We start from the raw sequence: 57,671 nt of genomic DNA, 5'->3' as shown, positions 1-57,671 counted from the left end.
AGGCCAACGCGTTCACGACCAAACACCAGCGCCACGGGCGAACTCGTCGCTTCAGAGACGCTTTTTAAGCCGCATTCGCGCGGATCCAGCATCGGCCACGGCAGCGTACGGGAGCGCGCGCTGGTGCCTACCACCAGGCTGCAACCTGCCAGCGCTTCATCGAGAGTATCGACGATCTGCGCGCTGCCGATCACATCGCTGGCACCTGCCGCCAGAGCGATGGCCTGGGAATCCGGTTTAACCAGTGGATTTACCAACCACAGATTGGTTAAACCCATGGTTTTCATTGCGCGGGCTACAGAGCCCATGTTGCCAGTGTGAGAGGTTTCCACCAGCACAATTCGAATATTTTGCAGCATTGTATTTCTTCGGCTAAAGATTATTCGACCATATTATCATAAAACGAAGACATATTCCGAATTCGCTGCTATACTCTGCGCCGTTTTCCCGTTCTTTAACATCCAGTGAGAGAGACCGATGCATCCGATGCTGACCATCGCCGTGCGCGCAGCGCGCAAGGCGGGTAATGTAATTGCCAAACACTACGAAACCCCCGACTCTGTAGAAACCAGCCAGAAAGGCAGCAATGATTTCGTGACTAACGTCGATAAAGCCGCCGAAGCGATCATTATCGAAACTATTCGCAAATCTTACCCACAGCACACCATCATCACCGAAGAAAGCGGTGAGCACGCTGGTGAAGATCAGGATGTTCAATGGGTTATCGATCCACTGGATGGCACTACTAACTTCGTAAAACGTCTGCCGCACTTCGCGGTATCCATCGCAGTACGCATTAAAGGCCGTACTGAAGTCGCCGTTGTTTACGATCCAATGCGTAACGAACTGTTCACCGCAACTCGCGGCCAGGGCGCACAGCTGAACGGCTATCGTCTGCGTGGCAGCACCGCCCGCGATCTGGACGGCACCATCATCGCCACCGGTTTCCCGTTCAAAGCGAAGCAGCACGCTGCTTCTTATATGAAAATTCTTGGCAAAATGTTTACCGAGTGCGCTGACTTCCGCCGCACGGGTTCTGCTGCGCTGGATCTGGCTTATGTGGCCGCTGCGCGCGTTGACGGTTACTTCGAAATTGGTTTGAAACCCTGGGATTTCGCCGCAGGTGAGCTGATTGCGCGTGAAGCCGGCGCACTGGTTTGCGACTTCACCGGTGGTCATAACTACCTGGCGACCGGCAACATCGTTGCAGGTAACCCGCGCGTTGTTAAAGCCATGCTGGCTAACATGCGTGACGAACTGAGCGATGCGCTGAAGCGTTAATCTGCTGTGGTGCCGGATGCGACGCATTCGCGTCTTATCCGGCCTACAAGTCATACCATTCCGCTCACTAACCTAAAACGGTCTTATCCCTCGCCCTACCGGCACCGCGCTCATCCACATCACTACCGCTGCAACAATAAGCACTGCACCACCGGCTAATGCCAGCGTTGTCCAGCCAATCTGTCGCCACAGCACCGGCGCTTTATGTCCGCTAAGTCTCACCGCCAGTGAGCGAAAACTGTGTACCAGCAGAGCCAGTGACGTAATCGTCAAAGAGGTTCCTGCCGCCATCGCCAACGCCGACGCCATGCCCCAGCTAAAGACGCCAACCACTTTACTGAACAGCAGCACCATAATTGCACCAGAGCAGGGACGCATGCCCATGGAGAGAATAATCATCAGCCGCGCGCGCCAGTCATCTCCGCTTTGCAGTTGTTCCGGCTTGGGCAAATGCTGATGCCCACAACCGCAGCCCTCGTGATGCACATGGTGCGGCGTAAAAGCGGTGAATTTCGGCCGACGCAGCAGCTGGCGCAATTTCTTCAGCGCACGGACGCACAATAAAACGCCCAACATGCCAACCAGCGCATAACTTCCCTTCTCCAGCCAGAAACTGCTCATATGCAGCTGCCGGGCAGGCAGTTGAAGCACCGTGAGGACTACAACCACCAGTCCTATTGCCACCAGCCCCTGCAATAGTGAAGACGCCAGCGTCAGCCCAATGCTCGACTTGAGCTTCGACGGATGCGTCGCAAGCCAGGTCGTGATGACAATTTTGCCGTGCCCCGGCCCCAATGCGTGCAATACCCCATAAAGAAAGCTAAACAGCAGCAGAGATCCGCCCGCACGAGTGGGATTCGCGGCAACCGCTTTCAGCAACCCGCTCATCTGCTGGTTAACGTCGCGCTGCCAGACGACACTTTGCATCATTACCTGAGGCCAGGCTTGCCATAGCCACAGCCCCCCGCCTGTCGCCAGCAACAAAAAGACCGCCAGCGGCCATAGCGTGAGCCAACGGCGTCTGGCTGCGCGTTGTTGATAAACTACTGACATTGCAGCGTCACCGTCTGTGCAAACTGTTTACCCAATTCCATATCCTCCGGCGGAGCGTCTTCTTTATCCAGCGACTGCGCAAAGCTCAGCATGTGTTCATTCGGCGTCGGCGTATGCATTGAAATATGGCATTGCTGGCTTATAGTCTGCGAAAGCCGGGCGTCGCTGTCTTTGTCATAGCTCATATCGACGTAGTAGGTCGGATCGAAAGTTGAAATAGTATATTTTTGACCGCTCAGTGGTTGAGCTTCGGCCAGCGGCAGAACGAACGTCAGCACCGCCTGGTGTTCTTCACGATCCATGCCATATTCCGTCGGTCTGTTTTTAAACTTTACCTTTTTCCCATCGTGCCACACTTCGGTGAAATAGTGCTGCCCGAGAACGTTGGCCATCACTTCCGCCGCCAGTTTCTTCCAAATTTCATCGCCAGGTTTAGCATTCCCCGCGTCGTAGAGCAGATCCGCCGACGTGATTTCATCCATCGTCCAGCGCATTTTTAGCGCGACGAACCGATCATTCTCGCTCACGACTTCGGTTTTCAGATGAATAAAGCTGTGGGGATGCGCACCTGCGCCAAAGGACAGGACAGCGAGAAACAACGTCATAATGATACGTTTAACGCCTTGCATGAGTTCTCCACGTTAAAAATCAACACCGCCACAAATAATGATGCCGTATTTGGCGCAAGTGTGCCGAGGATACCATCGAACGAAAAAAAGTTGAGCACCCTTTTCCGGTATCGATTCAGTTCTCAATTTCGATAATTTATTCTTCATCAATGTCAGCCTAAATCCCTTTTTTACGCCACAACTTAAGTTAAATGAAAATAAAATGTTAATTAATGGTTTAATTTTAATGTTTTTTTAACTTTAAATTCATTCGCATCAATAAAAATCCGCTCAATTTTAACCAAAATATAACTGTTTATTTTCCATAAATTAACAATAACGGATATAGATCACATTCATCAAACTTGTGGTTCATTCCCTCTTCCATTCGTTGTTAACTTCACGCCGTGACATGTCCTGCCCCCTACAAAAGGTACAACTATGAAATTCAAACTCGCATTACTCAGTGCAACCCTAGTTTCTGCATGCATGTTGTCCGGCACGTCCTTTGCGGCGGAAAAATATGAAATTGCTGTGGTTGCCAAAGTCACCGGTATTCCTTGGTTTAACCGCATGGAAACCGGTGTTAACGAAGCAGCAAAAAAACTGGATGTGAACGCTTACCAGACCGGTCCGTCTACGCCGGATCCGGCACAGCAGGTCAAAGTGATTGAGGATCTGATCGCCAAAAACGTCAACGCGATCATCGTGGTACCGAACGATGCCAAAGTTCTTGAGCCAGTACTGAAAAAAGCGCGCGATAAAGGCATTGTGGTCCTGACGCACGAATCCCCGGACGAGCAAATCGGTCAGTGGGATATCGAAACCATCGATAGTGAAAAATACGCACAAGCCAACGTCGATGAGCTAGCAAAAAACATGGGCGGCAAAGGGGGTTATGCCATCTATGTTGGTTCGCTGACGGTCCCGCTGCATAACGCGTGGGCGGATTATGCAATCAAGTACCAGAAAGAAAAATATCCGGAAATGTTCGAAGTCACTTCACGTCTGCCGGTTGCGGAAAGCATCGATAAATCCTACGCCACGACGCTGGATCTGATGAAAACCTATCCGCAGATGAAGGGGATTATTGGTTTCGGCTCGCTGGGTCCAATCGGTGCGGGTCAGGCTGTACAGAAAAAACGCGCCAAAGATAAAATTGCCGTCGTCGGGATCGCCATGCCAGCACAAGCTGCGCCTTACCTGATGCGCGGTGATATCAAAAAAGCGCTGCTGTGGGATCCAAAAGATGCGGGCTATGCGCTGGTAACGGTCGCCGATCAGCTGTTGCAAGGCAAAGAAGTCAATGCCGATCTAAGTATCGACGGTTTAGGGAAAGCCGATATCGACACGGAGAAGAAAGTGATCCGCTTTAATAAGATCCTCGAAGTCACCAAAGACAACGCACAATCACTTGGTTTCTAAGGCTTTAGCCAACACCAGGGAACCTTAACGCCGACCGTCTGGTCGGCGCTATCAACCAAACTAACACTCAGCGTCCGTCAGGGCGCTCGCAGGGGTATTGTCCATGACAGACACCACCGCATTTATCACTCTTGAGAATATCAGCAAACAATTCCCGGGCGTGCTGGCGCTGGATAACGTGAATCTGACGCTGAGAAAAGGCGAAGTTCACTGTCTGGCGGGTCAAAACGGCTGTGGTAAAAGCACCATTATTAAAGTGATTTCCGGGGTTTATCACCCGGAAAAAGGCGCGCAGATTTTACTCGACGGAAAATTGTTCCATCACCTGACGCCGCAGCTCTCTTCCCATTATGGCATTCAGGTTATTTATCAGGACCTGTCGCTGTTCCCCAACTTTAGCGTCGCGGAAAATATCGCGGTCAACCGCTATCTGCCGGGCGGCGATATCTGGGTGCGTCGTGGTGCTATGAAACAGCAGGCGCTGGCCGCCATGAAGCGTATCGGTGTGAACATCGATCCCGACAAAAAAGTTGAAAAACTCTCGATTGCCGACCGACAGCTGGTCGCCATTTGCCGGGCGATTGCCGCCGATGCACGTCTGGTCATTATGGATGAACCCACCGCCTCGCTGACCCGTCAGGAGGTCAATGGCCTGCTGAAGGTGGTTAACGAACTGAAAGCGGCTGGCATTTGCGTGGTGTTTGTCAGCCATCGCCTGGATGAAGTAATGGAAGTCGCTGACCGCATCAGCGTGATGCGCGACGGCAAACTGGTGGGCACGTACCCTGCCAGCGAACTGTACAGCCACGAGCTGGCTTTCCTGATGACCGGACAACGCTTCCACTACAGCCCGCTGCCGGAGAAATCATTCGACGATCGAGAACCCCTGCTTGAGCTGCGCAACCTCAGCCGCAGAGGCAAATACCAGAACATTAATCTGTCGCTGCATGGCGGCGAGATTGTTTCCATTGTCGGCCTGCTGGGCGCCGGGCGTACCGAGCTTTGTTTGAGCCTGTTCGGCATGACGCACCCGGAAAGCGGCGAGATGCGTATTAACGGTCAGCCGGTCACGCTTCGTAATAACCACGACGCTATTAAGCACGGGATCGGCTACGTCTCAGAAGATCGCCTGACGCAGGGGCTGATCATGGAGCAGTCGATTTACGACAACACCATTGTCACGGTGTTTGATCAACTGCACACCGGTAGCGGCTTGCTCGATCATCGTAAAGCGCAAAAGCTGGTCGCCGATTTAATCCGCGAACTGAATATCAAAGTGTCCGATCCGCACCTGCCGGTCAAAACGCTTTCCGGCGGCAATGCCCAGCGTATCGCCATTGCCAAATGGGTGGCAACCAATCCGCGCATTCTGATCCTCGACTCCCCGACTGTTGGCGTGGATATCGCCAACAAAGAGGGTATTTACCAGATCGCCCGCGATCTGGCGGAACAAGGTATGGCGGTGCTGATGATTTGCGATGAAATTCCGGAAGCGTATTACAACAGCCACCGCGTGCTGGTGATGCGTCGCGGCAGGCTGGTGGCGGAATTTAATCCTCATCACTGCCGTGAAGAGGAGATTGCTGAAGTGGTCGAGGTAATCAATGAATAAGATGCATCTCTCCCGTTTAATCGGGCAACATGAATTCTGGCTGGGCCTGCTGGTCGTGGCGCTGGCGGTTGGGCTAAGTGTCAGCACCGATGAGTTCCTCTCGCTCGGCAATCTGACAGATGTGGCCACCAGCTACGCGATTCTCGGCATTCTTGCCTGCGGGTTGTTTGTGGTGTTGATTTCCGGCGGGATCGACATCTCATTTCCGGCGATGACCGCAATTGCCCAGTATGCGATGGCCAGTTGGGTGATCGGCCACGGCGGCAACTTCGCACTGGCGTTAACCATTGCGATTGCGGTGGGGCTGCTTCTTGGACTGATTAATGGCTTCCTGGTCTACTGGCTGCGCGTTCCGGCAATCATCATTACCATCGCCACGCTTAACGTCTACTACGGCCTTCTGGTTTACACCACCAAAGGCACCTGGCTGTACGGTTTCCCTGACTGGTTTATGAACGGCATTAACTGGTTGTCGTTCACCGCGGCAGATGGCTACGACTACGGCCTGACCCTGCCTCTGCTGTGCCTGGCGGCGGTGATCGTCTTTACCGCTGTGCTGATGAACTATACCCGTCTTGGCCGTCAGGTTTACGCCATGGGCGGCAATCGCGACGCAGCGTCACGCCTCGGTCTGAACCTGCTGAAGCTGCATTTCTACGTGTATGGTTACATGGGGATTCTGGCAGGCATTGCCGCCGTGGTTCAGGCGCAAATTACCCAGTCAGTTGCGCCCAATTCGCTGCTCGGTTTTGAGCTGACGGTGCTGGCGGCGGTCGTACTCGGCGGAACCAGCATGAGCGGCGGACGCGGTACGTTGACCGGAACCCTGCTCGGCGTTGTCCTGCTCGCCTTCTTACAAAATGGTCTGACGCTGCTCAGCGTCTCCTCTTACTGGCACACCGTGTTCAGCGGCGCCATTATCCTGGTCAGCATTAGTGCCACGGCCTGGAACGAAAAACGCAAACTGGCAAGGGAGCTTTGAGATGAAAACAATCGCCAGATTTTTACCCGGTGATGCCATCATTCGTCTGCAATGCGTCATTATTGTGGTCGTTGCCGTGGTCTTCTCAGCCCTGCTTGGCAGCCGCTTTTTTAGCGTCGCTAACTTCCAGTCGATAGGCTCACAGTTACCGATCCTCGGCATGCTGGCCCTCGGAATGGGTATGACCATGCTGACCGGCGGCATTAACCTGTCAATTATTGCCGGAGCGAACGCCTGCTCGCTGGTGATGGCAGCGATTATCGTCACCCATCCGGATAACCCGCTGTTTCTGGTGCTGGCGCTGCTGGCAGGCGCTGCCGTGGCGGTGGCTATCGGTACGCTCAACGGCGCGCTGATTGCCTGGGTCGGCGTCTCACCGATTCTCGCCACCCTCGGCACGATGACACTTATCTCCGGGCTGAATATTCTGCTCTCCAACGGGACGGTGATTTCGGGTTTCCCGACTGCCATTCAGTATCTTGGTAACGCCACGATTGCGGGTATTCCGGTGGCGCTGTTGCTCTTTTTCCTGGTGGCAATCCTGCTATGGGTACTGCTGGAGCACACCACGCTGGGGCGCAGTCTTTATCTCGTCGGCTCCAATGAACAGGCTACCCGCTACAGCGGCGTGAATACCGTGCGGGTACAAATTTCCGTGTACGTTATTTCAGCCCTGCTCGGCTGGGTCGCCGCCATTCTGATGATGGCGAAATTCAACTCGGCAAAAGCCGGATACGGTGAGTCCTACCTGCTGGTCACCATCCTTGCCTCCGTACTCGGCGGCATCAATCCGGATGGCGGCTTCGGACGCATTATCGGCCTGGTATTGGCGCTGATTGTGCTGCAAATGCTGGAAAGCGGCCTTAACTTGCTGGGGGTTAGCAGCTATCTGACGATGGCGCTGTGGGGCGCGGTGCTGATCCTCTTTATCGCATTACAGAATCGTAAAGCCTGATTTCAGGAGAAAAAATTATGGCAAGTTACTTTATTGGTGTGGATGTCGGAACCGGAAGCGCCCGCGCTGGCGTGTTTGATCTCAACGGCAGAATGGTCGGTCAGGCCAGTCGGGCCATCGAAATTTACCGTCCGCAGGCCGATTTTGTTGAGCAGTCTTCCGATAACATCTGGCAAGCAGTGTGTAACGCGGTTCGCGATGCGATTAACCAGTCGGATATCAACCCTATCCAGGTGAAAGGTCTGGGCTTTGACGCGACCTGTTCACTGGTGGTGTTGGATAAAGAAGGTAAACCGCTGACCATCAGCCCGTCCGGGCGCAGTGAACAAAACATCATTGTGTGGATGGATCACCGCGCTATTACCCAGGCCGAACGCATCAACGCCCTGCATCATCGGGTGCTGGACTACGTTGGCGGCATTATTTCGCCGGAAATGCAGACGCCAAAGCTTCTGTGGCTGAAGCAACATATGCCCAATACGTGGGCCAATGCAGGTTATTACTTTGACCTGCCCGATTTCCTGACATGGCGCGCAACGGGCGATGACACGCGCTCATTGTGTTCAACAGTGTGCAAATGGACCTACATGGGCCATGAAGACAAATGGGATGCCAGCTATTTCCGCCAGATTGGGCTGGAAGACTTGCTGGAACATGATGCCGCCAAAATTGGCCGTTACGTGAAAACTATGGGCGAACCGCTTGGTCACGGGCTGTCAGCACGCGCCGCCAGCGAAATGGGGCTGATACCCGGAACCGCGGTCAGCGTTTCGATCATCGATGCCCACGCCGGTACGCTCGGCACGCTTGGTGCCTGCGGTGTTTCCGGCGAGGTGGCTGATTTCGATCGCCGCGTCGCACTGATTGGCGGCACCTCCACCGGGCACATGGCGATTTCCAAAGAGCCACGTTTTATCGGCGGTGTCTGGGGGCCTTACTACTCAGCAGTACTGCCGGAGTACTGGCTCAACGAAGGTGGACAGTCAGCAACCGGGGCGTTAATCGACCACGTAATTCAGTCGCATCCCTGTTACGAAACCTTGTTGACCCAGGCGAAGTCTCAGGGGCAAACCATTTATGAAGTACTGAATGCACTGCTGCGTAAAATGGCCGGAGAGCCGGAAGATATCGCCTTTCTGACCCGCGACATGCACATCTTGCCCTATTTCCACGGCAACCGCTCGCCGCGTGCCAACCCCACACTCACGGGGGGGATCACCGGACTGAAACTGTCGCGCACGCCGGAAGATATGGCGCTACAGTACCTCGCGACCATCCAGGCTATTGCGCTGGGAACGCGCCATATTATTGAAACGATGAATCAAAGCGGCTATACCATCGATACGATTATGGCCAGCGGCGGCGGAACGAAAAACCCGATCTTCGTCCAGGAGCATGCCAACGCCACTGGCTGCGCCATGCTACTGCCTGAAGAGAGCGAAGCCATGCTGCTGGGCGGCGCCATGATGGGGACTATCGCCGCAGGCGTATTCGACACCTTCCCGGAAGCGATGTCGGCAATGAGCCGGATTGGTAAAACGGTCACCCCGCAGACCAATCGCATCAAGCAGTACTACGATCGCAAATATCGGGTGTTCCACGAGATGTATCAGGACCATATGAAATACCGCCAGTTGATGCAGGAGGACGCATGAGTGATTCATGGTCTCAGGCCAGCGGCGTATTCCAGCTCTATAGCGATGCCCTTGCGGGTCTGGGGCAGCATTTGACTGAACCGCTCTGGCAGTCGCTGATGGCGGAGTTGCGCGGTTGTCAGGGTAAAATCGTCGTTACCGGCGTCGGTACATCCGGTATTGCGGCGCGTAAAGTCGCGCATATGCTTGCCTGCGTGGAACGTCCGGCGATTTATCTCAACGCGACGGATGCAGCGCATGGCGATTTGGGCTTCTTACGCGCTAACGACCTGGTGATTATGCTGTCGCGTGGGGGAAATTCGGATGAACTCACCCGACTGCTGCCAGGGCTAACAGCGAGGAATGTGCCAATCCTGAGCGTGACTGAAAACGCCGATTCGGCCATCGCTAAAGCGTCGAGGCTGGTGATATCCACCGGTGTCCAGCGAGAGGCTGACCCGTTGAACATGTTGGCTACCACCTCTATTTTACTGGTGCTGGCTATCTTTGACGCCGCCTGTGCCTGTCTGATGAGCGAGAGCGGCTACTCAAAGGAAACGCTGCTGGCGGTCCATCCGGGCGGCGATGTGGGATTAACGCTAAGTCGTGGGCGGTAACGCCAGACAGCTGTTACGGAGGTAATGAATTTGTTGCCTCCGTCGTATTGCTACGTTCACCTAAAATTTTCACTTCTCTGAAACGATATTCCCTGTGAACGTGTTAAGGGTATCAGCGCTTCAGAGAAATGACACTGCTGAGGTGAACGGAACCCTTTCTCTGCGAGAGCATGTTCATACCACCCTCCGCCAGCATTCCCCCCTCTGGCATTTTTTATATCTCAACAAAAGATAAAACAGTGAAAAAGCGGATTAACGCGCTGCGTTCCACTCCCGCTATCTGATCCCCACGTGAAAAATTCTGTGACGCCCTCCAGCATTCCTGGTGGAAAGCATTCCATTCCCCAAATCTATGAGCAAACTTTAGCTATTCTTATCAAACATACTTACGGGAGATCCTACAGATGATGTCAACGCTTGCTCCGCCATCTGTACTTTCCGCTCCCCAGCGCCGTTGCCAGGTACTGCTGACGCTTTTCCTGCCCGGCCAAATCGCTACGGCTCAAACCTTTACCAGCCTCAATGGCGTTGATGATGCCACGGTCCAGGAAGATATTATTGGCGCAGGACTCGAAATCCAGCGTTATCATCGACTCGCGATTACCATCGCGCAACATGGTGGCTATACGATCGAAGGAACTCCGCTCAATCAGCGCCTGTGTCTGTTGCAGTGGCTGCGCCGTGGTTTGCGAATTTGCCCGACTTTTATCGCCCAGCATTTCACGCCCGCATTAAAAATGGAGCTGAAACAACGAGGTATTGCGCGGACGCTGTATGACGACACCAACCTGCATGCGCTTATTAACCTCTGTTCCCGGCGCTTGCAAAAACCCTTTGAGTGCCGTGATATTCAGTTCCTGCGCTTGTATTTACAGTATTGCCTGCTGCAACATCACGCAGGGATCACCCCGGAGTTTAATCCGCTCCAGCAACGGTGGGCGCAATCCTGCGCTGAGTATCCGCTCGCCGAGGAAATTGGCCGCCACTGGCAGCGCCACGTCATGCAAAGTGCGCCGCTGGGCGAATCGTTGTTTATGGCGTTGTTATTCTCAATGATCCGCATCCCCGACCCTATCCGCGATAATCACCAGCAGGATCGCCGCCTGCGTCTTGCTATTGCTCGGCTGGTGCTGCGTTTTCGCGAGTATGGCAACGTCCGCTTCAGCGATGAGCAAGGACTGAATGACCAGCTTTATATTCATCTTGCCCAGGCGCTTAACCGTAGCGTATTTGCCATTGGCATTGATAACACACTGCCGGAGGAGTTCAGCCGACTTTATCCCCGACTGGTACGTACCACCCGCGAGGCGATACACGGCTTCGAAGCGGAATACGACGTGCAGTTTTCAGAAGAAGAGATCGGACTGGTGGCGGTTATTTTCGGTGCGTGGCTGATGCAGGAGAAGGATTTGCACGAGAAGCAGATTATCCTGCTGACCGGTAGTAACGAACAACTCGAAATGCATATAGAACAACAGCTGCGCGAACTAACGCTGCTGCCGCTCAACGTAAAACATATGCCAATGCAGGACTTTCAAAAAGAGGGCGCGCCGCGCGGTGTAACGCTGATCGTCACACCATACACTACGCCGCTGCCGCTGTTTTCACCGCCGTTGATTCATGCGGATCTGGCGCTGACGTCTCACCAGCAGCAGCAGATCCGCAAAATCCTCGAATCATAACGTTGCAGGCTGCGCCACCACTTTCGGGCGCAGCACGATAGCCGGTAGCGCCACCAGCGCCATCACCCAGAATACGCCGCTGCCCAGGTTCTGGTACAGGTAACCGGCGAAGACGGTCATGATGGCGATACTGCCGCCCATCGCCACCGCAGAATAGACCGCCTGTAAACGAATCACTTCACTGCCCTGTCGCGCAGCAATGTAACGCATTGCCGCCAGATGGCAGACGGTAAACGTTCCGCAATGCATGATTTGCACAACAATCAGCCACGGGAGCTCTGTGCTCCAGCCCATCAGCCCCCAACGAATCACGCCGCAAACGGCGGAAAGCAGCAGCAGATCGCGGGCGCTAAAGCGGCGGAACAACTTATGGCTGAGCGCAAAAATAATCACTTCCGCCACCACACCTAATGACCATAAATAGCCCACCGCCGAAGCGGAATACCCGGCAGACTGCCAGTAAATGGCGCTGAAACCGTAATAAGCAGCATGCGCGCCTTGCAGCAGACTCACGCAGGCCAGAAAACGCCAGCTTTGGGTTATCAGCGCGCGCCAGGCGGGCCATCCCGCACTCTCCTGCTGACGGGTTTCACCTGCGGGCTGCACGGTCGGGCGAATCATCATGCCCAGCAGCATCGAGGCGATGCCAAGCGACAGCAGGACCAGGATAATCCGATAGTCAAACAGGCTCACCAGCTTACCGGTCAACGCAGAGCCGATCACAAAGGCCACGGATCCCCACAACCGTACCCGACCGTAATCCATGGTTATCTGTTTTTGCCAGGTGTTGGCCAGTGCGTCGGTCAGCGGCACCAGCGGCGAGAAAAACAGGTTAAAGCCGACCATCACCACCATCAGCCACGCCACGTTGGTTCCCGCCCAGAAGGCCAGCGCAAACACCAGCGTCAACAGGGCCAAAATACGTAAAGCTGAGATCAGACGAGAGGGATCGCTTACGCGCGGCGCAATCAGTAAACTGCCGAGAAAACGGGCAATCAACCCAGTCCCCAACAGTAAACCAATCGTTTCCGGCGTCAGCCCCAGCCCTTCGAGCCAGACGCTCCAGAAAGGCAGAAAAATACCGTAGCTAAAGAAGTAAGTAAAATAACCGAGCGCCAGCCAGCGCGTGGAATGCAAAGCCATGAATCCCTCCCGTTTGGTGGCGATAGTCTGGCGACAAACGCTGGCTGGCGCAAGAGTGCATTAACACGCAGATAACATGATATTGGCCCTATTCGACGCAAATTTGCATCGTAAAATGGCAGCGTTCTCCCTGCGCTAAAACCTGCAACCCCGGCTGCCCCTGCATGTGGTGGGCATTCACCGGATGCGTCTGCGGCTCCAGGCACAGAAACGGCTCACCCGACATTCTGAACAGCATCAACCACGGAGTTTGCGCTAAAATCGTGATTTTCATCACGTTCCGCTGAATAACAGCCCGTCCGCTCCAGCCAGAATAACCGACGTTCAGCCAGCGATCCTCACCGTATTGCGTGCGCATGAAATCCGCTGCTGGCGGAAGGACACTTTGCCATTCCAGCGGCAGATGCTGTTCCCCCTCCGGCCAGTAGCCGCTGGCGGTGAACTGCGCCGTACTGTGCTTATCAAAGGCGAAAAATGGATGAAACCCGCAGCCATAGATCATGGGCTGCTCACCGCAATGGGTAAGCGTCAACGAGGCATGCAGGCTTGAGGTTTCCAGTTGATAGCAAAGCTGCGCCGTATAGTCGTAGCCACAGGGATGCCAACTGCGCAACTGCAGCAAACAGCCGCTTTGGGTAGCGGTAATAATCTGCCAGCGTTGCAACCAGCCGTCACCGTGCAGGAAGAAAGTATCATCTGCGTCATGCTGAGGTAAAACCACCTCTTCACCACGTAGCTTAAAACGATTGCCCGCTACCCGATTTGCGACAGGCAGCATCGGAAACAAGCCGCAATCCCCCGGTTGCTGGCCCTGGCCTTCGCGTAAAACGGCCTGTTGATGTTGTAACGACACCAGACTCAATAGCGAACCGCCTTGCGGATCGACGCACATCCGCAGATGTGCGTTTTGTAGCGTCAGCAGACCATCCATCAGCGGGCGTTTCGCGGTTGAGCTGATGCGCCAACTTTTGTATGCTGCGCCGCCAGTTGCTCCTCCAGCGCTTCCAGCGTCACGCCTTTGGTTTCCGGTACATTACGCAGAACATAGATGAAGCCCATCGCGCAAATCACACCGTACAGCAGGAAGCTTCCCGACGCGCCAAGACTCGCATTGAGCAGCGGGAAGGTATAGGTTAGCAGGAAGCAGGCAATCCACAGCGCCAGTGTACCGAGCGACATTGCCAGCCCGCGTACGCGATTGGGAAAAATCTCCGACAGCAGCACCCAGGTCACCGGGGCCAGCGTCAGGGCATAAATCGCGATCGCCGCCAGAACCAGAACCAGAACCGGCCAGCCCATAATGCCCAACCCGTACGCCCCGGCAATCAGGACATAAATAACCGTCAATCCTGACGCGCCGAACAACATCAGTTTACGACGGCCAATTTTGTCCACTAACGGCAGGGCGGCAAGAGTAAAGACCAGATTGATGATCCCCGTCGCCACGATCGATTTTAACGTACCGTTGATGTCGAATCCGGCGGAGGCGAAGATCTCCTGCGCATAGTTGAAAATAACGTTGATCCCACACCACTGCTGGAACACCGCCAACACCATACCGATAATCACGATCGGTTTAATTTGTGGTTGTAACAGCGTTGACCACGCGACTTTGTGGTTATCTTTTTGCAATGTATGTTCAATCTCTTTCAGCGTTTGCCCGGCATATTCCGCCGAACCAATGCGCTGCAGCATGGCACGAGCACGATCGACTTTGCCTGCTTTCACCAACCAACGCGGTGATTCAGGCACAAAGAACATTAGTACCAGGAAAATTACTGCGGGCACCAATTCCGCACCAAACATCCAGCGCCAGCCCGTCTGACCGTTCCAGCTTTCCACAATCGCCTGCTGCGTGGCGCCTGTGGCGACAGGTTCGGCTATCATCAGGTTGATAAGCTGCGCCGCCAGTACGCCAATCACAATGGTGAGCTGGTTAACGGCAACAAAGCGACCTCGCTTTTCCGCCGGGCTAACCTCGGCGATATACAGCGGGCTTAGCGCAGACGCCAGACCAATCCCAACACCACCCACGATACGATAGACAATAAACATGTCGAAATGACTGGCGACGGCGGTTCCCCATGCGGAAGCGCTAAACAGGATCGCCGAGAGAATCAGCGGCATCTTTCGACCAAACTTATCGGCGCACCAGCCGGAAATCAGTGCACCAAATACACAACCGACCAGCGCGGAACTCATCGCCCAACCGGATTGCGCCGGATCGGTAATCGAGAAATACGCTTCATAGAAAGGTTTTGCCCCGCCGATTACCACCCAGTCATAGCCAAACAGTAAACCACCGCAGGCCGCAACCAGGCAGATAGTCCAGACGTAACCAATCTTTAAATGTGTCTGCGCGTTATTCATTATGATTCCTCTTTCAGGGAAACGCAGGGGACAGAAGGTTTCGGGTGAGGTCGCCCCCACCCATTTCAGGTATTACTGGAAAAGCCTTACGTTAATGGCGTGACGCAGCAGTAATGCCTTGTCATGCGCCGGATTAAGTTGCAGGAGTTCATCAAGATCACGCTGACAGGCTGCGCTATTTCCCAACCCCAGATGCCCAAGCGCATTGATAAACAGGCAGTGTTGCTGGTGTTTTGCTTGTGCAGAGGTATCCAGCACCACCAGATCGGGTAGCGATACAGCAAAGAAATCGACATCCGGCACGTTGTCGCGATTCAACTCAACCCATTGCAGGAAGCTGTTGAACAGAACATCCGCCTCTGCATCTTCGCCAAGTTTTCTCTGCGCCATTCCTTGCCAGAAGAGATAGTCCACCGGCTGGTCGTTGTAGTAACGTCCTGCATCCAACGAGCTACCGCCACGCGTCGCACGGGAGAAGTAGCGCTGAGACTCGTCAAAATGGCCTTGTTGCTGCGCGCAATGCCCCAGCAAATACCAGATGTCATTATCCGTTTGTCCGGGTAAACGTCCCTCGCCGAGGTTTTGCGGATAGTGCAGCGCCTGTTGCAGCTGCATAATAGCCGTTTGCGGGTCGCCGGACTGCACGGCAGCCAGCGCGCGATGCAATTGATTAAGCAGATATTGCCCGGTGGCTTTGCCTTCACCGCCTTCCCACGGATGGAACACCCGCTCGCGTAATACTGCGGCAGCATCGTCATAGCGCCCCAATCCATTCCATAGGCTGAGCAGTTCCACCGTCAGATCATCACGCTGGAAGACAATCTCTTTGCTGGCTTCCAGTCGCTGCAGGCGCTGTTCAACCGGTTGTGCCATCAGCTTATTGAGATAGTCGAGTTCAAACAGGAAGCGGGCATTTTGCGGATCCAGCGCCACAGCCTGCGACAGATACTGTTTCGCCTGCTGAGCATCGTGCAGTTTGTTCCAGGCGTAGATACCCAGTAAACGATGCACCGGGGCAAAATCTGCTTCCTGCGCAAGCGTAAATTGCCAGCAGTCAACGGCCTCGGCATAACGTCGTTTGCTGTACCAGAAACAACCGAGTAAATAGCGAGCAAATGCGCTCTGTTCGAGGCTCTGCAGCATCTGCACTTCATCCAGCGTATTAGGGAAACGGACGCGGTTTTGCAGGCACGCGCGGGCTCGCTCAATGAAAGGTTGCGGGTCGTCGCTCAGTGAGGCGCGCCACAGCATCGGCAGCGTTTCCTGGCTGTCGAGCAGTTCCAGCACACCACGGGCAGCATCCTTTTGTCCGAAAGAGGTCAGCCAGCCCGCCAGTTCACACGCATTGGTCCCGCGACACCCGGTAATCGAAATCAGTGCTTGCGCCGTCGCCTCATCCTGGCAGATAGCCCAGCGCGCATAGTGCAGGGTATAACTGAGCGGATAATCCACCAACTGTTGGCGGATATAGTCCAGCGCTTGTTCACGACGATTAAGCCTGGACAGCACCAGCGCTTTTAGCCCCATCGCCAGGTTGTTACTGCCGTTAAAGCGTAAGCTCTGCTCGACCTTTTCCAGTGCACCGGCGTAGTCCTGACGCTTCATCGCCAGACGCGCTAACGACCAGAATGCCGCATCCCGACAGTTACCGCTCCAGCTTGCCTTAAAATAGTTATCCCAGGCGCTGTCATCATCGCCCTGACGTTCCTGTGCGGCGGCCAGCAACATACTGGCCTCACCATCCCGTGGATTCTTATTGAGCTTATGCGCTCGCTCCAGCGCTTTACCCGCACAATGTTCTGCCAACCCCCAGTCCGCGCGGTTTAACGCCAGCGTTCCGAGGGCAACATTATTGCGATAATCCAGCGGGTCAACCTCCAGCGCGCGACGATAATAATCTTCGGCATAGCGGCTGGCGTGGTTGTACTGCTCCAGATGCTGACCAATGAAATAGAGTTCATCGGTATTAGACAGCGCTTCTGGTCGTGCTGGCGCGACGGCCGCTGAAGGTAGTGGTAACTCTTGCGCGATGTGCTCTTTGTACTGCAAAAGCGAAGTACCATCGGCACCAGTGACAGTCATCGTTACCCGCGCATGGTTATTGTCAGACACATCAGCCAGCCAACTTTGTCCAGGCTCCAGGGTCAGCGTATGCTCATAGAACGGTTGCCCATCTGCAGAAAGCGTAACCTGCACGTCGCACAGCGGCGCAATCGCATAAACCCCCACTGATAGCTGATTACTCTCACGTACCAGGCGCAGTGCCAGTTGCGTGCTGGCGTTTTGCACCATGCCCAGTTCGCTGTAGGGCAGGAAGTTTTGTACGAAGACTTTCTCTTCATACGGCGCAAGCCAGGTGAAATCCGGCTGGTTGTCGGTAAAGACCCCGGTCATCAGTTCAATATACGGACCGTTGTCATCGGTAAGGTTACGATCCCAGGCAACGCCAAAGTCGCCATAGCCCCAGGTCCACTGTTTTTTCCCTGGCGAAACGTGGTGATCGGCCACATGCAGCAGCCCGCCTCGCTCACCGTGATGCCATGCACCAACAAAATCATAATCTGATTTTTCAGCCATGTAGGAGGTCGGTACAGGAACGTTTTTGTAGCGCGAGATATCCACGCCAGCCGAGTAGTCCACTTTGTAGTATGTGCCGGTGGCCATGGGAAATGCAGAAACATCGCGCTTACCGTGGTCAAATACTGCGGTCACATCCGGCGGAAACACGCTCTGATGATCGTCACCGCCCTTCACCGCTGGATTCGCCCACCATAAAAAATGGCGCGGCGTGGCGTTACCATTAAACACCTTCCCGGTTATCTCGATCAGAGCGCGATCCGGATACAGCGTAAATCCGGTCATCACCTGTAAACCGCGCATAGGTTCTACTTCACCCATCCATACAGTATATTCGCCATGCTCACCCTGCTGCTGCGTAAAATCGACCGGCATAAAAGTGGTTGGGCGATGATGCTGCGGCCAGTTAAATTCAATGCCACCAGAGATCCACGGTCCAAGCAAACCAACCAGAGCGGGCTTCACCACTTCGTTGTAGTAGACAAAATCGCGCTGCTGTACTTTGTCATACGCTCGATGAATACGCCCGCCTAACTCCGGCAACAGCATGACGCGAATGAAGTCATTCTCCATCCACACCGCCTTGTAGTCGCGCATTTCACGTTTGCCGGTCAGCGTATCAATCACGCCATACGGATACACCGCGCCAGAAGATCCCTGATAAACCCTTTTCTCCAGAAACATGGGGTTAGCGTCTTCTTCACCCGCCGTCCACGTTGGGAGGGTGATCGTTTCTTGCCAGACTTTAACTGAACCGTACATGCCGCTCTCCACTCAATAAACAAAAGTAAAAATTCAACTTGATGCTATTCTGCGGCAGTTAAGTGGCGGTAAAATGCGCAATGCTCACGCAATATAGTTAAGGGAGTTAAGTGAATGCAACGTTCGGGGTTCAACAACGCCAGGGTTCGTCAGGCGAATAAGCAGATCTTTTTGTCGCACCTTTGGCGGGAAAAGCAGCTCAGCAAATCACAGCTGGCGCAGCTCACCAGTCTGTCGATCCCGGCGGTCAGCAATATCCTCGAAGAGCTGATGGATGAAGGGAGAATCAGCCACTCGCGAGAAACCTTAAGCCAGCGCGGTTTGAGCAGCGGCAGTTATCATTTGCCAGAAAAAGGCACATGGACGCTATGTATCAACGTCACCCCTACCAGCATCACCAGTCAACTGGCAGACGCACGGCTGGTTGCCATCGGCGCCTGGCGTCATGAGGTCATCAAGCCGGAAACGCCCAAAGCGCTGCTGTCGGCCCTGGCTGCACACTGGCGGGAATACCGTCGACAATTTCCCGAAGTCACGATTAATCTGGCGCTCGGCGTTCACGGCCAGGTTGATCCGATCACCGGCGCATCAAAAACCATGCCCCAGGCACCGTGGAAAACACCGGTGGAAATAAAATATCTGCTGGAAGAGATGCTCGGCGTTCAGGTCCGCCTGGACAATGACTGCGTGATGCTGGCTCTGGCCGAAAAATGGCAAAACCCAGCGGCTAACGGTGATTTTTGCGTGATTAACGTTGATTACGGTATCGGCTCATCGTTTGTGATAAACGACAATATCTGGCGCGGTAGTCTGTATGGCAGCGGTCAGATTGGACACACCATCATTCATCCCGATGGAATTGCCTGTGACTGCGGTCGCTATGGTTGCCTGGAAACGGTAGCGTCATTGAGCGCGTTGAAAAAACAGGCCCGCGTATGGATGAAATCGCAGCCGACATCCCTTTACGATCCGGAAACGCTCACCACCGACCAGCTTATTACTGCCTGGCAGAACGGTGATGTTCGTATTCAGGCCTGGGCCGAGCATGCCGCCAGCGCTATTGGACTAAGTTTATATAACTTTCTGAATATACTGAATATTAACCAAATATGGTTGTACGGACGTAGCTGCGCTTTCGGCGATAGCTGGCTTAATACGCTGGTGCAGCAAACTGGGTTTAACCCATTTGATCACGGTGATAACCCGCGCGCCAGAGCGACTCAGATAAGCTTCGGCCGGCTCAATCGCGCCCAGCAACTCATGGGAATTGGCTATCTGTATGTCGAGTCGCAGCTCAGCGAGTTGTAACCATTATACCTTCAGACTCACGGCCAAACGTTCATGTACCGTGGCGATAAAATCGGTCAGTGCCGGTTTGAGCGATCTTTTTTCCACGCCATCAGCAAAGCAATGGTTGGGGCATCGCCAACAATAGGGCGAAAAACCACCTGCCCGGTATTAAAATTATTCATATAACCGGGTATCAAAGTCACCCCCAGCCCCATCCCGACCAGGTTCATCGTCACCAGAATATTGGTCGCTACTTGCACAATATTGGGCTGGCTTTTCTGCTGCTGAAACCAGTTTTTGACAATCATCGCTAACGCGCCGGAATACGCAGGATCGGTGCTGACAAAATTCACCCCGTGCAGCTGCTCTGCGGAGATCGCTGGTTCATTGGCTAACGGATGATTCACCGGTAACACCACCACCAACGGCTCATGAATGAGCTCCAGATAGTCCAACTCCGGGCTGTAAACCGGGTGGCGCATTAAGCCCACATCCAGCTCGCCGCGCAGGATCTTCTCCTCCTGCTCAGTGGTTATCAAACTCACCAGTTCAATATGCGTATCCGGCTGCTTTAAACGAAATAAAGGCAGCACCTTCGGCAGTAAATTCACCTCTGCAGAAGGGACAAAACCAATAGCAAAATGGTTATCTTCCTGTACCGTTTTACGGGCGCGAACTTTGGCGTTTTCCGCCTGCTCGAGGATCGTCAGCGCATCCTGTAAAAAGCACTCTCCCGCCGCCGTTAGCGCAACTTTTCGCTTATCGCGCACCAGTAACGGAACGCCCACGCAGGTTTCCAGATCGCGGATCTGACTGCTTAACGACGGCTGGGAGGTATGCAATTTTTCTGCCGCTCGGGTGAAATTCAGCGCCTGCGCCACCGCCACAAAATAGCGTAAGTGCCTCAGTTCCATGCCCTTCTCCTTGTTATCGAAAAAATGTCTCAACTGGTAGAAATTTACTATTTCACAGATTGATAACTAACCAGCAACATCCTTATGGCACAAAAAATGAAGGTCAATACATCTTAGCTTTCAGGATTAAAAAATATGACCACACCCTCAAATTTAGACATCTACCAACTGATCGACACGAAAAACGGTCGCGTAACCCCACGGATTTATACCGACCCTGAAATTTACCAACTGGAGCTGGAACGCATCTTCGGTCGCTGCTGGCTGTTTCTCGCCCACGAAAGCCAAATTCCCAAACCCGGTGATTTTTTTAACACTTACATGGGCGAAGATGCAGTCGTGGTAGTCCGCCAGAAAGACGGCAGCATCAAAGCGTTTCTCAACCAGTGCCGCCACCGCGCGATGCGCGTCAGCTATGCCGACTGCGGCAATACCCGTGCCTTTACCTGTCCGTATCACGGCTGGTCGTACGGCATTAACGGCGAGCTGATCGACGTCCCACTGGAACCACGCGCTTATCCGCAAGGTTTATGCAAATCGCATTGGGGACTGAACGAAGTCCCTGGCGTCGAGAGCTATAAAGGGCTGATTTTCGGCAACTGGGATACCACCGCACCAACGCTTCGCGATTATCTCGGCGATATCGCCTGGTATCTCGATGGCGTGCTCGACCGCCGTGAAGGCGGCACCGAAATCGTCGGTGGCGTCCAGAAGTGGGCTATCGACTGCAACTGGAAATTCCCCGCCGAACAGTTTGCCAGCGACCAGTATCACGCGCTGTTCAGCCATGCCTCTGCGGTGCAGGTGCTGGGGGCGAAAGACGACGGTAGCGATAAGCGCCTCGGCGATGGTCAGACTGCCCGCCCGGTGTGGGAAACCGCCAAAGATGCGCTACAGTTCGGCCAGGACGGGCACGGCAGCGGATTTTTCTTTACTGAGAATCCCGATGCCAACGTGTGGGTAGACGGCGAAGTATCCAGCTACTACCGCGACACCTACGAAGAGGCCGAACAGCGTCTGGGCAAAGTTCGCGCCCTGCGCCTGGCCGGTCACAACAACATTTTCCCCACGCTTTCCTGGCTGAACGGCACCGCCACGCTGCGCGTCTGGCACCCACGCGGACCGGATCGGGTTGAAGTGTGGGCGTTCTGTCTTACTGATAAAGCCGCCTCCGACGAGGTGAAAGCCGCATTTGAAAACAGCGCCACCCGCGCCTTTGGTCCGGCCGGATTCCTTGAACAGGACGACTCGGAAAACTGGTGCGAGATTCAAAAACTGCTGAAGGGTCACCGGGCACGCAACACTAACCTGTGCCTCGAAATGGGCTTAGGCCAGGAAAAGCGCCGCGAAGACGGTATTCCGGGGATCACCAACTACATCTTTTCGGAAACCGCCGCGCGCGGCATGTATCAGCGCTGGGCCGATCTGCTCAGCAGCGAAAACTGGCAGGACGTGCACGACAAAACCGCCGCTTACCAGCAGGAGGTGATGAAATGAGCGCGTTAGTTTCTCTCGAACTGTATCATCGCATCAGCCAGTTCCTGTATGAAGAAGCACGTCTGCTGGACGACTGGCAGTTTCGCGACTGGCTGGCGCTGCTCGATGACGACATTCGCTACACCATGCGTACCACGGTCAATGCCCAGACCCGCGACCGCCGCAAAGGCGTGCAGCCGCCGACCACCTGGATTTTCAACGATAACAAAGACCAGCTTGAGCGCCGCATCGCACGGCTGGAAACCGGCATGGCCTGGGCGGAGGAACCACCTTCCCGCACCCGTCATCTGATCGGCAACTTACAAATCAGCGAAACCGACCAACCGGACGTGTTCGCCGTGCGCCTCAACTATCTGCTGTATCGCGCGCAAAAAGAGCGGGACGAGACGTTTTACGTCGGTACGCGCATGGACAAAGTGCGTCGTTTGCCCGGCGATGAGTGGCGCTTACTGGCGCGTGAGATCGTGCTGGATCAAGCGGTTATCACCTCCCATAACCTGAGTGTACTGTTCTGATGAGCCGTGTATTTGCCTGCTCCGCCACGGAGCTGCCGGATGGTGAAGCCCTCCGGCTGGAAACCTCGCCCGTCATCGCCCTGTTCAATGTTGGCGGCGAGTTTTATGCCATTAACGATCGCTGTAGCCACGGTAATGCCTCGATGTCCGAAGGTTATCTGGAAGACGATGCCACGGTGGAATGCCCGCTGCATGCGGCCAGCTTCTGCCTGAAAACCGGCAAGGCGTTGTGCTTACCTGCCACCGATCCGCTGACCACTTACGCGGTTTACGTGGAAGGCAGCGATGTATTTGTTGATATTCCAGAGGACGCCCGATGAGCGATTTACGCGATAACGTGGTTTTTATTACCGGCGGTGGCTCCGGCCTCGGCCTGGCGCTGGTCGAGCGCTTTATTGAAGAAGGCGCGAAGGTCGCCACGCTCGAACTGTCGCCAGCCAAAGTTGCCAGCCTGCGCCAGCGTTTTGGCGAACATGTGTTGGCGATAGAGGGCAACGTCACCTGCTATGCCGACTATCAGCGTGCGGTCGATCAAATCCTCACCGCGTTTGGCAAGCTGGACTGTTTTATTGGCAATGCGGGCATCTGGGATCATAACGCAACGCTGGTGAACACCTCTGCTGAGGCGCTGGAGAGCGGCTTTCACGAGTTATTTAACGTCAATGTGCTCGGCTATCTGCTTGGTGCAAAAGCCTGCGCCCCAGCGCTTATCGCCAGCGAAGGCAGCATTATCTTTACCCTGTCCAACGCCGCGTGGTACCCGGGCGGCGGCGGTCCTTTGTATACCGCCAGTAAGCATGCAGCTACCGGGCTGATTCGCCAGTTGGCCTACGAGCTGGCACCAAAGGTACGTGTTAACGGTGTCGGTCCGTGCGGTATGGCCACCGATCTGCGCGGCCCACAGGCGCTGGGGCAAAGCGATACCTCGATTATGCAGTCGCTGACGCCGGAGAAAATCGCCGCAATTCTGCCGCTCCAGTTCTTCCCCGACCCTGCCGACTTTACCGGACCGTACGTGATGCTGGCGTCGCGTCGCAACAACCGCACCTTAAGCGGCGTGATGATCAACGCTGATGCCGGACTGGGGATTCGAGGTATTCGTCACGTTGCCGCCGGGCTGGATCTGTAGGGAGTCGTTATGAGTGAACAGATTATAGCCATCATCGGCGGCGGTCAGGCGGGGGCAATGGCCGCCGCCGCGCTACGCCAGCAGGGGTTTAACGGGCCGTTACACCTCTTTTCTGACGAAGCGCATCTACCCTATGAACGCCCGCCGCTCTCCAAAGCCATGCTGCTGGACGATGCCCCGCAGCTTCAGCCGGTACTCCCCGCCAGTTGGTGGCAGGAACACAACGTGCAACTGCATCTCGGCGTTACGTTACGCCAGATTGATCGCGCCTCGCGTACGCTAACGCTGGCCGATGGTCAAACCTACCGCTGGTCGCAGTTGCTGCTGGCCACCGGCGCCGCTGCCAGGCCTTTGCCACTGCTCAATAAGCTGGGCGAGCGTTGCTTTACGCTGCGCCATGCTGGAGACGCCGAACGCCTGCGCGACGTGCTACAGCCGGGTAAGGCAATTGTGATCGTCGGTGCGGGCACGATTGGCCTGGAACTGGCGGCGAGTGCCACACAACGCGGCTGCAGGGTGACAGTGGTCGAGATGGCGTCGTCGGTAATGGGCCGCAACGCCCCTGCTCCGGTGCGCGACTACCTGCTTGCCCGCCACCAGCAGGCGGGCGTGCGGGTGTTACTCAACAGCACCATTGAACACGCCGAAGCGGGGGAGTTTCTCTCGCTGACGCTGCAAAACGGCGAGACGCTGCTGGCCGATGCCGTGGTTTACGGCATCGGTATCGTGGCGAATGATGCGCTGGCCCGCGACGCCGGTCTGGAAACGGCTAACGGCATTATCGTTGATAGCGCCTGCACCACCTCCGATCCGGACATTTTCGCCGCCGGTGATGTGGCGATAATGCGCTTGCCCGATGGTTCGTTAGTTCGTGTGGAAAGCTGGGAAAATGCCAATAATCAGGCACAGATTGCAGCCGCCGCAATGCTCAACCAGCCGTTGCCCCACAAGACACCGGGCTGGTTCTGGACCGACCAATATCGCGATAATTTGCAGTTTATTGGCGAAATGCAGGGGCAAACATGGCTATGTCGTGGCAACCCTGAAAGGGGGAAAGCAATCTGGCTCCAGTTGCGCGATGGAGCGATAATTGGCGCAGTCGCGCTCAACAACGGGCGCGAAGTGCGTGTACTGCGTAAGCTTATTCAGTCAGAGCGAGCCTTGAGCGAGGAAGCGTTGTGTGATGAAGGCGTGGCGCTGAAATCGTTATAACTGCTGCCTGATATCGAACATAAAAAAGGCCGCATTCGCGGCCTTTTTCACAGCTAACTATTGACGCTTACGCGTAAACCGGGAAGCGTGCGCAGATGTCCAGAACTTTACCTTTGACGCGCTCAATTACGGCTTCGTCATTGATATTGTCCAGCACGTCACACATCCAGCCAGCCAGTTCTTTCGCTTCCGCTTCTTTGAAGCCGCGGCGAGTGATTGCCGGAGAACCGATACGGATACCGGAAGTCACAAACGGGCTCTTCGGATCGTTCGGCACGCTGTTTTTGTTGACGGTGATGTTGGCACGGCCCAGCGCAGCGTCAGCTTCTTTACCGGTCAGGTTTTTATCAACCAGGTCCAGCAGGAACAGGTGGTTTTCAGTACCGCCAGAAACCACTTTGTAACCACGGTTCAGGAACACTTCCACCATCGCTTTGGCGTTTTTAGCAACCTGCTGCTGGTAAACCTTGAACTCAGGCTCCATTGCTTCTTTCAGCGCCACGGCTTTCGCCGCGATCACGTGCATCAGCGGGCCACCCTGCGCACTTGGGAACACCGCAGAGTTCAGTTTTTTGTACAGCTCTTCGTCACCGCCTTTCGCCAGGATCAGGCCGCCGCGCGGACCCGCCAGAGTTTTGTGAGTGGTGGTGGTGACAACGTGTGCGTGTGGAACCGGGTTCGGGTAAACGCCTGCGGCAATCAGACCCGCAACGTGCGCCATGTCAACGAACAGGTATGCGCCGATGCTGTCAGCGATTTCACGCATTTTGGCCCAGTCAACCACGCCAGAGTAAGCAGAGAAACCACCGATGATCATCTTCGGTTTGTGTTCTTTGGCCTGCTTCGCCATATCTTCGTAGTCAATTTTGCCGGAATCATCAATACCGTAAGGAATGATGTTGTACAATTTGCCGGAGAAGTTAACCGGGGAGCCGTGAGTCAGGTGGCCGCCTTGTGCCAGGTTCATACCCAGAACAGTATCGCCCGGTTGCAGCAGAGCGGTGTAAACAGCGAAGTTAGCCTGAGAACCGGAGTGCGGCTGCACGTTAGCGTAGTCAGCGCCAAACAGCTCTTTTGCACGATCGATAGCCAGTTGTTCAACGATATCAACGTACTCACAACCGCCGTAGTAGCGCTTGCCCGGATAACCTTCAGCGTATTTATTGGTCAGCTGAGAACCCTGCGCCTGCATAACACGCGGGCTGGTATAGTTTTCGGAGGCGATCAGTTCGATGTGCTCTTCCTGACGTACTTTTTCCTGCTCCATAGCCTGCCACAGTTCGGCATCATAATCGGCAATGTTCATTTCACGCTTTAACATCCGCATCTCCTGACTCAGCTAACAATAAAATTTTCGGCCTTAAAAGGCGGTCCGTAGGACAACGGCGAACAGTATAACCGAAACATTCTTCGATAACAGGTCTTGACAAAGGATTTTACGCAAACGATTACCTTCACGGTACGCAAGGCTTTGGAGAACAAAGGTCTGCTGAATTTCAACGGATTTCTTTTCAGGTTTGTGATGCAGATTTTTCACGATGTAACCTTTACAACGCAAAGTTACAAAGAACCATTTACAATGCAGGGGTATTTTTTATAAGATGTATTTGACATACATCATTAAAGTCTCAGATAAAGGAAGACCGTATGCTTGACGCACAAACCATCGCTACAGTTAAAGCCACCATTCCCCTGCTGGTTGAAACAGGTCCGAAGCTGACCGCCCATTTCTACGATCGCATGTTTACGCATAACCCAGAGCTGAAAGAAATTTTCAACATGAGTAACCAGCGTAATGGCGATCAGCGCGAAGCGCTGTTTAACGCGATTGCCGCGTATGCCAGCAATATCGAAAACCTGGCGGCGCTGTTGCCAGCGGTTGAGAAAATCGCGCAGAAGCATACCAGCTTCCAGATTAAACCAGAGCAGTACAACATCGTGGGTGGTCATTTGCTGGCAACGCTGGACGAAATGTTCAGCCCAGGCCAGGAAGTCCTGGATGCGTGGGGTAAAGCGTATGGTGTACTGGCGAACGTTTTCATCAACCGTGAAGCGCAAATCTATAGCGAAAATGCCAATAAAAATGGCGGCTGGGAAGGTACTCGACCTTTCCGTATCGTGGCAAAAACGCCGCGAAGCGCGCTTATCACCAGCTTTGAGTTTGAGCCTGTCGACGGTGGCGCAGTAGCTGAATATCATCCGGGGCAATACCTGGGCGTCTGGCTGAAGCCGGAAGGTTTCCCGCATCAGGAAATTCGTCAGTACTCACTGACCCGTAAACCTGATGGCAAAGGCTATCGGATTGCCGTTAAGCGTGAAGACGGTGGTCAGGTTTCCACCTGGCTGCACAATCATGCGAATGTTGGCGACGTTGTTCACTTAGCCGCACCTGCGGGCGATTTCTTTATGGATGTCGCGACTAATACCCCTGTGTCTCTGATTTCCGCAGGCGTAGGTCAGACCCCAATGCTGGCGATGCTGGATACGCTGGTGAAAGCAAACCATGCGGCGCAGGTTAACTGGTTCCATGCGGCTGAAAACGGTGATGTCCATGCCTTCGCCGATGAAGTGAATGAACTCGGCAAAACGCTGCCGCGCTTTAGCGCACACACCTGGTATCGCGAGCCAACCGAAGCTGATCGCGCGAAAGGTGCGTTTGATAGTATAGGTCTGATGGATCTGAATAAACTGGAAGGCGCAATCAGCGACCCGGCGATGCAGTTTTATCTGTGCGGTCCGGTTGGCTTTATGCAGTTTGCCGCAAAGCAGCTGGTTGGTCTGGGCGTAAAAAACGAGAACATTCATTACGAATGTTTCGGCCCACATAAAGTTCTGTAATTACGTTATGCCTGATGGCGCTGCGCTTCTCAGGCCTACGAGATATTGTAGGCCTGAGAAGGTGTTTACACCGCCATTCGGCAAGCACGGCGCGGCTTAGATTGCCGCGTCGTCTTCTTCACCGGTACGAATACGAATAACGCGAGCCACGTCAAAGACAAAAATCTTACCGTCACCGATTTTGCCGGTCTGCGCGGTACGAATAATGGTGTCGACGCAGGTATCTACGATGTCGTCGGTAACCACAATTTCAATTTTTACTTTCGGCAGAAAATCCACCATATATTCCGCGCCGCGGTACAGCTCGGTATGGCCTTTCTGACGGCCAAAGCCTTTGACCTCTGTTACAGTCATACCGGTAATGCCAACTTCGGCCAGCGCTTCGCGGACGTCGTCCAGCTTGAAGGGTTTAATAATCGCATCAATCTTTTTCATGCTATTCCTTGAAAAGGTCGCCTGTCTTTTGATCGGATAAACGTAACATAATCCGGAAAACTATTCTTTGAAATCGTTTGCATCTAACTCATGGCGAGAAAGCAACTTGTAGAACTCAGTGCGGTTGCGCCCAGCCATTCGCGCCGCATGGGTCACATTACCCTTGGTAATTTGCAGCAGCTTACGCAGGTAATTGAGTTCAAACTGATTACGCGCCTCAACAAAGGTCGGCAGCGCGGTGTTCTCCCCTTCCAGTGCCTGCTCCACCAGCGCATCGCTGATCACCGGGGAAGAGGTCAACGCGACGCACTGTTCAATCACGTTGACCAACTGACGCACGTTGCCCGGCCAACTGGCGGTCATTAACCGCTTCATGGCATCGGTTGAAAAGGCGCGCACGAACGGTTTATGTCGTTCAGCAGACTGGCGTAGCAGATGGTTTGCCAGCAGCGGAATATCTTCCGTACGTTCGGCCAGTGCCGGGATCTTCAGACTCACCACGTTGAGGCGATAGTACAAATCCTCGCGAAATTCTCCCCGCGCCATGGCTTTGGGTAAATCGCGGTGCGTCGCGGAAACTATCCTCACATCAATGTCGATATCGCGGTTACTTCCCAGCGGTCTGACTTTTCGTTCCTGCAACACGCGCAGTAATTTAACCTGCAACGGTGCTGGCATATCGCCAATCTCATCGAGAAACAGCGTCCCACCTTCCGCAGCCTGAAACAGCCCTTCACGATTACTCACCGCGCCGGTAAAAGCGCCGCGCGCATGGCCAAACAGTTCAGACTCCAGCAATTGTTCCGGCAACGCGCCGCAATTAATGGCAATAAAGGGTTTGTGGCTACGCGGGCTGGCGTTGTGAATCGCCTGAGCAAAAACTTCTTTCCCGGTCCCACTTTGGCCGTTGATGAGTACACTAACGTCCGACTGTGCCACCATTCGCGCCTGTTCCAACAAACGCAGCATCAGCGGACTGCGGGTGACAATGGACTCACGCCAGCTATCATCAGTAGCAGGCGCAGACTGTTCCAGCGCCCCGTCAATTGCGTGGTATAACGCGTCTTTATCGACCGGTTTGGTGAGAAAACTGAAGACCCCTTGCTGCGTCGCCGCTACGGCGTCAGGAATGGAGCCGTGAGCGGTAAGGATAATAACCGGCATTCCCGGCTGTACTTTCTGGATTTCCGTAAACAGCTGCATGCCGTCCATTTCATCCATGCGCAGATCGCTAATGACCAGATCCACTTTTTCGCGATTCAGTACCCGTAGCCCTTCCTGCCCGCTTTCCGCAGTCACGACGCTGTAACCTTCGCTGGTCAGTCGCATACCGAGTAATTTCAACAGCCCCGGATCATCATCCACCAGCAGCAAATGCGCGGGCTTACGGCTTATCATGGCGTTACCTCATCGGCAGGCGGCGTGGCACCGTCCTCGTTATCAGGCGTAGTGAGTTTATCGTTCCCGTGCGGCGCATCAGGATTGTAGTTACCGGCGGGTTTGCGCGTGGAAAGCTGGCGTTCAATATCGGTCAGATTCTCCAGCTTGCGGGTCGTGAGATCGAGCTGGGACTGCAAATGCTGTTGCTGCTGACGCAGCGTATCGAGCTCGCTGTCTGACGCCTGCTGGAGCTTACTGTAACGCATGCGTTCTTCAGCAAGCTGTAATTGCAACAGTTGGTTACGAAACCAGGCCTGATAAAGCGGTCGAACCTGAGTCGGAATTTGTGGACTTAACGCATCGAGACGCGTAACTGCCTCCTGCCGTTCAGGCGGGGTAATACGGGCGTTATCAAGCAGGATCCCGCGTTTGAAAGCGCCCTGCCAGGTATCCGTGAGTTGAGCACTGGCCTCACTGCGCGCCTGCACAGGCATCATGCGATCGGCGCAATCCATCGCCCGCAGCCAATACAGCGGGTTGGTATCCGTGGACTGACCCGTTAGCGACCAGATATCCGCACACTCGGTTGCAAGGTAGTCAGCAAGTTGATGAGGTGGAATTTTCTCCTGCGAGGGATCGCCGATGATATGATTCACCGCGTTCGGAACGCAGCCAACCAGCACCAGACACGGCAGGCTTGCGAGGATAACGCGACGGAAAAAATGTCGTTTAAGCATTCTGACAACAACGTAAGGCATACTCACCAGACTTAGGTTTATTTTAGTGATTTTTCGCAGCAGCTAGCGGCAGTTCTATGCGAAAACAAACGTTTTGCGCATGGTCATCAACCAGATACAGTTTGCCCCGCATACGGCGGATGCAATCTCTGGCAATGCTCAGCCCCAACCCGCTTCCTTTTACCGCCCCTTTTCGCTGATGGCTCCCCTGGAAAAAAGGCTCGAAGATCATGGTCTGTTCTGCTTCTGGGATCGGTGTGCCGGTATTCATTACATCAATATATACCGTTGAGCCATGCAAACTGCTGCGGATCCAAATGTTACCGGATTCAGCGCCGTAGTGCACCGCATTGGAATAAAGATTGTCCAGCACGCTCATTAATAGCATCGGCTCTGCCAGGCAGGCGTTCACCGCAAGCGCAACATCAGTATGGATCATTTTGGCGCGGGCGGGCAGGCTATGCGCAGAAACCACGTTTTCCACCAGCGGGGCGATTTCTACACTTTCAAGCTCAACCTCGTCATCCGCCAGCTTGCGGTTGTAATCGAGAAGCTGCTCAATCAGTTTTTGCAGATTGCGGCTGCTGTCATCGAGAATACCGACCACCTCTTTTTGCTCCGGTGTTAACGGGCCCACTACCTGATCGGCCAGCAATTCGGTACCTTCGCGCATACTCGCCAGCGGTGTTTTCAGCTCATGAGAAAGATGGCGTAAAAACTGATGCCGCTGCGACTCAAGCCAGGAAAGACGTTCGCTCAGCCAGATAATACGCTGCCCCACGGATCGCAGCTCACGGGGCCCGGTAAATAACACGCTATCACCCAGCGAGCGCCCTTCTCCCAGACGGTTGATCATCCGTTCGATGCCCTTCACCGGACCGATAATCATGCGGGTAAACAGCAGCACCATTGCCAGGCTAACGAGAAACAGCACCAGCGCCTGCCAGCCGAAGAACTGACCTCGCTCGGCTATCTCCTGCTGTAGTTGCTGTCCACGAGAAAAGACGACAGTCCGCGTCGCTTGTACCATCTCAGTATTGGCATTGGCGAACGCTTCCAGCCGCGCGGCCGCCACGCTGTCAGGACCACTGTTACGACACTGCAACTGCGCGAGATCGTTGATGTCCTGGCGTAACGCCTGATAGAGCCGGTTATCCGGCAACACGCCTGCATGCGCATCCAGCATGTCGCTGTAGCGTTTACGTTGACTCTGGTAAACCTTAGCTAACGTTGGGTCATCAAGTACACAGTATTGGCGGTAGCTACGCTCCATCTCAAGGGCAGCATTGGTCATCGCTTCACTGCGTCTGGCGTCAATCAGCGTCGTTCGGTTCGTCAGAGCCGCCTGCGCGCTCAGGGCATTCAGGCTTTGCCACGCCTGCCAGGCCAAAACTAACAACGGCAACAGGATAAGCAAAAATGCCAACGTCACCAGTTGACGTAAAGATCGGGGAAAAACTGACCAGCGCTTCAAGGCGTTACTCTCAATGGACAGGAATAGGTTGATGCTAACTGAGGGAAACGCCAGATACAACAAAGCCGGGATTAACCCGGCTTTGTTGTGGAATAAGGCGGTGCCTAACTCGACGTTTCGCCCGAAGGTTGATATAGCTACGCTAATATCAGATGTTGGACGGCAGGCACCTTGTTGTGCGTCATTCGAAGTTTATGTAGCACGTCCCGAAGGGGCTGACATAAGAAGGTGAATGAGCCACTGATTAATATTATGCAGCATCTGTGCCAATATTCAAAACATTTTATTAACACAATGATATATATAGAAAATATCATTATTTATCTGAAAAATGATATTGTCCGTTTTTTACCCATACCGTCGCCAATCAGCAACACCTGTAGCACTTAAAAACAAATTCATTGTAAATCATATAATTAAATGTCTCTTTTTGGCGACACCCCAACCCCGCCAATGTCGGGATTTCGAGACACATTAATTCTGTGCCATAAGCGCTGAGGTATTGCCGGATGACGGCGTGAACGCCTTAATTGGTCTGCGCCATAAAAAAAGCCCCTCACGAAGAGGGGCTTAATGATTACAGGCTAATTAACCCAACTGTTTACGCGCGTTACGGAAAATGCGCATCCACGGGCTGTCCTCACCCCAGTTTTCCGGGTGCCAGGAGTTACTCACGGTACGGAACACGCGTTCCGGGTGCGGCATCATAATGGTAACGCGACCATTTTCCGTGGTAACAGCGGTAATACCGTTCGGCGAACCGTTCGGGTTAGCCGGGTAGGTCTCGGTCACCTTACCGAAATTATCAACATAGCGCAGGGCCACCAGACCTTTGCTCTCGAGCTGAGCCAGATGCGCACCGTCACGCACTTCCACACGACCTTCACCGTGAGAAACGGCAATCGGCATCATCGATCCCACCATATCGGCAAGCAGTAAAGACGGGCTTTGCGTCACTTCAACCAAACTGAAGCGGGCTTCAAAACGATCGGAGTGATTGCGTACAAAGCGCGGCCACAGGTCGCTTCCCGGGATCAGCTCACGCAGGTTAGACATCATCTGGCAACCGTTACACACCCCGAGCGCCAGCGTTTGCGGGCGATGGAAGAAGGTTTCGAACTCATCACGCACGCGGTTGTTGAACAGAATTGACTTCGCCCAACCTTCCCCTGCGCCGAGCACATCGCCGTAAGAGAAGCCGCCGCAGGCTACCAGCGCCTGGAAATTACCCAGGCCGATGCGTCCCCCCAGCAGATCGCTCATGTGTACATCAATAGCGTCAAAGCCCGCACGGTGGAAAGCTGCCGCCATTTCGACATGGGAGTTAACGCCCTGCTCGCGCAGCACGGCCACTTTCGGACGCGCGCCAGTGGCGATGTACGGAGCAGCAACGTCTTCATTGATATCAAATGACAGTTTAACGTTAAGGCCAGGGTCGGCATCGTTGGTTTTAGCGTCGTGTTCCTGATCGGCACACTCCGGGTTGTCGCGCAGACGCTGCATCTGCCAGGTGGTTTCCGCCCACCACATACGCATCGTGGTGCGGCTTTCGCTGAACACCGCATGACCGTCAGCTTCAACCACGAAGCGGTCGCCCTGCACGGCTTTCCCCAGATAGTGCACGCAATCGGCCAGGCCATGTTGAGCCAGCAACGCCTCAACCGCTTCACGATCAGCTGCGCGAACCTGAATCACCGCGCCAAGCTCTTCGTTAAACAGCGCAGCCAGACGATCGTCACCCAGAGAGTGGATATCAGCTTCAATACCGCAGTGACCGGTGAAGGCCATTTCCGCCAGCGTAACCAGCAGCCCGCCGTCTGAACGGTCGTGGTAGGCCAACAGCTTACGCTGTGCCACCAGCGCCTGAATGGCGTCGTAGAAGCCTTTCAGTTGCTCAACGTTACGCACATCAGCAGGCTTATCGCCCAGTTGACGGTAAACCTGCGCCAACGCTGTTGCACCCAGCGCGTTGTGACCAAGACCAAGGTCAATCAGCAACAGGGCATTGTCTTCAGTAGAAAGCTGCGGGGTAATCGTGTGGCGCACGTCTTCCACGCGGGCAAAGGCGGTGATCACCAGCGACAGCGGCGAGGTCATTTCACGCTGTTCGTTGCCTTCCTGCCAGCGGGTTTTCATCGACATAGAGTCTTTGCCCACCGGAATGGTCAGGCCAAGCGCCGGACATAATTCTTCCCCAACGGCTTTTACCGCTTCGTACAGTCCGGCGTCTTCGCCAGGGTGACCCGCAGCAGCCATCCAGTTAGCCGACAGTTTAATGCGTTTGATATCGCCAATCTGCGTTGCCGCAATGTTGGTCAGCGCCTCACCTACAGCCAGACGCGCAGAGGCAGAGAAGTCGAGCAATGCGACTGGCGCGCGCTCGCCAAGAGACATCGCTTCACCGTAGTAGCTATCAAGGCTTGCGGTAGTGACCGCGCAGTTGGCTACCGGGATCTGCCATGGCCCCACCATCTGGTCACGCGCGACCATACCGGTAACGGTACGGTCGCCGATGGTCACAAGGAACGTTTTTTCAGCAACAGTCGGCAGATGCAGCACACGGTTAACCGCATCTGCAATCGAGATTTCGCCACGATTCAGGGCATCGCCTTTGGCTTTCAGCGTCTGCACATCGCGGGTCATTTTCGGCGTTTTGCCCAACAGCACATCGAGCGGCATGTCGATCGGCTGATTGTCGAAGTGGCTATCGCTCAGTGTCAGATGCTGTTCTTCGGTGGCTTCACCGATCACCGCATACGGCGCGCGCTCGCGCTTACACAGTTCGTCAAACAGCGGTAGCTGGTCAGCGGCAACCGCCAGCACATAACGCTCCTGGGATTCGTTACACCAGATTTCCAGCGGGCTCATGCCCGGTTCGTCGCTGAGGATATCGCGCAGCTGGAACTTACCGCCGCGACCACCATCGCTTACCAGCTCAGGCATGGCGTTTGACAGGCCGCCAGCGCCAACGTCATGGATAAACAGGATCGGGTTGGCATCGCCCATCTGCCAGCAGCGGTCGATAACTTCCTGGCAACGACGTTCCATTTCCGGGTTGTCACGCTGTACGGAGGCAAAGTCGAGGTCCGCATCAGACTGGCCGGAAGCCATAGAAGAGGCCGCACCCCCGCCAAGACCGATGTTCATTGCCGGCCCGCCGAGGACGATCAGCTTAGCGCCAACGACGATCTCGCCTTTCTGTACATGATCGGCACGGATGTTACCGATCCCGCCTGCCAGCATGATCGGTTTATGGTAACCGCGCAGTTCTTCGCCGTTGTGACTGTTAACCTTTTCTTCATAGGTGCGGAAATACCCCGTCAGCGCCGGGCGACCAAATTCATTATTAAACGCCGCGCCGCCCAGTGGCCCTTCGGTCATGATATCGAGTGCGGTAACAATACGGTCCGGCTTACCGAAATCTTCTTCCCATGGCTGTTCAAAGCCTGGAATACGCAGGTTGGAAACGGAGAAACCCACCAGCCCTGCTTTCGGTTTTGCACCACGACCGGTTGCCCCCTCGTCGCGGATTTCGCCGCCGGAGCCGGTTGCCGCACCCGGCCACGGAGAGATAGCCGTCGGATGGTTGTGGGTTTCTACCTTCATCAGGATGTGGGCTGGCTCCTGATGGAAATCGTAGCGGCCGGTTTTGTGGTCGGCAAAGTAACGACCCACTTCAGAACCTTCCATTACCGCAGCGTTGTCTTTATAGGCAGACAGCACGTGGTCCGGCGTAGTTTCGAAGGTATTTTTGATCATCTTGAACAGCGACTTCGGCTGCTGTTTACCATCGATAATCCAGTCGGCGTTAAAAATCTTGTGGCGGCAGTGCTCGGAGTTTGCCTGCGCAAACATGTACAGTTCAATGTCGTTCGGGTTGCGTCCCAGTTTGGTGAACGCATCCTGCAGATAGTCGATTTCGTCTTCCGCCAGCGCCAGGCCCAGACGCAGGTTAGCGTCGATCAGTGCCTGGCGTCCCTCACCCAGCAGATCAACGCTTAAGACCGGTGCTGGCTGATGATGTACAAACAGCTTTTCGGCATCGTTCAGTGCTGGGAAAACCGTTTCCATCATGCGGTCGTGCAGTTCATCGGCAACCATCTGCCACTGCTCAGCGGTCAACGTAGAGGCCTCAACATACCAGGCAATGCCACGTTCCAGGCGGTTAATCTGCTGCAGGCCGCAGTTGTGGGCAATATCAGTCGCTTTAGAAGACCACGGGGAGATGGTGCCAGGGCGAGGCGTAACCAGCAGCAGTTTGCCTTCAGGGGCGTGGCTGTGAAGAGCAGGACCATATTTCAGCAGACGTGCTAGTTGTGCGTGCTCGTCCTCATTCAGCGGTGCATTCAGATCGGCAAAATGGACGTACTCGGCGTAAATATTGTGGACCTGGAGGTTGGCAGCCTGAAAACGTGCCAGCAGTTTGTTAATACGGAATGCAGACAGTGCAGGTGAACCACGCAGAATTTCCATCATAAGTCTCTCGTCTTCTAAGCTTTCGGTGTGCCCAAGTGGGGGAAACGGGCGTCATTATAAAGAATCTGGCGCGCCGACGAAACCGTTTGCGTCGAAATAAAATCACGACCATTTCTTATCATCAAATGCGGTCTGGTTTCTGAATAAGTTGCCAACTGGCGCAAGTTTAAGCAAAATGCCGCTCATTAATGACGACTTCACTTCTTAATCAGCACCACAGCAGGCAGAGAAAACGTACGGTTCAGAGAATTAACTAATTGAAAAAATTAAAGATTAATTATCTGTTCATCGGCATATTAACGCTGTTGTTGGCAGCGGCCCTTTGGCCATCTATCCCCTGGTTCGGTAAAGCCGAAAATCGTATCGCCGCCATTCAGTCGCGGGGAGAGCTGCGCGTCAGTACCCTCGACTCGCCGTTAACTTACGCAACCCTCAACGGCAAAAAATTCGGTCTGGATTATGAACTGGCCCAGGCGTTCGCCAACTACCTGGGCGTGAAGTTAAACGTCACAGTGCGCCAGAACATTAGCCAGCTTTTCGACGACCTGGATAACGGTAATGCCGATCTGTTAGCCGCAGGTCTGGTCTATAACAGCGAGCGGGTAAAAAATTACCAGCCAGGACCGACCTATTATTCAGTTTCACAACAGTTGGTGTATCGGGTTGGACAATACCGCCCGCGCACGCTCGCCACCGTGAACGAAAGCCAACTGACTATCGCCCCAGGACATGTGGTGGTTAACGATCTCCAACAGCTAAAAGAGAAAAAATTCCCCGAGCTGAGCTGGAAGGTCGATGACAAAAAAGGGACCACTGAACTGCTTGATGATGTTATCGCCGGAAAGCTGGATTACACCATTGCCGATTCCGTCGCCATCAGTTTATACCAGCGCGTTCATCCTGAGCTGGCCGTGGCGTTGGACGTTTCCGACGAACAACCGGTGACCTGGTTTAGTCGTCTGGACAATGACAACACGCTGTCTGCCGCGCTGTTGGATTTCTTTAATACCATGAATGAAGATGGTTCTCTGGCGCGGCTGGAAGAGAAGTATCTTGGGCATGGCGATGATTTTGACTATGTTGATACCCGCACCTTTTTGCGTGCCGTAGACAGCGTATTGCCGGACCTCAAGCCGCTCTTTGAGAAGTATGCGCAGGAGATAGACTGGCGACTGCTCGCCGCAATATCCTATCAGGAGTCGCACTGGGATGCGCAGGCCACATCCCCGACTGGGGTACGCGGGCTGATGATGCTGACCAAAAATACCGCCCAGAGTCTCGGGCTAACTGACCGTACCGATGCAGAACAGAGCATCAGCGGCGGCGCGCGGTATTTGCAGGATATGATGAGTAAAGTGCCGGATACCGTTCCCGAAGGGGAACGTATCTGGTTTGCGCTCGCGGCCTACAACATGGGTTATGCGCACATGCTGGATGCCCGGGCGCTGACGGTGAAAACAAAAGGCAATCCGAACAGCTGGTCCGACGTAAAACAGCGACTGCCACTACTCAGCCAAAAGCCGTATTACAGCAAGTTGACCTATGGCTATGCGCGTGGTCACGAAGCCTACGCTTATGTGGAAAATATCCGTAAATACCAGATTAGCCTGGTGGGGTATCTGCAGGAGAAAGAAAAACAGGCGCAGGAAAAAATGCAACTGGCTCAGGATTATCCGGCGGTGTCACCGGCTGAGCTGGTGGGTAAAGATAAATTTCCGCTTTCAGCGTTTCTGACTCAGACATCGTCAAACTACCTGTCGCACTCCCCTTCGCTGCTGTTTTCAGCACAAAAGAAAGAGGATAAGTAGCCTGATTGGTATTTACTGATTGGCGGATTTTTTCAACGCTTTGATCTCCTGCCGACGCATGCGGAAGAAATCACTGAGCAGCGTGGCGCATTCATCCCGTAACACGCCTTCGGTCACGTCAACCCGATGATTCATTCCTGGGTGATGCAGCACATCCATTAATGACCCGGCAGCGCCCGTTTTCGCATCGCGTGCGCCAAAAACCACCCGGCCGATACGACTATGGACCATCGCGCCTGCGCACATCACGCACGGCTCCAGAGTGACGTACAGCGTGGCATCTAACAGACGGTAGTTTTGCAGTACCAGGCCCCCCTGACGCAGCGCCATAATTTCAGCGTGAGCAGTCGGATCATGGTGGCCGATCGGACGGTTCCAGCCTTCGCCAATCACGCGGTTGTTATGCACCAATACTGCACCCACCGGAACTTCACGCTCATCCCAGGCGCGCTTAGCCAGCGTTAAAGCATGACGCATCCAGTATTCGTGGCTAAATTCAACTTCAGACAAAGGGGTTACTCCACCAATAAAAGCGGGCGCATTATACACAGACGCTATCGTTTACTCTATTCGAGTTGTTGCAGCTCTCCGCGCGGCGTGACGCGCCAGCGATGCTGGCAAAAAGAGAGCAACGGATTGTCCTGCTTACTGTCGCTGTAGCCGCTGTAAAGAGACAGCGGTGCGCCAATCTGCCGCTCCAGTTGAGTCACTTTCTCATGGCCGAGGCAGCGCAGCGTCAGCACCCACCCGCCGTATCCCCGCGCCATTTTGCTGGCAATCAAATTGACACGCGGTAGCCACGGCGTGTCGAAGTAAACCTGCTCGACCAGCGACTGCGGAGAGCCGGTGATAAGCCAGATGTCAGCATCAGAGCTTAACAGGTAGGTTGTCAGGCGCTGCTGAACGAGCGGAAACGCCGTCACATTACTGCGAAACCAGCGTACAAAGTCGGACTGATGCGCTTTCAGACGCGCCTCGCTGCGACCAAAAGTGCATCCCCACAACAGCAGGCTCATTGGCCAGCGGGCGGCACGCCCTTGAATCAGCAATGCCAGCGCAATCACCGGTAGCAGAGGCAGCACCAGCAGCGCGTTCAGCGGCTGACGACGTAGCAGATAACGTATGAAACTACCGAACATATCCTGCTGGTGTAACGTGCCATCCAAATCAAAAAAAACAACGCGGCGCGGGTGATTGGTCAAACCTTAGTCCTCTGGATCGTTGAACCCCAATAGCCAGGTAAACAGGAACCCGGCAATAACTGCTACCAGATAGCCTAACAGATAGAACATCACTTTTCCGGCAACAATCGTCAGTGCCAGCGGTAATCCTGAGATACCAAAGGTGATAACCGTCGCCACCTTCCAGTAGCTAATCAGCGCTCCGCCTACCGCGCCGCCAAGGCAGGCACCAATAAACGGTCTACCTAACGGCAGCGTGACGCCAAAAATCAGCGGCTCGCCAACGCCCAGCAGTCCAACCGGCAGCGCGCCTTTGATCACTTTTTTAAGCCGTGCGTTACGGGTTTTCATCAGCACGGCAATGGAAGCTCCAATTTGCCCGACGCCAGCCATCGCCAGGATAGGAAAGAGCGCGTTATAACCATGCGCCTGTACCAGTTCAACGTGGATCGGCACCAATCCCTGATGAAGTCCGGTGAGCACCAACGGCAGGAAAGTCCCAGCCAGTACGGCCCCCACCAGAAAACCGCCGCGATCAATAGCCCAGGATGCGCCATGAGCAATAGATTCAGAAATCCAGCCGCCAAGTGGTTGCAGCGCAACAATCGCGATGGCCCCGGTGATAATGGTGGTCAGCAGTGGGTTTAGGATCAGCTCCAGCGATTCTGGCAACAGCTCACGGAATTTGCGTTCGATCCAACACATCAACGCAACCACCAGCAGTACCGCGATCACCCCGCCGCGTCCCGGCTGCAACGCTTCGCCAAACAGCGTGATTTGTGCCAGTTGCGGACTGGAGAGGATCCCCGCCATCACCCCGCCCATCGCCAGAGAACCGCCGAATACTTTGGCGGTATTCACCCCGACCAGAATATTCATGATGGCAAACACGGCGCTGCCAAATATTCCCATCAGCCCAAGCATATTTGGATAGTGGGTCGCAAAATCCCCGACGATATCCGGTCGCTTAAGAATGTTAATAATGCCGGTGATCAAACCAGAAGCGATAAAAGCTGGAATAAGAGGGATAAAGACGTTCGCCAACTTACGCAGCGCATCGCTCATGGGCGCTTTGTACTTCGCTTTGGCCTCTGACTTCGTGCGCTCGATATCATTCGTATCTCTGCCTTCGCCGCCATCAGCAATCAGAGAGCGCATAGCATCCACCACCTTGGCCGCTTTACCGGGGCCGACAATGATCTGGTGCTGCGCGCCCTGCTTCACGTAGCCGCTGACGCCGGGCAGTTGCCTGAGACGAGGGATATCGAGCTGTCCGTCATCCTGAACTTCAACCCTGACGCGGGTCATACAGTTTTCCAGACGCAGAATATTTTTCTCTCCGCCAACGCCCAGCAGAATATCGCTGGCCAGCACCGCCGTCTTATCCATATACACCTCTTAGTGTTCTAACGCCGCGCGTAAAAAACCCTGGTGAGCGGCAAGCTTTTCGCGAGCGGCAGCGGCGTCCAGGCCGGTGAGCGCCATTAAAATAGCCGGCTTAACGTCAAAATCAGTCTGCTTTAGCAACGCTTGCGCCTGTTCACGCGCAATGCCCGTGGCTTCAACCACCATACGGCACGCACGATCGACCAGTTTGACGTTGGTTGCCTGCATATCCACCATCAGGTTCTGATAAACCTTACCGAACTTCACCATCGCTCCGGTGGAGATCATATTGAGCACCAGCTTTTGCGCGGTACCGGATTTCAGTCGCGTTGACCCCGTCAGCGCCTCCGGACCCACCACCGGGGAAATAGCGATATCCGCTTCATGTGCAATTGGTGAATCCGGATTGCAGGAAATAGCCGCCGTCGTACAACCTACCGTACGCGCATATTTCAGTCCGCCAATCACATACGGCGTACGACCTGAAGCCGCCAGCCCAACGACCATATCCTGTGCGGTGAGATTGATCGCGCGCAGATCATCTTCACCTAGCTGTGGGTTATCTTCCGCACCCTCAACCGCCTTCAGCAGCGCGCCCGGCCCCCCGGCAATCAACCCAACCACCAGACCGTGCGGAACGCCGAAAGTCGGTGGGCATTCAGATGCATCCAGCACCCCAAGACGCCCGCTGGTACCCGCCCCCATGTAAATAATGCGGCCACCTGCTTTTAGCGCGTTAGCTGCCGCATCGACCGCGCACGCAACTTGAGGCAGAGTTGCTTTTACTGCTTCGGCTACCAGCGTATCCTGTTGATTAAAACGATGAACCAACTCCAGCGTGGAGAGCGCATCCAGGTCCATGGTCTGTGGATTGCGGGTTTCTGAAACTAATGCACCGAGATTCATTTTTTGGTCCTTAGGAATTTTTAATTCATAATAATCTGCCATAATGGAATATTATATTCATCAAGGCGAATGAAATTTTGTTTTGTAATCGCCATCACGTTTTCGCCAGGAGACAGCATGAACTGTTTAATTCGCATTCGTCAGCGTTACCCGGACCTCGCGCAGAGCGATAAAAAACTTGCGGATTATCTCCTTGCCCAGCCGGATAGTGCGCGGCATCTCAGTTCGCAGCAGTTGGCCGCGGAGGCGGGCGTCAGCCAGTCCAGCGTGGTGAAGTTCGCGCAAAAGATGGGTTTTAAAGGATTTCCTGCACTCAAACTAGCGATTAGCGAAGCGCTGGCCAGCAACCCTAACCCCCACTCCATTCCGGTGCATAATCAGATTCGCGGTGACGACCCTATGCGTCTGGTGGGAGAAAAGTTGATTCAGGAGAACGTGGCGGCGATGCATGCGACGCTGGACGTCAACAGCGAAGAGAAACTGATGGAGAGCGTCATGATGCTGCGCTCAGCCCGGCGCATTATCGTGACCGGGATTGGCGCATCGGGTCTGGTGGCACAGAATTTTGCCTGGAAGCTGCTGAAGATTGGTTTTAACGCGGTGGTTGAACGCGATATGCACGCCCTGTTGGCGGCAGTGCAGGCGCTTTCGCCCAACGATCTGCTGCTGGCCATATCGTATACCGGCGAACGCCGTGAGCTCAACCTGGCTGCGGACGAAACATTGCGCACCGGAGCCAAAATTCTCGCCGTCACCGGATTTACACCGAACGCCCTGCAGCAACGGGCAACTCATTGTCTGTATACGATTGCTGAGGAGCAGGCTACGCGCAGCGCAGCGATTTCCTCTACGCATGCGCAAATGATGCTGACTGATTTATTGTTTATGGCACTGGTACAGCAGGATCTTGAGCACGCTCCGGAACGCATTCGCCACAGCGAAGCACTGGTAAAAAAACTGGTCTGAGCAAAGAATGCGCGTATAATGCCCGCCCGATTTGTGATGTTTTGAGAGTTTCCTGATGGCCCTGTTAATCACTAAAAAGTGTATCAATTGCGATATGTGCGAGCCCGAATGCCCGAATGAGGCAATTTCGATGGGTGACAGCATTTACGAGATTAACAGTGACAAATGTACGGAATGCGTAGGCCATTACGACACGCCAACCTGCCAGAAGGTGTGCCCGATCCCCAATACTATTTTGAAAGATCCGGCACATATCGAAACGGAAGAGCAGCTGTGGGATAAGTTTGTCCTGATGCATCACGCAGACAAACTTTAACTCTCGATAATCACCGTAGCGCAGGCGTAGTGACGCTCATCAGCCAGCGTCACATGCATATGTGCGACACCGAGTTTTTCCGCCAGTTTTAACGCCTCTCCCCATAACCGCAAACGCGGCTTACCGAGTTCATCGTTAAAGACTTCAAACTGATTAAATGCCAGACCGTTGCGGATACCCGTCCCAAAGGCTTTTGCTGCCGCCTCTTTGACCGCAAAACGCTTCGCCAAAAAACGCACCGGCTGCTGATGCGTCTCCCAGATAGCCCATTCGTTGTCACTGAGCACACGTCTTGCCAGACGGTCGCCGGAACGGGAGATCACCGCCTCAATGCGGGCAATCTCCACGATATCCGTGCCTAATCCCAGAATCGCCATTAGCCACGCGCTTCCAGCATCAGACGTTTCATTTCGACAACTGCATCTTTCAGACCGCTCATCACCGCGCGTCCGATAATGGCATGTCCAATGTTCAGCTCGTGCATTTCCGGGATTCGCGCGATGGCTTTAACGTTATGGTATGTCAGGCCGTGACCTGCATTTACCTTCAGGCCAAGGCTGGCGGCAAAGGTTGCCGCTTTGGCGATACGCGCCAGTTCGCTGGCCTGTTCAGCGTCGGTTTTCGCATCGGCGTAACAGCCTGTGTGAATTTCGATATACGGCGCGCCGACTTCAGCAGCAGCCTTAATCTGCTCTTCATCGGCATCGATAAACAGCGAAACCAGAATGCCTGCGTCCGCCAGGCGTTTGCAGGCATCACGCATCTTATCTCGCTGGCCGGCGACGTCCAGACCACCTTCAGTAGTCACTTCCTGACGTTTTTCCGGCACCAGGCAGCAAAAATGCGGCTTAGTCTCAACGGCAATCTCCAGCATCTCTTCGGTGACCGCCATTTCCAGATTCATGCGCGTATCCAGCGTCTGGCGCAAAATACGTACGTCACGGTCGGTGATATGACGACGGTCTTCACGCAGGTGTACGGTAATACCATCCGCGCCCGCCTGTTCAACGATAAATGCCGCCTGAACCGGATCCGGATATGCGGTACCGCGTGCATTACGTAATGTGGCAATGTGGTCAATATTGACGCCTAACAGTAATTCAGCCATGACAATCCTCGTTAATCATTATTTGTTTTTACTGCTCGTTTTGGCATAAATTGCCGGAACAGTTCCCGGCTTTTTAACGGCTTACCACCAAGATACGGCTTTAACGCCATGCGGGTAAAGCGTTTCGCGGCGCGTAACGTATCGACATCGGGAAATTCACGCGACTCAAGCGCTTTGAGATGGCGTCCCGTAAAAGTGTTGTGATCAATAACAACGCTGGCAATAAACCCTTTTTCTTCCCGGTAACGATAGGTCATGGTGTCGTCTACCGGCTCGCCGCTGCCCGCACAGTGGGTAAAATCGACGCCGTATCCCAAATGTCCAAGTAAGGCCAGCTCAAAACGACGCAGCGCGGGTTCTGGCGAACCTGTGGCGCCAGCCAGCGCCTGAATACAGTTCAGATAATCGAAAAAGAGTTCAGAAAAGCGGGTCTCGTACTCAAGGACGCGGGAGATAAGTTCGTTGATATACAAGCCGCTGTACAGCGTGATACCGCTAAGAGGGAGTGCCAGAGAAACGGCTTCAGCACTACGTAGGGTTTTGACCTCTCCACGTCCACCAAAGCGAAGCAACAACGGGGTAAAAGGCTGGAGTGCGCCTTTAAGATTGGAGCGTTTGGAACGTGCGCCTTTAGCCACCAGGCGCACGCGACCCGACTCTTCCGTGAAGACGTCCAGCACGAGACTGGTTTCGCTCCAGGGGCGACTATGTAAGACAAAGGCTCGTTGCCATCCTTCCATATACTCGCCGTGTTTCAGAAGATGGGTTTAGACGTCGTCGCCGTAACCGAGGCTACGCAACGCGCGTTCGTCATCGGCCCAGCCAGATTTCACTTTCACCCACAGTTCGAGGTGAACGGGCGCTTCGAACATCTCCTGCATGTCTTTACGCGCTTCGATGCCGATGGTTTTAATTTTGGCTCCTTTGTTGCCAATAACCATCTTCTTCTGTCCTTCACGTTCAACGAGGATCAGACCGTTAATATCGTAGCCACCGCGCTCGTTAGAGATAAAACGCTCAATCTCCACGGTGACAGAATACGGCAGTTCAGCCCCCAGAAAACGCATCAGCTTTTCGCGGATGATTTCAGAAGCCATAAAACGCTGAGAACGGTCAGTGATGTAATCTTCCGGGAAGTGATGAATAGCTTCCGGCAGATGCTTACGTACGATGTCCGCAACGGTATCCACATTCAAACCCGTCTCGGCAGAGATCGGGACGATATCGAGGAAATTCATCTGGCTTGCCAGGAACTGTAGGTGCGGCAGCAGATCGGCTTTTTCCTGAACATTGTCTACTTTGTTCACAGCCAGAATAACCGGGGCTTTACCGTCGCGCAGCTTGTTAAGCACCATTTCGTCGTCCGGCGTCCAGCGGGTGCCTTCCACAACGAAAATAACCAGTTCAACATCACCAATCGAGCTGCTCGCCGCTTTGTTCATCAGGCGGTTGATCGCCCGTTTTTCTTCCATATGCAGGCCCGGGGTATCAACATAAATCGCCTGATACGCGCCTTCAGTATGGATGCCAACAATACGGTGACGTGTTGTCTGAGCCTTACGTGAGGTAATGGAAATCTTCTGCCCAAGCAGGTTATTTAACAGGGTGGATTTGCCGACGTTCGGACGACCGACGATGGCAATAAATCCGCAGTAAGTTGTATCGATGCTCATTCCAGCTCCAGTTTTTTCAACGCCTGTTCGGCGGCAGCCTGCTCAGCCTTACGACGGCTAGAACCTGTGCCAACCACCGGTTCACTCAGGCCGCTGACCTGGCAGTGGATAGTAAATTCTTGATCGTGTGCTTCACCACGAACCTGCACCACCAGATAAGACGGCAGCGGCAGGTGGCGGCCCTGCAAATATTCCTGCAGGCGCGTTTTCGGATCTTTTTGTTTATCGCCTGGGCTAATTTCATCCAGACGAGTCTGATACCAGTTCAGGATCAGTTGCTCAACGGTTTGAATGTCGCTGTCGAGGAAGACGCCGCCAATTAAAGCTTCAACGGTATCAGCCAGGATCGATTCACGGCGGAAGCCGCCGCTTTTCAGCTCACCAGGCCCCAAACGTAAACATTCACCGAGGTCAAACTCACGGGCTAATTCAGCAAGCGTATTGCCGCGAACCAGCGTTGCGCGCATGCGGCTCATATCACCTTCGTCCACTCGCGGGAAACGGTGATAAAGCGCATTAGCGATAACAAAGCTCAAAATAGAGTCGCCTAAAAATTCTAAACGCTCGTTATGTTTGCTGCTGGCGCTACGGTGAGTCAATGCCTGCTGCAACAGCTCCTGATGATTAAAAGTGTAGCCCAGCTTCCGTTGAAGCCGATTAATTACGATGGGGTTCATGCGATACCAATAAATGAATGCGTCAACAATTCAGCACACGAAACAGACCTGATATACGCACTTCGCTTAGCCATTTGGCTTTAGCTAAATGCATTTATACAAACCAACGCTGTTTCGTGTGCCGTGGCAACCTGTCGGTGCCAACCTAAAACTTCGGGGGAATATTCTATACACAACGACAAGGGATGTCGTTAGTCTGCGGGAATTTATCCGAGAAATAATTCACGCTGCCGCCATAATGACGACAACGTGAACGATTATCAGCGATTAGTGAATACCACCAATACGGCTTAAACGTACACCGGTCGGCCATTCGCCTTCTTGCTTGTCGAAACTCATCCAGATAGCGGTCGCTTTACCCACCAGGTTCGCTTCCGGCACAAATCCCCAGTAACGGCTGTCCGCGCTGTTGTCACGGTTATCACCCATCATGAAGTAGTGTCCCGGAGGGACGATCCAGGTTGCCAGTTGCTGGCCAGGCTGGCGGTAATACATTCCCACCTGATCTTGCGCGATTGGCACGGTCAGAATGCGGTGCGTTACCTCACCCAGCGTTTCTTTACGCTCGGAGAGGCGAATACCGTTTTCTTTCGTTTCATTCAGAGGAACTTCAAAGAAGCCGCTGGTCGCTTCCCCACCGTTACGACGGGCAAAGGTCTGCACGAAATCACTTGGCTGAACATCCGAATACGTTACCGGCAGCGCGTTTTCACACGCCTGACCAGAACTGCATCCTGGCTGAATCGTGACCTCTTTCGCCACCGGATCGTAGGTCACTTTGTCTCCCGGTAAACCGACAGCGCGTTTGATGTAGTCCAGACGCGGATCTTCCGGGTATTTAAACACCACGATATCACCGCGTTTCGGATGGCCAGTTTCGATCAACGTTTTCTGGTAAATAGGATCTTTAATCCCATAGGCGAATTTCTCCACCAGGATAAAGTCCCCGATAAGCAGCGTCGGCATCATCGAACCTGACGGGATCTGGAACGGCTCATAAATAAATGAACGTACCACCAGCACAATCGCCAGTACCGGGAAAACGGATGCTCCAGTTTCCAGCCAGCCCGGTTTAGGGGCTACTTTTTTTAGCGTTGCTTTATCCAGTGAATCACCTGCAGCAGCTTGCGCTGCTGCCTGACGCTCCCGGCGCTTTGGTGCGAAGATGAATTTATCTACGCACCACAAAATGCCCGTCACCAGTGTGGCAATCACCAGAATCAGGGCAAACATGTTCGCCATGCCAACTCCTTAAGGTTATTTGCTGTCTTTACCGACATGCAGAATGGCGAGGAAGGCTTCCTGCGGCAGTTCGACGTTACCGATCTGCTTCATGCGCTTTTTACCCTCTTTCTGTTTTTGCAGCAGCTTTTTCTTACGACTGATATCGCCACCGTAGCATTTCGCCAGAACGTTTTTACGCAGCTGCTTAACCGTTGAACGCGCAATGATGTGCGTACCAATGGCTGCCTGAATCGCGATATCAAACTGCTGGCGAGGGATCAGATCTTTCATCTTCTCAACCAGTTCGCGGCCACGGCTCTGGGAATTGTCGCGGTGGGTGATTAGCGCCAGCGCATCGACACGTTCGTTGTTGATGAGGACATCAACGCGCACCATGTCAGACGCCTGGAATCGTTTAAAGTTATAGTCCAGCGACGCATAGCCGCGAGAAGTCGACTTCAGACGGTCGAAAAAGTCGAGTACCACTTCCGCCATCGGGATTTCATAGGTCAGCGCCACCTGGTTACCGTGGTAAACCATGTTGGTCTGAACGCCGCGCTTCTCAATACACAGGGTGATCACGTTGCCAAGGTAAGCCTGCGGCAGCAGCATGTGACACTCAGCGATCGGCTCACGCAGTTCGTAGATGTTGTTCAGCGGCGGCAGCTTGGATGGGCTATCGACGTAGATAGTCTCTTTCGCCGTAGTTTCAACTTCGTAAACTACGGTCGGCGCGGTGGTGATCAGATCCAGATCGTATTCACGCTCCAGACGTTCCTGAATGATCTCCATGTGCAGCAGACCAAGGAAGCCACAACGGAAGCCGAAGCCCAGCGCGGTCGAGCTTTCCGGTTCATAAAACAGGGAGGCGTCGTTGAGGCTCAGCTTGCCGAGGGCATCACGGAAGTTTTCGTAGTCGTCAGAACTCACCGGGAACAGACCAGCGTACACCTGCGGCTTCACTTTTTTAAAGCCTGGCAACGGTTTGTCTGCCGGGTTACGTGCCTGCGTCAGGGTATCGCCAACCGGTGCGCCGAGGATGTCTTTGATTGCACACACCAACCAGCCTACCTCGCCGCATTTCAGCTCGGTACGATCAACCTGTTTTGGTGTGAAGATCCCCAGACGGTCGGCATTGTAGACCTGACCGGTGCTCATCACTTTAATTTTGTCGCCTTTACGCATGGTGCCGTTTTTAATACGCACCAGCGAAACCACGCCCAGGTAGTTATCGAACCAGGAGTCGATAATCAACGCCTGCAGCGGACCTTCCGGATCGCCTTCCGGCGGCGGAATGTCGCGCACCAGACGTTCCAGCACGTCGGTCACGCCCACGCCGGTTTTCGCCGAGCAGCGAACCGCATCAGTCGCGTCGATGCCGACGATGTCTTCAATCTCTTCTGCTACGCGCTCAGGATCGGCGGCTGGCAGGTCGATTTTGTTCAGAACCGGCACCACTTCCAGATCCATTTCCATGGCGGTATAGCAGTTAGCCAGGGTCTGCGCTTCGACACCCTGTCCGGCGTCAACCACCAGCAGTGCGCCTTCACAGGCGGCAAGCGAACGGGAAACTTCATACGAGAAGTCAACGTGGCCCGGGGTGTCGATAAAGTTAAGCTGATAGGTTTCACCATCAGATGCTTTGAAATCGAGCGTCACGCTCTGCGCTTTGATAGTAATACCGCGCTCACGCTCAAGATCCATCGAGTCGAGAACCTGCGCTTCCATTTCACGGTCAGACAGGCCACCGCAGATCTGGATAATACGGTCAGACAGCGTCGATTTACCGTGGTCGATGTGAGCTATGATTGAAAAGTTACGTATGTTCTTCATATAGTGTAATTATTGTGCCTTACGCCCGCCTGAGCAGGCTCTGAGAAGTCGCTGTTCTGAGCTTAACGTCTGTTTAAGTGAAACGCCGCATTCTACACTACAACGCTGAGGCGAGGAAATGTTCATAGAGCAAGGATAGTGGGAACTGGAAACAACTACGCAAAGTCGGTGAAACTTTTGCCGGATGGCGTTACCTCCCCTCCGGCAAAGGTATCACTGCTGGGTTTCAATGCGAATGAGATCGGGCGGGAGAGCAACGTTCAGAATGACCGGCTGCCAGGCTTCACGCTCAGCAAGCTTACGAGAGAATCCACGGGCTATCAGGAATCCGCCCACGCCACCCAGTACCGCACCGCTTAACGCCGCAAGGTCGGAACCAAACAGCACCTGGAACAACGCCGCGAAAAGAAAAAGTCCCGCTAACGGTGACATATAGACCAGCATCGCTGATCCCAACAGGCTACCCTCGGCAATGCCCAGTTCAACTTTTTGTCCGGGTGTTAAGGGTTCGTCACTCGGCACCACAATGGTATGTGTGGTCTGTGGCCCAAGTTTGTTCAGCACGCGACTCCCACATCCAGCCCGGGAAGCGCAGCTGCTACATGATGCTTTAACGTCACAGCTAACCGTCGCCAGGCCATCTTGCCAGGAGACGACTGTCGCCCACTCTTTAATCATTGTGCTGCCCTGAACTTGATATTGTCCGCGATACGCTTCGCCGTTTGTGGTGGGAGCTCGCCCACAATCGTAATTTCCGCGTTGTCACGCACGCTGGTGCTGACCGTCCTACGCCCGGTACGCAGCAGCTGCTCGGCGCTGTTTTGCGTCGCACGGTTTACGTTCACAGAAAAACTAAACAGGCCATCAGAATAAAGCCGCGATTCGATCGGCATGTTATCCATCGTCGGCAACGGGCGTCGACTGCTGGAAACTTCGCTGAAGCCTTGCGGCAACCACGACGGACTCCAGTTAAAGTTGGTTTTCTCGCCCGCAGGAACTGACAGCAACGGCGGCAGATTGGCCTTTGCCAGCGTCTGCATGCTGTCGCTGACGCCGTTGTTTACGGTAAAGGCGATGACGCGGAACTGTTCCAGCGTTTCGCCATCACGGTCAAGAAGATCAACACGCATCGGCAGCTTGGTCTCCGTGTCCATCCAGACGATATAGCTGTAACGCGTACCGTCTCGGGCTACCACGCGGATCACTTCACAGAGCCTGTCGGCAATACGGGTGCGGCCTACTGAGATAAAATCATAGTAGGGAGCAAGGCGTTTGAAGTCGGTATAAATCAGGGATGGCAGAGAGTCAACGATATAGTCGCCATTCAACGTGAACGGTTCAAGACCTGGCTCAAAATAGCTGATTTCATTGCCACGTTGCACCACTTCCCGGCGCGGCCCATCCATTTGCAACAGTTGTGCTAGCGGACGGTTATCCAGGCGAGCATGGCGATAACGTAGGGATTCAACACCCTGTTTATTGATGCTGACAAATGACAGCTCATAGGTTAGCGACTGGCTGGCCAGATTCATCTGCTGCAACAACGCCCCGGACGCAGGATTGGCCGAGGCGTTGACAGAGAAGAACAGGCTACCAGCCACAAGTGACATGGCAAACCAAAGTTGCTTCATTACTGCGATTGCGTTCCTAAAGTTTGAATTCCTGGCACCTGTACAGCGGCTTGCTGTGTTTGGGCCTGCTCAAACTGAAGCTGTTCAGAGTGCAGTCGACGTTGCAGTTCGTAATCCTGCAACATGGCATTAATACGACGACGCTGCTCCTGTACCTGCTGTTGCTGACCGCCGCTGGCCGTCGCGTCAGAAGGTACACCCAGGCTTACCGGACTGGCTTTACCCATCATCGGTAATGTATTAAATACCGGTGTTTCGGGCTGCTGGGACGTTTCAGATTGCCCATTATAGTGCTGGACGCCAACAATAACTGCAAGTGATACACACGCGGCAACACCCATTTGAGTAAGCTGCGCGGCCCACGGACGCATTTTCTTCCAGAACGGCATTTTCTGCCATTGGTGCGGTGCTGGCTGGGCCTCAGGAATCAATGGCACCGTCTGACGTACTGGCTCATCCTGGATGGCGGCCATTACGCGGGCGGAAATATCGAAATGGAGAACGTCGGCGGTATCACCTCGCATGGAATCGCGAATCAGGTGATAACTCTCCCAGGTTTTTTGCATTTCCGGGTCGTGAGCCAGCTCTTTGAGCAACTCAGTATCCAGCGTTTCGCCATCCATTAAAGCGGAAAGTTTTTCTTTCTGCATGCCTAATACCTTTTCCAGTATCCCGCTATCGTCAACGCCTGATAAGCGGTTGAACTTTATTATCAATAGCTTCCCTCGCTCGGAAGATACGTGAACGCACCGTACCCACCGGACAATCCATGATAGCGGCTATCTCTTCATAGCTCAGGCCATCCAGCTCCCGCAAGGTTATTGCCATGCGTAAATCTTCCGGGAGGGACTCAATAGTCCGGAAAACTATCTGTCTCAGTTCTTCTGACAACATTAAGTTCTCAGGGTTCGAAATTTCTTTCAGCGCACCGCCACTTTCGTAATTTTCTGCTTCAATCGCATCTATATCACTGGAAGGTGGACGACGCCCCTGAGCGACCAGGTAATTCTTCGCTGTATTGACCGCAATACGATACAGCCAGGTATAAAAAGCACTATCCCCCCGGAACGAGTCCAGCGCACGATAGGCCTTGATAAATGCTTCTTGTACGACATCGGGTACATCACCCGACGGTACATAGCGAGAAACCAGACTCGCCACCTTATGCTGATAGCGCACTACCAGTAGGTTAAAGGCTTTCTGGTCTCCCTTTTGGACCCGTTCTACCAGGACCTGGTCCGTTAACTGCTCGCTCATCCGAGGTAAAGTCTCCCCAAACCAAATTTCCACGCGCTTTCGAAACGCCACTCCATCAGCTTCACTATGAGCAAGCAAATGCTTAGAGTGCTCAAGTTTCGTAAAGTTCCGTTACGCATTGTTTTTTGTTTGTCATGTTGTAGACAGGTCTTATATCTCATTATAAGTCTACATAACCCAATCAACGCACTATCTGTAAGAAATGCCCATTTCACCGCCAGCAGAGTAACCCAACGGGCACTTTATTTCATCACATAATCTGATGCTAACGGCCTGCTTCACAAAATATTTTTGCTCATTTCACCCTCGTCACGCTTTTCTATCATGTTTAGTCATTGCAACACATATAAAAATAAAACGTGCAGTATCGCCCAATGTGGTGCTATGGTGACCATACACTGTTTAGTAAATTAAACAAAAAACATGAATACGACTCCTGAATTATCCTGTGACGTGCTGATCATTGGCAGCGGAGCTGCTGGACTTTCGCTGGCGCTGCGGCTAGCGGAAAAACATCAGGTCATTGTTCTGAGCAAAGGTCCGGTCAGCGAAGGTTCAACGTTTTACGCCCAGGGCGGTATTGCCGCGGTGTTTGATGAAACCGACAGCATCGACTCCCACGTTGAAGATACGCTGATTGCCGGAGCCGGCCTGTGCGATCGCCATGCGGTGGAATTTGTCGCCAGTAATGCCCGTAGCTGCGTTCAGTGGCTTATCGATCAGGGTGTCTTATTTGATACGCAGGTTCAGCCCAACGGTGAAGAGAGTTACCATCTGACCCGTGAAGGCGGTCATAGCCATCGACGCATTCTGCATGCGGCGGATGCCACCGGCAAAGAAGTTGAAACCACCCTCGTCAGCCAGGCGCAAAATCATCCCAACATCCGGGTTCTCGAACGCAGCAATGCCGTCGACCTGATTGTCTCTGATAAAATCGGTCTGCCGGGAACGCGTCGGGTTGTCGGAGCCTGGATCTGGAACCGTAATAAGGAAGCCGTTGAGACCTGCCATGCGAAGTCAGTAGTGTTGGCTACCGGTGGCGCATCAAAAGTGTATCAATACACCACAAATCCGGATATTTCTTCGGGCGACGGCATTGCGATGGCCTGGCGTGCAGGATGCCGTGTCGCCAATCTGGAGTTTAACCAGTTTCACCCGACGGCGCTGTATCACCCGCAGGCACGCAATTTTCTGCTGACCGAGGCGCTACGTGGCGAAGGCGCACACCTGAAGCGCCCGGACGGTTCACGCTTTATGCCCGATTTTGACGAGCGTGGCGAACTGGCTCCCAGAGATATTGTCGCCCGCGCCATTGACCACGAAATGAAGCGCCTTGGCGCTGACTGTATGTTCCTCGACATCAGCCATAAGCCCGAAGAATTTGTTCGTCAGCATTTTCCAATGATTTACGAAAAATTGCTGGGACTGGGTATTGATCTGACCAAAGAGCCAGTCCCCATTGTTCCTGCCGCGCACTATACCTGCGGCGGGGTGATGGTGGATGACTTTGGTCGTACGGATGTCGACGGGCTATATGCAATTGGCGAAGTGAGTTACACCGGCCTGCATGGTGCTAACCGAATGGCGTCGAACTCATTACTGGAGTGCCTGGTTTACGGCTGGTCCGCTGCGGAAGATATCGACAGGCGTATGCCTTATGCGCGCGGCGTCAGCACGCTCCCTGGCTGGGATGAAAGCCGGGTAGAAAATCCGGATGAGCTGGTTGTCATTCAGCATAACTGGCATGAGCTACGGCTGTTTATGTGGGATTACGTCGGTATTGTGCGCACCACTAAACGTCTGGAACGCGCCCTGCGCCGTATCACCATGCTGCAACAGGAAATCGACGAGTATTATGCGCATTTCCGTGTGTCGAACAACTTACTGGAATTGCGCAATCTGGTGCAAGTTGCTGAGCTGATTGTCCGCTGCGCGATGATGCGCAAAGAGAGTCGGGGCCTGCACTACACGCTGGATTATCCAGAACAGCTTCCAGAGGCAGGCCCGTCAATTCTCTCGCCGCTCAGTCATCACATAAACAGATAGAACGCCTGGGTCAGTGCCGTGTAACCTTCAGAGTAACGTTGGTCTGGCCCACGGATCACCAGTCTGTCGCTAAAGCACTCCCCGGCCTGCGGGGAGAATGCCAGCAATACCCGATGCGGTAGACGGGCCTCGGTTTCTGCTACATCCGTGCGCAATCGCAGGTGCCAGCCCATGCCAAGTGCCAGCTGAGTAAATGCGTTACCAATCTCCTCCGGTAGCACCACGCAAAAAAAACCGTCTTCCGTAATGCTGTCCGCCGCCAGCGTAAGCAATGCTTGATGATCGAGCGTGGTGGTGTAGCGTGCTTGCTCGCGCTGCGGCGTAGCACATTCCACGCCCTGTTCATAATAGGGAGGATTGCTGATGATCAAATCAAAACGCACGGTCTGGCGTGGTATCCACTGTTGGGCATCTTCCGTATGCACGTTCATGCGATGCTTCCACGGAGATTGCGCGATGTTCTCCTGCGCCTGCTGCGCGGCGTCAACGTCGAGCTCCACGGCGTCAATGATGACGTTTTCATCAGTACGTTGGGCCAACATCAGCGCCAACAGACCGCTCCCGGTACCAATGTCCAGGATTCGTTTAACACCAGCAACGGGCGCCCAGGCCCCCAATAAAATGCCGTCCGTTCCGACTTTCATTGCACAACGATCGTGTGCCACAAAAAACTGCTTAAAAGTAAATCCATTACGTCTAAGTACGGATGTAGACTGGGGCATGAAGAACAACCTTCCTGGAAAAAAAACGATAACATAGGATAAAAACAATACCTGAGAAGGTATATCCATACAAACAGATGAAGATTGCAGCCGTAACGTCTATAATCAGCGCCCCACTCAGAGGTAGAACATGACTGTAACGACTTTTTCCGAACTTGAACTCGATGAAAGCCTTCTGGATGCCCTCCAGGAAAAAGGTTTCACTCGCCCGACCGCCATTCAGGCTGCCGCCATACCGCCTGCGCTCGATGGCCGTGATGTACTCGGTTCTGCGCCGACAGGCACCGGTAAAACGGCGGCATATTTGCTGCCAGCGTTGCAGCACCTGCTCGACTTCCCGCGCAAAAAATCGGGTCCGCCACGCATTTTAATTCTGACGCCAACGCGTGAACTGGCGATGCAGGTTGCTGAACATGCCCGTGAACTGGCGAAGAATACACATCTGGATATCGCGACTATTACTGGTGGTGTGGCTTACATGAACCACATGGAAGTCTTTAGCGAAAACCAGGACATCGTGGTCGCTACCACCGGTCGTCTGCTGCAATATATTAAAGAAGAGAACTTCGACTGCCATGCGGTTGAGACGCTGATCCTTGATGAAGCAGACCGTATGCTGGATATGGGCTTTGCCCAGGACATTGAGCATATCGCGGGTGAAACCCGTTGGCGCAAGCAAACGATGCTGTTTTCCGCCACGCTGGAAGGCGATGCGATCAAAGACTTTGCCGAGCGCCTGCTGGAAGATCCTGTCGAAGTTTCGGCGGATCCGTCCACCCGCGAACGCAAGAAGATCCATCAGTTTTACTACCGTGCCGATGACATCGAGCACAAAACTGCCCTGCTGATCCATCTGTTAAAACAGCCAGAAGCGACCCGCTCGATTGTCTTTGTACGTAAACGCGAGCGTGTGCACGAGCTGGCAGGCTGGCTGCGCCAGGCGGGCATCAATAACTGCTACCTCGAAGGCGAGATGGTGCAGAACAAACGCAATGAAGCGATCAAACGCCTGACTGATGGTCGTGTGAATGTGCTGGTTGCCACCGACGTTGCCGCTCGTGGGATCGATATTCCTGACGTCAGCCATGTGTTTAACTTCGACATGCCGCGCAGTGGCGATGCTTATCTGCACCGCATTGGCCGTACCGGTCGTGCAGGCCGTAAAGGTACTGCAATCTCTTTGGTTGAAGCGCATGATCACCTGCTGCTTGGCAAAGCGAGCCGCTATATTGACGAGCCACTGAAAGCACGCGTCATCGACGAATTGCGTCCAACCACGCGCGCGCCAAGTGAGAAATCTAACGGCAAGCCATCCAAGAAAGTACTGGCGAAGCGCGCCGAGCAAAAAGCCAAAGAAAAAGAGAAACCGCGCGTGAAGAAACGTCACCGCGACGCCAAAAATATCGGCAAACGTCGTAAGCCGAGCGGAGCTGCTACTCAGCAGTCCGACAAAGAGTAACCGAATGCCGGGCCATTTAGCCCGGCTTTTTTTCATGCGTCGCAAAGCTCTCTTCAATACACTCAATAAACACCCGCATCGCCGGGCTAACGGCTTTCCCGGCATGATAGCCGCACAATGCCGTAATTAACTCGGGCTGTTTACTAAACGGTAATTCAATCAATTCCCCTGAACGTAGCTCCTTCTCAACGGCAAAATGCGGCAAAAAGCTGACCCCAAGATTTGCCGATACGCACTGCTTGATGCTTTCAATGCTCCATAACTCAATGGTATTTTCCAGTGTAATCTGCCGTTTACGCAGAAGTCCCTCGAAGCGTTGTCTGAAAATACATTGCGGCTCATTAATGATAAAGCTGCAGGGAATGTGCTGGTTATGTCGAGTAAAATCAATCTGCTGAAGCAACGGCGAAGCCACTAACACCAGAGACTGATCGCCAAGCGGCATCATCTCAAGGGCATCGTCATTACCTACACGATAAAATACGCCCAGGTCGACCTCATCACTGAGTAGCGCATCGCGAATGACATAACAGTTGAGCGACTGTAAGGACAGCCGCACATGGGGCGCGCGTTGTTTAAATCGCTGTAAAACCTGCGGCATTTTATATGCCAGCAACGTTTCACCGGTGGCGACGCGCAGATCGCCGCTCGGCTGCGCATCCTGTTGTACGGACTGACGAATTGAGGCCATCACACGCGTCAGGTCATGTATATGCGGCATCAGCCGTTTTCCTTCGCTGGTAAGACACATCCGGCGACCAATTTTTTCAAACAGCTGCACCGAGAGTTCTTGCTCAAGCTGTTGAATATGAAAGGTAACCGTTGACTGCGTACAGCAAAGCTTTTGTGAAGCCCGCAGGAATGAACCTTCTTCTACCAC

General features: G+C 54.0%; 51 protein-coding genes and 1 pseudogene (2 of these 52 running past the window's edge). 20 read left to right on the top strand and 32 right to left on the bottom strand.

Going from position 1 to position 57,671, the window contains the following annotated elements; genetic code table 11:
* A protein-coding gene (trmJ, locus tag NMD08_RS07105) for a tRNA (cytosine(32)/uridine(32)-2'-O)-methyltransferase TrmJ (protein ID WP_210904477.1) crosses the window boundary here: on the bottom strand, window positions 1–359 show its beginning. The gene continues 373 nt to the left of window position 1, outside the view; 359 of the gene's 732 nt are visible here — the first part of the coding sequence; the start codon lies at window positions 357–359; its stop codon lies beyond the left edge, outside the window.
* 118 nt (window positions 360–477) lie between these two features.
* Between trmJ and suhB the strand changes: the two genes are divergently transcribed.
* The gene (suhB, locus tag NMD08_RS07100; protein WP_003037670.1) at window positions 478–1,281 is read left to right on the top strand and encodes an inositol-1-monophosphatase; all 804 of its coding nucleotides are present in this window, start codon (window positions 478–480) and stop codon (window positions 1,279–1,281) included.
* A gap of 72 nt (window positions 1,282–1,353) precedes the next feature.
* Here the strand turns inward: suhB and NMD08_RS07095 are convergent, their stop codons facing one another.
* A complete protein-coding gene (locus tag NMD08_RS07095; RefSeq protein ID WP_187253559.1) occupies window positions 1,354–2,334 on the bottom strand; it encodes a nickel/cobalt transporter in 981 nt (326 codons plus the stop codon).
* Window positions 2,325–2,963: a DUF1007 family protein gene (locus NMD08_RS07090; RefSeq protein ID WP_370619865.1), complete on the bottom strand. Its 639-nt coding sequence runs from the start codon at window positions 2,961–2,963 to the stop codon at window positions 2,325–2,327. Before NMD08_RS07090 ends, NMD08_RS07095 begins: the two co-directional genes overlap by 10 nt.
* Before the next feature lie 420 nt (window positions 2,964–3,383).
* On the opposite strand from NMD08_RS07090, the gene NMD08_RS07085 reads away from it, so the two are divergent.
* From NMD08_RS07085 to csiE, 7 genes are all read left to right on the top strand, one after another.
* Window positions 3,384–4,367, top strand: a complete 984-nt coding sequence (locus tag NMD08_RS07085; RefSeq protein WP_003037665.1) for an autoinducer 2 ABC transporter substrate-binding protein — start codon at window positions 3,384–3,386, stop codon at window positions 4,365–4,367.
* A gap of 103 nt (window positions 4,368–4,470) precedes the next feature.
* Window positions 4,471–5,979 (top strand): sugar ABC transporter ATP-binding protein, encoded by a 1,509-nt coding sequence (locus NMD08_RS07080; RefSeq protein WP_370619863.1) that lies wholly within the window; start codon window positions 4,471–4,473, stop codon window positions 5,977–5,979.
* A complete protein-coding gene (locus NMD08_RS07075) occupies window positions 5,972–6,961 on the top strand; it encodes an ABC transporter permease (protein ID WP_151217664.1) in 990 nt (329 codons plus the stop codon). The genes NMD08_RS07080 and NMD08_RS07075 overlap by 8 nt, the downstream gene beginning before the upstream one ends.
* Window position 6,962: 1 nt before the next feature.
* Complete coding sequence (locus NMD08_RS07070; protein ID WP_151224088.1) at window positions 6,963–7,916, top strand: ABC transporter permease; 954 nt, start codon at window positions 6,963–6,965, stop codon at window positions 7,914–7,916.
* A gap of 17 nt (window positions 7,917–7,933) precedes the next feature.
* Complete coding sequence (locus NMD08_RS07065) at window positions 7,934–9,571, top strand: FGGY-family carbohydrate kinase (RefSeq protein ID WP_149692231.1); 1,638 nt, start codon at window positions 7,934–7,936, stop codon at window positions 9,569–9,571.
* Window positions 9,568–10,167: an SIS domain-containing protein gene (locus tag NMD08_RS07060; RefSeq protein WP_151217666.1), complete on the top strand. Its 600-nt coding sequence runs from the start codon at window positions 9,568–9,570 to the stop codon at window positions 10,165–10,167. Before NMD08_RS07065 ends, NMD08_RS07060 begins: the two co-directional genes overlap by 4 nt.
* A 404-nt stretch (window positions 10,168–10,571) precedes the next feature.
* Window positions 10,572–11,849: a stationary phase inducible protein CsiE gene (gene csiE, locus NMD08_RS07055; RefSeq protein WP_151224090.1), complete on the top strand. Its 1,278-nt coding sequence runs from the start codon at window positions 10,572–10,574 to the stop codon at window positions 11,847–11,849.
* Here the strand turns inward: csiE and NMD08_RS07050 are convergent.
* The 4 genes from NMD08_RS07050 to NMD08_RS07035 all read right to left on the bottom strand — a co-directional run bounded on the left by NMD08_RS07050 (window position 11,844) and on the right by NMD08_RS07035 (window position 18,701).
* A complete protein-coding gene (locus NMD08_RS07050) occupies window positions 11,844–12,992 on the bottom strand; it encodes a 3-phenylpropionate MFS transporter (RefSeq protein WP_370619860.1) in 1,149 nt (382 codons plus the stop codon). The two genes, csiE and NMD08_RS07050, sit on opposite strands and share 6 nt — an antisense overlap.
* An 88-nt stretch (window positions 12,993–13,080) precedes the next feature.
* Complete coding sequence (locus tag NMD08_RS07045) at window positions 13,081–13,923, bottom strand: aldose 1-epimerase (protein WP_370619858.1); 843 nt, start codon at window positions 13,921–13,923, stop codon at window positions 13,081–13,083.
* Window positions 13,923–15,362 carry a sugar porter family MFS transporter gene (locus NMD08_RS07040; RefSeq protein ID WP_151217670.1) on the bottom strand — a complete coding sequence of 480 codons (1,440 nt, stop codon included), beginning with the start codon at window positions 15,360–15,362 and terminating at the stop codon, window positions 13,923–13,925. Before NMD08_RS07040 ends, NMD08_RS07045 begins: the two co-directional genes overlap by 1 nt.
* A gap of 72 nt (window positions 15,363–15,434) precedes the next feature.
* Window positions 15,435–18,701: a DUF5107 domain-containing protein gene (locus NMD08_RS07035; protein WP_370619856.1), complete on the bottom strand. Its 3,267-nt coding sequence runs from the start codon at window positions 18,699–18,701 to the stop codon at window positions 15,435–15,437.
* Between the two features lie 114 nt (window positions 18,702–18,815).
* Here NMD08_RS07035 and NMD08_RS07030 point away from each other — a divergent pair, with 114 nt between their 5' ends.
* Window positions 18,816–20,009 carry an ROK family protein gene (locus NMD08_RS07030; RefSeq protein WP_370619854.1) on the top strand — a complete coding sequence of 398 codons (1,194 nt, stop codon included), beginning with the start codon at window positions 18,816–18,818 and terminating at the stop codon, window positions 20,007–20,009.
* Window positions 20,010–20,012: 3 nt separating this feature from the next.
* Here NMD08_RS07030 and hcaR read toward each other — a convergent pair.
* Window positions 20,013–20,905: pseudogene (gene hcaR / locus NMD08_RS07025) on the bottom strand (DNA-binding transcriptional regulator HcaR).
* A 135-nt stretch (window positions 20,906–21,040) separates the two neighbouring features.
* On the opposite strand from hcaR, the gene hcaE reads away from it, so the two are divergent.
* From hcaE to hcaD, 5 genes are read left to right on the top strand one after another with little or no spacing between them, the layout of a single operon-like run.
* Window positions 21,041–22,402 carry a 3-phenylpropionate/cinnamic acid dioxygenase subunit alpha gene (hcaE, locus tag NMD08_RS07020; protein WP_370619852.1) on the top strand — a complete coding sequence of 454 codons (1,362 nt, stop codon included), beginning with the start codon at window positions 21,041–21,043 and terminating at the stop codon, window positions 22,400–22,402.
* Window positions 22,399–22,917 carry a 3-phenylpropionate/cinnamic acid dioxygenase subunit beta gene (gene hcaF / locus NMD08_RS07015; protein ID WP_370619850.1) on the top strand — a complete coding sequence of 173 codons (519 nt, stop codon included), beginning with the start codon at window positions 22,399–22,401 and terminating at the stop codon, window positions 22,915–22,917. The genes hcaE and hcaF overlap by 4 nt, the downstream gene beginning before the upstream one ends.
* Window positions 22,917–23,237 (top strand): 3-phenylpropionate/cinnamic acid dioxygenase ferredoxin subunit, encoded by a 321-nt coding sequence (gene hcaC / locus NMD08_RS07010; protein ID WP_151217675.1) that lies wholly within the window; start codon window positions 22,917–22,919, stop codon window positions 23,235–23,237. Before hcaF ends, hcaC begins: the two co-directional genes overlap by 1 nt.
* Window positions 23,234–24,046, top strand: coding sequence for a 3-phenylpropionate-dihydrodiol/cinnamic acid-dihydrodiol dehydrogenase (gene hcaB / locus NMD08_RS07005; RefSeq protein ID WP_151217676.1), 813 nt, complete (start codon window positions 23,234–23,236; stop codon window positions 24,044–24,046). Before hcaC ends, hcaB begins: the two co-directional genes overlap by 4 nt.
* A gap of 9 nt (window positions 24,047–24,055) precedes the next feature.
* Window positions 24,056–25,258 carry a phenylpropionate dioxygenase ferredoxin reductase subunit gene (gene hcaD / locus NMD08_RS07000; RefSeq protein ID WP_370619848.1) on the top strand — a complete coding sequence of 401 codons (1,203 nt, stop codon included), beginning with the start codon at window positions 24,056–24,058 and terminating at the stop codon, window positions 25,256–25,258.
* Between the two features lie 67 nt (window positions 25,259–25,325).
* Here the strand turns inward: hcaD and glyA are convergent, their stop codons facing one another.
* Window positions 25,326–26,579, bottom strand: a complete 1,254-nt coding sequence (glyA, locus tag NMD08_RS06995) for a serine hydroxymethyltransferase (protein ID WP_187253566.1) — start codon at window positions 26,577–26,579, stop codon at window positions 25,326–25,328.
* Between the two features lie 326 nt (window positions 26,580–26,905).
* Here glyA and hmpA point away from each other — a divergent pair, with 326 nt between their 5' ends.
* The gene (gene hmpA, locus NMD08_RS06990) at window positions 26,906–28,096 is read left to right on the top strand and encodes an NO-inducible flavohemoprotein (protein ID WP_187258590.1); all 1,191 of its coding nucleotides are present in this window, start codon (window positions 26,906–26,908) and stop codon (window positions 28,094–28,096) included.
* 96 nt (window positions 28,097–28,192) lie between these two features.
* Here the strand turns inward: hmpA and glnB are convergent, their stop codons facing one another.
* From glnB to purL, 5 genes are all read right to left on the bottom strand, one after another.
* Window positions 28,193–28,531 (bottom strand): nitrogen regulatory protein P-II, encoded by a 339-nt coding sequence (gene glnB, locus NMD08_RS06985; protein WP_002914032.1) that lies wholly within the window; start codon window positions 28,529–28,531, stop codon window positions 28,193–28,195.
* Window positions 28,532–28,591: 60 nt separating this feature from the next.
* Window positions 28,592–29,926: a two-component system response regulator GlrR gene (gene glrR, locus NMD08_RS06980; RefSeq protein WP_304502307.1), complete on the bottom strand. Its 1,335-nt coding sequence runs from the start codon at window positions 29,924–29,926 to the stop codon at window positions 28,592–28,594.
* On the bottom strand, window positions 29,926–30,669 hold the full coding sequence (gene qseG, locus NMD08_RS06975) for a two-component system QseEF-associated lipoprotein QseG (protein ID WP_187253568.1): 744 nt from the start codon (window positions 30,667–30,669) through the stop codon (window positions 29,926–29,928). The genes glrR and qseG overlap by 1 nt, the downstream gene beginning before the upstream one ends.
* 22 nt (window positions 30,670–30,691) lie before the next feature.
* A complete protein-coding gene (gene qseE / locus NMD08_RS06970; RefSeq protein ID WP_151224096.1) occupies window positions 30,692–32,122 on the bottom strand; it encodes a two component system sensor histidine kinase QseE/GlrK in 1,431 nt (476 codons plus the stop codon).
* Window positions 32,123–32,710: 588 nt separating this feature from the next.
* Entirely contained in the window at window positions 32,711–36,598 is a 3,888-nt protein-coding gene (gene purL / locus NMD08_RS06965) for a phosphoribosylformylglycinamidine synthase (protein WP_370619845.1), read from the bottom strand.
* Between the two features lie 257 nt (window positions 36,599–36,855).
* On the opposite strand from purL, the gene mltF reads away from it, so the two are divergent.
* Window positions 36,856–38,406, top strand: coding sequence for a membrane-bound lytic murein transglycosylase MltF (mltF, locus tag NMD08_RS06960; protein ID WP_151217681.1), 1,551 nt, complete (start codon window positions 36,856–36,858; stop codon window positions 38,404–38,406).
* Between the two features lie 12 nt (window positions 38,407–38,418).
* Here mltF and tadA read toward each other — a convergent pair whose 3' ends face one another.
* The 4 genes from tadA to murQ are packed head-to-tail and all read right to left on the bottom strand — an operon-like array spanning window position 38,419 to window position 41,879.
* Window positions 38,419–38,955 carry a tRNA adenosine(34) deaminase TadA gene (gene tadA, locus NMD08_RS06955; protein WP_286538853.1) on the bottom strand — a complete coding sequence of 179 codons (537 nt, stop codon included), beginning with the start codon at window positions 38,953–38,955 and terminating at the stop codon, window positions 38,419–38,421.
* 17 nt (window positions 38,956–38,972) lie between these two features.
* On the bottom strand, window positions 38,973–39,608 hold the full coding sequence (gene yfhb, locus NMD08_RS06950) for a phosphatidylglycerophosphatase C (protein ID WP_187253571.1): 636 nt from the start codon (window positions 39,606–39,608) through the stop codon (window positions 38,973–38,975).
* Between the two features lie 3 nt (window positions 39,609–39,611).
* Window positions 39,612–40,976 (bottom strand): PTS transporter subunit EIIC, encoded by a 1,365-nt coding sequence (locus tag NMD08_RS06945; protein WP_187258588.1) that lies wholly within the window; start codon window positions 40,974–40,976, stop codon window positions 39,612–39,614.
* A 9-nt stretch (window positions 40,977–40,985) separates the two neighbouring features.
* Window positions 40,986–41,879 carry an N-acetylmuramic acid 6-phosphate etherase gene (gene murQ / locus NMD08_RS06940; protein WP_151217683.1) on the bottom strand — a complete coding sequence of 298 codons (894 nt, stop codon included), beginning with the start codon at window positions 41,877–41,879 and terminating at the stop codon, window positions 40,986–40,988.
* Window positions 41,880–41,996: 117 nt separating this feature from the next.
* Between murQ and NMD08_RS06935 the strand changes: the two genes are divergently transcribed.
* Complete coding sequence (locus tag NMD08_RS06935) at window positions 41,997–42,845, top strand: MurR/RpiR family transcriptional regulator (RefSeq protein WP_151217684.1); 849 nt, start codon at window positions 41,997–41,999, stop codon at window positions 42,843–42,845.
* 55 nt (window positions 42,846–42,900) lie between these two features.
* Entirely contained in the window at window positions 42,901–43,161 is a 261-nt protein-coding gene (locus NMD08_RS06930; protein ID WP_096756130.1) for a YfhL family 4Fe-4S dicluster ferredoxin, read from the top strand.
* Here NMD08_RS06930 and acpS read toward each other — a convergent pair.
* The 12 genes from acpS to rseD all read right to left on the bottom strand — a co-directional run bounded on the left by acpS (window position 43,158) and on the right by rseD (window position 52,725).
* Window positions 43,158–43,538, bottom strand: a complete 381-nt coding sequence (gene acpS / locus NMD08_RS06925; RefSeq protein WP_003037588.1) for a holo-ACP synthase — start codon at window positions 43,536–43,538, stop codon at window positions 43,158–43,160. The two genes, NMD08_RS06930 and acpS, sit on opposite strands and share 4 nt — an antisense overlap.
* On the bottom strand, window positions 43,538–44,269 hold the full coding sequence (pdxJ, locus tag NMD08_RS06920) for a pyridoxine 5'-phosphate synthase (protein ID WP_151217685.1): 732 nt from the start codon (window positions 44,267–44,269) through the stop codon (window positions 43,538–43,540). Before pdxJ ends, acpS begins: the two co-directional genes overlap by 1 nt.
* Window positions 44,270–44,280: 11 nt before the next feature.
* A complete protein-coding gene (recO, locus tag NMD08_RS06915; RefSeq protein ID WP_151224098.1) occupies window positions 44,281–45,009 on the bottom strand; it encodes a DNA repair protein RecO in 729 nt (242 codons plus the stop codon).
* Window positions 45,010–45,036: 27 nt separating this feature from the next.
* Window positions 45,037–45,942, bottom strand: a complete 906-nt coding sequence (era, locus tag NMD08_RS06910) for a GTPase Era (RefSeq protein ID WP_151217686.1) — start codon at window positions 45,940–45,942, stop codon at window positions 45,037–45,039.
* Window positions 45,939–46,619, bottom strand: a complete 681-nt coding sequence (rnc, locus tag NMD08_RS06905) for a ribonuclease III (protein ID WP_003037579.1) — start codon at window positions 46,617–46,619, stop codon at window positions 45,939–45,941. The genes era and rnc overlap by 4 nt, the downstream gene beginning before the upstream one ends.
* A gap of 267 nt (window positions 46,620–46,886) precedes the next feature.
* Window positions 46,887–47,861: a signal peptidase I gene (lepB, locus tag NMD08_RS06900; RefSeq protein ID WP_042306654.1), complete on the bottom strand. Its 975-nt coding sequence runs from the start codon at window positions 47,859–47,861 to the stop codon at window positions 46,887–46,889.
* Window positions 47,862–47,876: 15 nt separating this feature from the next.
* Complete coding sequence (gene lepA, locus NMD08_RS06895) at window positions 47,877–49,676, bottom strand: translation elongation factor 4 (RefSeq protein ID WP_003037577.1); 1,800 nt, start codon at window positions 49,674–49,676, stop codon at window positions 47,877–47,879.
* A 213-nt stretch (window positions 49,677–49,889) separates the two neighbouring features.
* On the bottom strand, window positions 49,890–50,354 hold the full coding sequence (rseC, locus tag NMD08_RS06890) for a SoxR-reducing system protein RseC (RefSeq protein WP_187253573.1): 465 nt from the start codon (window positions 50,352–50,354) through the stop codon (window positions 49,890–49,892).
* The gene (gene rseB, locus NMD08_RS06885; protein WP_151217688.1) at window positions 50,351–51,307 is read right to left on the bottom strand and encodes a sigma-E factor regulatory protein RseB; all 957 of its coding nucleotides are present in this window, start codon (window positions 51,305–51,307) and stop codon (window positions 50,351–50,353) included. Before rseB ends, rseC begins: the two co-directional genes overlap by 4 nt.
* The gene (gene rseA / locus NMD08_RS06880; RefSeq protein ID WP_047501529.1) at window positions 51,307–51,957 is read right to left on the bottom strand and encodes an anti-sigma-E factor RseA; all 651 of its coding nucleotides are present in this window, start codon (window positions 51,955–51,957) and stop codon (window positions 51,307–51,309) included. Before rseA ends, rseB begins: the two co-directional genes overlap by 1 nt.
* A 31-nt stretch (window positions 51,958–51,988) precedes the next feature.
* Window positions 51,989–52,564 carry an RNA polymerase sigma factor RpoE gene (gene rpoE / locus NMD08_RS06875; RefSeq protein WP_003037573.1) on the bottom strand — a complete coding sequence of 192 codons (576 nt, stop codon included), beginning with the start codon at window positions 52,562–52,564 and terminating at the stop codon, window positions 51,989–51,991.
* On the bottom strand, window positions 52,561–52,725 hold the full coding sequence (gene rseD, locus NMD08_RS06870; RefSeq protein ID WP_151217689.1) for a rpoE leader peptide RseD: 165 nt from the start codon (window positions 52,723–52,725) through the stop codon (window positions 52,561–52,563). Before rseD ends, rpoE begins: the two co-directional genes overlap by 4 nt.
* 262 nt (window positions 52,726–52,987) lie before the next feature.
* Here rseD and nadB point away from each other — a divergent pair, with 262 nt between their 5' ends.
* The gene (gene nadB, locus NMD08_RS06865) at window positions 52,988–54,610 is read left to right on the top strand and encodes an L-aspartate oxidase (RefSeq protein ID WP_151217690.1); all 1,623 of its coding nucleotides are present in this window, start codon (window positions 52,988–52,990) and stop codon (window positions 54,608–54,610) included.
* Here the strand turns inward: nadB and trmN are convergent.
* Window positions 54,595–55,332, bottom strand: coding sequence for a tRNA(1)(Val) (adenine(37)-N(6))-methyltransferase TrmN (gene trmN, locus NMD08_RS06860; protein WP_187253574.1), 738 nt, complete (start codon window positions 55,330–55,332; stop codon window positions 54,595–54,597). The genes nadB and trmN overlap by 16 nt on opposite strands.
* 130 nt (window positions 55,333–55,462) lie before the next feature.
* Between trmN and srmB the strand changes: the two genes are divergently transcribed.
* Window positions 55,463–56,791, top strand: a complete 1,329-nt coding sequence (srmB, locus tag NMD08_RS06855; protein WP_016154054.1) for an ATP-dependent RNA helicase SrmB — start codon at window positions 55,463–55,465, stop codon at window positions 56,789–56,791.
* 16 nt (window positions 56,792–56,807) lie between these two features.
* Here the strand turns inward: srmB and NMD08_RS06850 are convergent, their stop codons facing one another.
* On the bottom strand, window positions 56,808–57,671 hold the 3' portion of the coding sequence (locus tag NMD08_RS06850; protein WP_210904467.1) for a LysR family transcriptional regulator. 33 nt of this gene lie beyond the right edge of the window; 864 of the gene's 897 nt are visible here — the last part of the coding sequence; its start codon lies off the right edge, out of view; the stop codon is at window positions 56,808–56,810.

Source organism: Citrobacter meridianamericanus (assembly GCF_041320245.1).
Lineage (GTDB): Bacteria > Pseudomonadota > Gammaproteobacteria > Enterobacterales > Enterobacteriaceae > Citrobacter > Citrobacter meridianamericanus.
Note: the sequence above shows the minus strand (reverse complement) of the source record. Positions and strands in the feature narration are given on the sequence as shown.

Bases quoted from the DNA above. Each gene is read 5' to 3' on its own strand.
- suhB (WP_003037670.1), top strand. From the start codon at position 478: ATGCATCCGATGCTGACCATCGCCGTGCGCGCAGCGCGCAAGGCGGGT.
- NMD08_RS07095 (WP_187253559.1), bottom strand. From the start codon at position 2,334: ATGTCAGTAGTTTATCAACAACGCGCAGCCAGACGCCGTTGGCTCACG.
- NMD08_RS07090 (WP_370619865.1), bottom strand. From the start codon at position 2,963: ATGCAAGGCGTTAAACGTATCATTATGACGTTGTTTCTCGCTGTCCTG.
- NMD08_RS07085 (WP_003037665.1), top strand. From the start codon at position 3,384: ATGAAATTCAAACTCGCATTACTCAGTGCAACCCTAGTTTCTGCATGC.
- NMD08_RS07080 (WP_370619863.1), top strand. From the start codon at position 4,471: ATGACAGACACCACCGCATTTATCACTCTTGAGAATATCAGCAAACAA.
- NMD08_RS07075 (WP_151217664.1), top strand. From the start codon at position 5,972: ATGAATAAGATGCATCTCTCCCGTTTAATCGGGCAACATGAATTCTGG.
- NMD08_RS07070 (WP_151224088.1), top strand. From the start codon at position 6,963: ATGAAAACAATCGCCAGATTTTTACCCGGTGATGCCATCATTCGTCTG.
- NMD08_RS07065 (WP_149692231.1), top strand. From the start codon at position 7,934: ATGGCAAGTTACTTTATTGGTGTGGATGTCGGAACCGGAAGCGCCCGC.
- NMD08_RS07060 (WP_151217666.1), top strand. From the start codon at position 9,568: ATGAGTGATTCATGGTCTCAGGCCAGCGGCGTATTCCAGCTCTATAGC.
- csiE (WP_151224090.1), top strand. From the start codon at position 10,572: ATGATGTCAACGCTTGCTCCGCCATCTGTACTTTCCGCTCCCCAGCGC.
- NMD08_RS07050 (WP_370619860.1), bottom strand. From the start codon at position 12,992: ATGGCTTTGCATTCCACGCGCTGGCTGGCGCTCGGTTATTTTACTTAC.
- NMD08_RS07045 (WP_370619858.1), bottom strand. From the start codon at position 13,923: ATGGATGGTCTGCTGACGCTACAAAACGCACATCTGCGGATGTGCGTC.
- NMD08_RS07040 (WP_151217670.1), bottom strand. From the start codon at position 15,362: ATGAATAACGCGCAGACACATTTAAAGATTGGTTACGTCTGGACTATC.
- NMD08_RS07035 (WP_370619856.1), bottom strand. From the start codon at position 18,701: ATGTACGGTTCAGTTAAAGTCTGGCAAGAAACGATCACCCTCCCAACG.
- NMD08_RS07030 (WP_370619854.1), top strand. From the start codon at position 18,816: ATGCAACGTTCGGGGTTCAACAACGCCAGGGTTCGTCAGGCGAATAAG.
- hcaE (WP_370619852.1), top strand. From the start codon at position 21,041: ATGACCACACCCTCAAATTTAGACATCTACCAACTGATCGACACGAAA.
- hcaF (WP_370619850.1), top strand. From the start codon at position 22,399: ATGAGCGCGTTAGTTTCTCTCGAACTGTATCATCGCATCAGCCAGTTC.
- hcaC (WP_151217675.1), top strand. From the start codon at position 22,917: ATGAGCCGTGTATTTGCCTGCTCCGCCACGGAGCTGCCGGATGGTGAA.
- hcaB (WP_151217676.1), top strand. From the start codon at position 23,234: ATGAGCGATTTACGCGATAACGTGGTTTTTATTACCGGCGGTGGCTCC.
- hcaD (WP_370619848.1), top strand. From the start codon at position 24,056: ATGAGTGAACAGATTATAGCCATCATCGGCGGCGGTCAGGCGGGGGCA.
- glyA (WP_187253566.1), bottom strand. From the start codon at position 26,579: ATGTTAAAGCGTGAAATGAACATTGCCGATTATGATGCCGAACTGTGG.
- hmpA (WP_187258590.1), top strand. From the start codon at position 26,906: ATGCTTGACGCACAAACCATCGCTACAGTTAAAGCCACCATTCCCCTG.
- glnB (WP_002914032.1), bottom strand. From the start codon at position 28,531: ATGAAAAAGATTGATGCGATTATTAAACCCTTCAAGCTGGACGACGTC.
- qseG (WP_187253568.1), bottom strand. From the start codon at position 30,669: ATGCCTTACGTTGTTGTCAGAATGCTTAAACGACATTTTTTCCGTCGC.
- purL (WP_370619845.1), bottom strand. From the start codon at position 36,598: ATGATGGAAATTCTGCGTGGTTCACCTGCACTGTCTGCATTCCGTATT.
- NMD08_RS06945 (WP_187258588.1), bottom strand. From the start codon at position 40,976: ATGGATAAGACGGCGGTGCTGGCCAGCGATATTCTGCTGGGCGTTGGC.
- murQ (WP_151217683.1), bottom strand. From the start codon at position 41,879: ATGAATCTCGGTGCATTAGTTTCAGAAACCCGCAATCCACAGACCATG.
- NMD08_RS06935 (WP_151217684.1), top strand. From the start codon at position 41,997: ATGAACTGTTTAATTCGCATTCGTCAGCGTTACCCGGACCTCGCGCAG.
- NMD08_RS06930 (WP_096756130.1), top strand. From the start codon at position 42,901: ATGGCCCTGTTAATCACTAAAAAGTGTATCAATTGCGATATGTGCGAG.
- acpS (WP_003037588.1), bottom strand. From the start codon at position 43,538: ATGGCGATTCTGGGATTAGGCACGGATATCGTGGAGATTGCCCGCATT.
- pdxJ (WP_151217685.1), bottom strand. From the start codon at position 44,269: ATGGCTGAATTACTGTTAGGCGTCAATATTGACCACATTGCCACATTA.
- recO (WP_151224098.1), bottom strand. From the start codon at position 45,009: ATGGAAGGATGGCAACGAGCCTTTGTCTTACATAGTCGCCCCTGGAGC.
- era (WP_151217686.1), bottom strand. From the start codon at position 45,942: ATGAGCATCGATACAACTTACTGCGGATTTATTGCCATCGTCGGTCGT.
- rnc (WP_003037579.1), bottom strand. From the start codon at position 46,619: ATGAACCCCATCGTAATTAATCGGCTTCAACGGAAGCTGGGCTACACT.
- lepB (WP_042306654.1), bottom strand. From the start codon at position 47,861: ATGGCGAACATGTTTGCCCTGATTCTGGTGATTGCCACACTGGTGACG.
- lepA (WP_003037577.1), bottom strand. From the start codon at position 49,676: ATGAAGAACATACGTAACTTTTCAATCATAGCTCACATCGACCACGGT.
- rseC (WP_187253573.1), bottom strand. From the start codon at position 50,354: ATGATTAAAGAGTGGGCGACAGTCGTCTCCTGGCAAGATGGCCTGGCG.
- rseB (WP_151217688.1), bottom strand. From the start codon at position 51,307: ATGAAGCAACTTTGGTTTGCCATGTCACTTGTGGCTGGTAGCCTGTTC.
- rseA (WP_047501529.1), bottom strand. From the start codon at position 51,957: ATGCAGAAAGAAAAACTTTCCGCTTTAATGGATGGCGAAACGCTGGAT.
- rpoE (WP_003037573.1), bottom strand. From the start codon at position 52,564: ATGAGCGAGCAGTTAACGGACCAGGTCCTGGTAGAACGGGTCCAAAAG.
- rseD (WP_151217689.1), bottom strand. From the start codon at position 52,725: ATGAGATATAAGACCTGTCTACAACATGACAAACAAAAAACAATGCGT.
- nadB (WP_151217690.1), top strand. From the start codon at position 52,988: ATGAATACGACTCCTGAATTATCCTGTGACGTGCTGATCATTGGCAGC.
- trmN (WP_187253574.1), bottom strand. From the start codon at position 55,332: ATGCCCCAGTCTACATCCGTACTTAGACGTAATGGATTTACTTTTAAG.
- srmB (WP_016154054.1), top strand. From the start codon at position 55,463: ATGACTGTAACGACTTTTTCCGAACTTGAACTCGATGAAAGCCTTCTG.